Genomic DNA, 56,610 nt, shown 5'->3' on the forward strand with positions numbered 1-56,610 from the left:
GCGCATTCTACAGCAGCCTTTCAATCTGTCAAGCTTATTTTCGAAAATTTCTTTTCTACTCAACCGCTTGCCGCTTCCGATCTTTCAAACCCCTCGTCAGCGGGAGGCAAATTCTACAGCGTTCAAACCCGCTGTCAACACCTCTTTTCCGCTTCCGATCATTTCGACCGAAGCCACCAACAGGATCAAACCACCACCCCGCCAGCCCGGCGCATTCTACTCGAATCCGCCACCGATGCAACCCTCTTTATTTGCTCAACCCTTTGATTTACAAGAGGTTTTACTTGAGGACTGCGCCGGAAGTGGTGCGCATTATAGACAGCCCAAAACTCACGTCAACCGCTTTTTCGAAAGAGTTTCGGTTGACAGATTTGCCTACATCTATATGGAAGAGTGAGCTAGGCACTGCCAGCAGCCCTGGGAGCCGCTTCCACAACTATATGTGTCGTGAACAGAATAAAAGCTACCGGTACGCCTTCGGTTGGGATACTCTGCATGAGAGCCGTGGGCGAGACTGCACCATAGGCCTTAAATTTTTCTGGAGTTGCACAATGGCTAATCGCCAAACTGGTACCGTTAAGTGGTTCAACGATGAAAAAGGCTTCGGCTTCATCACCCCGACTGATGGCTCTGCCGATCTGTTCGTACACTTCAAAGCCATTCAGAGTGATGGATTCAAAAGCCTGAAAGAAGGCCAGCAGGTCTCCTTCGTTCCCGCTAAGGGCCAGAAAGGCATGCAAGCCGAAGAAGTGCGCGTAGACTAAGTCTGCAGCTCTACTGAAAAAAGCCCCGCTCGCGGGGCTTTTTTTATGCCTGAAGAAACGCATCCGGTTACCAGGAAAGCCCGTAGCCAGGCCCCTGCGGACGAACTCTCCATGTCGGGGGTAGTCAGCTCTAGGGTGACCAACCCGGGAGCAGATGATGGAAATCAGTTTGGAAGGCCAGGTCGCCCTGGTTACCGGAGCCAGCTCCGGAATCGGCAAAGCTGCCGCCAAAGCGCTGGCCGACGCCGGCGCTGCAGTCGTAGTCAACTACAACTCACATGCCGAACCCGCCCAGCAGCTGGTCGCGGAGATCCAGGCGGCAGGCGGCAGGGCGATAGCCGTGGAAGCCGATGTCTCCAACGAGTCGGACGTCGAGCAGATGTTCAGGCAGACCCTGAACGAGTTCGGCAGGCTGGACATCCTGGTGGCGAACTCCGGCATGCAGCGCGACGCCGCAATTCTGGACATGACGCTGGAGGACTGGAACGCCGTCATCCAGGTCAACCTCACCGGTCAGTTCCTCTGCTCCCGGGCGGCCATCCGCCAGTTCGTGGCGCAGGGCATCGATTCCTCCATATCCCGCGCGGCCGGCAAGATCATCCATATGAGCTCGGTACACGAGCGCATCCCATGGGCGGGACATGTCAACTACGCCGCGTCCAAAGGGGGGGTCGACCTGCTCATGCGAAGCCTTGCGCAGGAGGTCTCCCATCAGCGCATACGCATCAATAGCGTGGCGCCTGGCGCCATCAGCACAGCGATAAATGAAGAGGCTACCCAAGGCGATGCGGCGGACAAGCTTCTCGAGCTGATTCCCTACGGCCGAATCGGAGCCGTCGAGGACGTGGCCAACGCGATCGTCTGGCTAGCCTCCGACGCCTCCGACTACGTCGTCGGGGCCAGCCTGTTCATCGATGGAGGCATGAGCCTCTACCCGGAGTTTCGTGATAATGGATGAAGCCCTCATGCAACGCCCCATCGAAGCTCACGGCATCATTGGAGACATGCAGACCGCCGCGCTGATCGCCGACGATGGCTGTGTCGACTTCCTATGCTGGCCGAACTTCGACAGCCCCACCATCTTCGCCTCTCTGCTGGACAGTCCGAAGGCCGGCGCCTTCGAGATTGCTCCGGACATTCCCTCCCCGCGCCATCAGCAGATCTACCTGCCCGACAGCAACATTCTACAGACCCGCTGGCTAGGTGAAACGGCCATCGCCGAGGTGACCGACTTCATGCCCGTAGGCAACCATCAGGGGTCGCCGCGTCTGATCCGGCAGGTCAATGCGGTGCGCGGCGAGATCAGATTCACGATGCGTTGTGCCGTGCGACACGACTATGGGCGCGCCGACACCCGCGCGGAAGCGGACGGTGCAGACGTGTGCTTCCACGCCGAAGGACAACCGACGCTCCGCCTCGCCGCCACCTGCTCGCTGACGATCGAGGACGGCGCTGCGTTGGCCGAGTTCGTCCTCGCCGAAGGTGAGAGCGTCCAGTTGCTGCTGAGCGACGCCAGCGACCGTCGGATGAATGCTGACGACGCCCAGCACTGCCAACAGGAGACCCTTTCCTTCTGGCGCGACTGGGTTCACCGATCCAACTACCGCGGCCGTTGGCGCGAAGCCGTCGAGCGCTCTGCTCTCGCGCTCAAGCTGCTCACGTCGCGCAAACATGGCGCGATACTCGCCGCCGCCACCTTCGGGCTTCCTGAAGCGCCGGGCGGCTCGCGCAACTGGGATTACCGCTACACCTGGGTCCGCGACGCGTCCTTCACGGTGTACGCGTTCATGCGCCTGGGCTACGTGGACGAGGCCAACGACTTCATGCGCTGGGTCGGCAAACGCGTCAGCGAATGCAAGCGTGGCGAATTGCGCATCGTCTATCGGGCGGACGGGGAACGGGAACTCACCGAGGAATCCCTGCCCCACTTCGCCGGCCACGGCGGCGCCACTCCGGTTCTGATCGGCAACGATGCCTACGGTCAGGTTCAGTTGGATATCTATGGCGAACTTCTCGATGCCATTTACCTGGCCAACAAGTACGGCGAGGCCGTACCGCACGATGAGTGGCAGCACATCACTCGCCTCGTCGATCATGTCTGCGAACGCTGGCAACAGCCCGACGTGGGGATATGGGAGATGCGCGGCGAGGCGCAGCATTTCCTGCACTCCCGGGTGATGTGCTGGGTCGCGGTGGATCGCGCCATTCGACTTGCCAGCAAACGCTCGCTTCCCGCGCCGTTTCGCCAATGGGATGAAACCCGCCGGGCGATCCACGAAGACATCTGGAGCAATTTCTGGAACGAGGAACGCGGCCATTTCGTTCAGCGACTGGGCAGCACCGCGCTGGATGGCGCGATGCTGATGATGCCGCTGGTACGCTTCGTCAGCGCGACCGATCCCCGCTGGCTGGCAACGCTGGATGCCATCGGCGCATCGCTGGTCAGGGACGGGATGGTAAAGCGCTATCTGCCCAGCGAAACGCCCTCGGACACCCTCGAGGGCGAGGAAGGCGCGTTCGCCGCCTGCTCTTTCTGGTACGTCGAATGCCTGGCCCGCGCGGGCCGCGTGGCGGAGGCGCACCTGGAGTTCGAGAAGCTGCTGAGTTACGCCAATCAGTTGGGTCTCTACGCCGAAGAGTTCGACGGACGCGCCCACCATCTCGGCAACATGCCCCAGGCGCTGACCCATCTGGCTTTGATAAGCGCCGCGACCTTCCTCGATCGCAAGCTGGATAAACGCGCGACGCTCTGGCAGCCCTGATGGGAGAGGTCCGCCACTCCGGCGGACCTTCCATCGATCGCATTCCGTTTGCCGAATGCCGGCGCCACTGGTATCTGTACGGATAACCAGTGCCAATCGAATCCGCTCCCGTGCCCACCGCAGTCATTCCTTCCTCCCTGTCGCCCGACGATGAGCAACGCTACGTTGTAGCCGTGCGGGCGCTGTGCGAGTTCACCGCCAAATCCGGAGATCTCGACCTGCGCTTCACGCCCTCACCAACCGCGAGCGAAGGCATGGCGGGACATGTGGCAGTGGCGGCGAGACGCGGCGCGGGCTACCAGACCGAACTGACCTTGAACGGGGACTACCGCCACCTTCGGGTACGCGGTCGCGCCGACGGCTACGACCCACAGGCGAATCGTCTGGAGGAAGTGAAAACCTATCGCGGCGACCTGGCCCTGCAGCCGGCCAATCATCGCGCCCTGCACTGGGCGCAGCTGAAGGTCTACGGCTGGTTGTTGTGCCGGCAGCTGGACTTGCAGGAAATCGAACTGACCCTGGTGTACTTCGATATCGCCAGCCAGCGTGAGACCCTGATCGGCGAGCGGCACGCGGCGTCCGCACTGCGCGCGTTCTACGAATTGCAGTGCCAGCGCTTCATTGCCTGGGCGGAACAGGAGGTCGCGCATCGCAAACGGCGTGACCTGGCGCTCGGCGCGCTGCGCTTTCCCCACGAAGCCTTTCGACGCGGACAGCGCCCGCTGGCCGAAACCGTCTACAAAGCCGCCTGCACTGGCACCCACCTGCTCGCCCAAGCACCAACGGGCATCGGTAAAACCCTCGGCACGCTGTTTCCGCAGCTCAAGGCGATGCCTGGCCAGCGGCTGGACAAGGTGTTCTTCCTCGCGGCGAAGTCTCCTGGCCGTCAGTTGGCCTTGCACAGCCTGCAAACCCTGCGCGGCGAGACGCAGCATCCACCCCTGCGCGTGCTCGAACTGGTGGCCCGCGACAAAGCCTGCGAGCACCCGGACAAAGCCTGCAACGGTGCATCCTGCCCGCTCGCCCAGGGCTTCTACGATCGCCTGCCGGCAGCGCGCGAAGCGGCGTTGAACGTGGCCTGGCTGGACCAGCAGGCGCTGCGGTGCGTGGCACTGGAGCATCGCATCTGCCCCTATTACCTGAGCCAGGAACTGACGCGCTGGGTCGATCTGGTGATCGGCGATTACAACTACTACTTCGACCTTGGCGGCCTGCTGCACGGGCTGACCCAATCCAACGAATGGCGTATCGCCGTGCTGGTGGACGAAGCGCACAACCTGGTGGAGCGCGCTCGACAGATGTACAGCGCCGCGCTCGACCAGTCGCAGCTGGCCTCGATACGCCGCGAGGCACCCGCGCCCCTGAAGCGACCGCTGGACCGTGTCCATCGCCAATGGAACGCCCTGCATTCCGAGCAAATCGCGCCGTACCAGCGCCATGACGCGCTCCCAACGAAATTGCTGCAGGCCTTGCAGCAGGCAGGCTCGGCCCTGATGGACCATTTCAGCGAAGCCCCGTCGTCCATCGACCCGGCCCTGCAGGCCTTCTACTTCGACAGCTTGCAGTTCCTGCGCATCGCCGAGCTGTTCGGCGCCCATTCGTTGTTCGACGTGCACAAACGCGACATCGGCCGGGGCCGCAGCGCTTCGCTGCTGAACCTGCGCAACCTGGTACCGGCGCCCTTCCTGCAGCCGCGCTTCGAGGCCAGCCGCTCGACCGTCCTGTTCTCCGCGACACTCAGCCCGCAGCACTACTATCGAGAACTGCTGGGCTTGCCCGATACCTGCCGCTGGATCGATGTGGAGTCGCCGTTCGACCATCGGCAACTCCGGGTGACGGTGGTGGACGACCTGTCGACCCGCTATCAGCATCGACAGTCGTCCCTGCCCCCGATCGTCGAGCTGATCGGACAGCAGTTCGCCAACTGCGCAGGCAACTACCTGGCCTTCTTCAGCAGCTTCGATTACCTGCAGCAGGTGGCGCAGCTTTTGGCCGAGCGGTTTCCGCACATTCCGCAGTGGCAACAGTCGCGGCGCATGGACGAGCCCGCCCGCTCCGAGTTTCTCGCGCGCTTCACGCCGGACGGCCGCGGTATCGGCTTCGCCGTGCTCGGAGGCGCGTTCGGCGAGGGCATCGATCTGCCGGGCGAGCGCCTGATTGGCGCGTTCATCGCCACGCTCGGCCTGCCACAGCTGAACCCGGTCAACGAACAGATCAAGCTGCGTATGCAGCAGCTGTTCGGCGCCGGTTACGACTACACCTACCTCTACCCCGGCCTGCAGAAAGTGGTGCAGGCGGCGGGGCGGGTCATCCGCGGCCAGGATGATCGCGGGGTGGTGTATCTGATCGACGACCGCTTCGCCCAGCGCCAGGTACGCGCGTTGCTACCCGCCTGGTGGAGCGTCGCGTGCGCCTCGATCGCGGACTGTACCGCGACCGAGAATCGGCTCGACCCGGTGCCCGGCTAGCGGCAGTAACCCTCCTGGCCGCTGCGGACGATCAGGCAGTTGGACTTGTCGGCGAGCCACTTGAACCCAGTCTCCACGCCCTTTCCAGGCCGGATGGTCTGTTGCGCCCCATCACGGACGAAGCGGATCGTCTCGCCGTCGGCCTGCCCCGCGAACTCTGCCTGGCCGTCCAGATCGCTCTTGATGGTCAGTACGTAGTGCCCTTCCCCGCCCTCGGCATTCGCACGGATGTCGAGGAAGAGTCCCTCCGGGCCCAGCCAGCGGCCGATCCAGCTGTCGGTGGGTGGCACCTGCGTGGCCGGCACGACCGCCGCCCGCTCGGGCACCGCCGTACTGGTTGCGGGTGCGGTGTCGTCGTCGCAACCCGCCAGGGTAGCCAGCGTCATCATCGTGATGATCCGTTTCATGCCAGCCTCACTGCATGGGAAAGATGAACATGTCGAGCCCTCGATGCGCCTTGTCGTTCCCCAACCGGAGAACTTCCCGCATCGCGCTCCTTCTACCGATCAGGTGCGGATCGTCTCCACAGGTAGAAAGGAACCGTCATGTCCAACTTGAAAGTCGCCACGTTCAACATCAATGGCATCCGCTCGCGGCTGCCCATCCTGCTGGAATGGCTGGAGCGGGAAGCACCGGATATCGCCTGCCTGCAGGAGTTGAAAGCGCCGGACAAAGGCTTCCCCATCGATGACATAAGGGCCGCTGGCTATGGTGCGATCTGGCAGGGGCAGAGCTCATGGAACGGCGTGGCGATTCTCGCCAAGGGAATGGATCCGCTGGAAATCCGCCGTGGTCTGCCGGGAAACGAAAGCGACGGCCAGAGCCGCTATCTCGAGGCCGCGGCCCATGGGGTGATCGTCGCCAGCCTGTATCTGCCGAACGGAAACCCGCAGCCAGGCCCTAAATTCGACTACAAACTGGCCTGGTTCGAACACTTCATCGAACACGCCGCCGGCCTGCTGGAGAGCGATCACCCCGTCGTACTCGCGGGCGACTACAACGTCGTCCCCACTGACATGGACATCTACAACACGCGTTCCTGGCTGAACGACGCGCTCTTGCAGCCGGAAAGCCGCGCCTGCTACGAGCGCTTGCTGGAACAGGGATGGACCGACGCCCTGCGCACGCATTTTCCCGACGAGCGGATCTACACCTTCTGGGATTACTTCCGCCAGCACTGGCAAAAGAACTCGGGCCTGCGGATCGATCATTTGCTGCTCAGCCGCACGCTCTCACCCTGTTTGAGAGACGCTGGCGTGGACCGCTGGGTGAGGGATCTGCCCCATACCAGTGACCACGCACCGACGTGGATTTCGCTCGAGATGGCCTGAAAAAAGACGGCCAAAAGGGGCAGCTTGGGGACCGTAAAACAGCTACGTACTGACGTTCATTCGATAAAAAAGAGGATCGAGCGACGACTTTTTTCCAGCGAAAAACCCTTCTTTTTAAGCGGTTAAAAAGCCTGGAAGTAAGCGAAAAAAGCGCGAGCAGTGGCCACGGGCCATACCGATTGTCGACTGAGCAGAAAAAAACTCATAAATCAGCAACACAACCTGATTATTAAAAAAATCGAGATATAGAAGTGATCTTCGCCGATACCGCTTCGATTTAAGCGAAACGGCGAAGTCTTGAAATTCCCGAGATCTTGCTATTTCGAGAGAGGCAGAAAAAGTACGTGGAGCTATTCTGCGGCGAGACAGTCGAAGCGTTTGCAAGCACCCGCCCCACGGGCGCTTAAGCGGAACGACAGGCGGCCGAATCTTCTTCGAGCAAATGCTCAAATTTGATGATACTTTCGGGATGGCGGAACGCCACAGTCAGATAACCGACTACCTGGCACCAATACGCCAACCGAATGACACCGCCTGGCTGAGCAGGCTAAAAGTAAGCCAACTTAAGGATGACTGACATGAGCTTCGCTGACTCGATGATCGACCTCGACTCCATGAACTCCGACGGCGTCGAAATCAATAAAATTCGTATTCCGTTCTTTTCCAGAATCATCGCAAAAGTTGCCTCGCTCATGCCAGCCACGAAGTTGAGCAGCGGTCTTCGCCTTGAACTTCAAAGTCATAAGCAGCACCTCGGTCGCGGGATCTAGATCGGTCCGGGACGGTATGTATTTTTATAAACCATTTTTGAAAGGATATCCATCATGAGTTTCGCCGCCTCGATTTGCGATCTTGATACCATGAACTCGGCCGTTGCCAAAATCAACCATGTTCAGCTGACTTCCTTCAAAAAAATTCTTCGCAGCGTCGTCGCACTCGTATCGACCTCTACTTCGCGCGAAATAAACCAAACGCAAAAAATTGGCAAGCCCGACATCGGGCGTGAATCGAATCAGAGCAAGAACTCCTGATCAAGTTCCATAACCTCACAGAAAATCAAAGGACGAACGCCATGAGCTTTGCAGACTCGATGAATTCCCTGGACGCCATGAACGACGACGAAGTAGTGATCAATGAAATCCGCCTGCCGTCGGTCAAGAGCCTTGCCCTGAAAGTTATCTCGTTTTTCAAGCCGGGTAATACGGTCGACGCCTCGCGCGCCCATTACGTCCAACAACCGAACATCAGCCAGCACTCCTGACTTTTCTTTGAAACCAGCAAGGATGACCAACATGAGCTTTGCAGATTCGATGAACTCCCTGGACGCCATGAATAATGACGACGAAGTTGTAATCAACTTGATTCGACTGCCGTCCGTGAAAGTTCTTTTTGCCAGAATCGTTTCGCTCTTCAAACCGGAACAAACCGTCGACCTGCCTGCCAGCCAGCGTCAGCAACACGGCCTCCAGCAGCTCTAGATCAAGACCGAACTTGCCCTTAACCACGAAAAGGATGACCGCCATGAGCTTTGCAGATTCGATGAATTCGCTGGACGCCATGAACGACGACGACGTTGTGATCAACGAGATTCGCCTGCCATCGATCAAGGTTCTTCTTGCAAGGATGATTGCCTCCCTCAAACCGGCACCGCGACTCGTGGAGCCAGCCAGCCAGCACCTTGGCCACGTTCAGCAGTCCTGATCACCCTCGACAATCCCAACTACGGAAGGACGATAACCATGAGCTTTGCAGATTCGATGAACTCGCTGGACGCCATGAACGACGACGAAATCGTGATCAACGAGATTCGCCTGCCCTCGTTCAAAACCATCGTGCTCAAGTTCGTTTCGCTGTTCAAACCCGAGCGCAACCCGGTTCTCGGTAACGCAGCGGTCCAACAGCAGAACTTAGGCCAGCCGTTGTAATTTGGTAAATCACTCGATGGGCAACTGGGAGACACATCCATGAGCTTTGCCGACTCGATGCAATCGATGGACGAGATGAATGGCGATGACGTTCGGATCAACGAACTCACTCTACCGCTTGCAGGAAAGATCAGAGCAATGTTTACCGCACTATTGACCGGCCATAGCCAAGTTCGGGCACGCGTGAACGAAAACCATATTGCGACAAGGCCTACGCCACAGACCTGAGTTACATGCGAAAGTTGTATGCGAGCGAATAAACCATCCCGGAGCATGGGTTGAATTTATCGTTCATTGAAATTGACATCGGAAATCCAAGTGATTTTTGGAGTGGTCATCCGAGAGTTAAGCGACTACTGAGCATCGCCTTTGTGTCTTTGGAAAAGATATCGCGAAACTGGAAGCGTCCCCTGCTACGGACCCCGATTTCGTATTACATGCCCCTCGACCCGAGACTATTGATCGAGAGAACTTGCGTCACTCCACCAGGGTTCCCTCTTTGCAGTCATGGAACATTGGCCGAATAACAGCGTCCGCTCCGGATGTGGTTATTTATCCGCTTGGGCAGTTGGTAAAACACCCTCTGCGCATCTCGAATTCGACTCATGGAAACCTGGATATGCTTCCTGGGTTAACACTTCGCGCCTAATCTCTTGGGCCTGATCAGAACATCGACTCTGATTTCCAGAAAGCACTCGCCATCTAATTAGCCAGAATCGCGCACGGACATTATCGCCATGCGTTACCCCGCGACTTAAACGGTGGCGCTCGGTTTATATGAGTGTTTCAACCAGACGCTGCCTGGCGTCCGTGTACATCAAATACGAGCCAATAGAACGAATCCGCCATTCACCGATAGCGCTCATGGCGTGGCTAGCGGATTCCCGCGAGATGCTGGAGCGCGTGGAAGCAGCCGTTGGCCACTGCCACGGCTCCCGGCGTGATGTTGAGACTGCCCCTGCGTCGCAGCTAGCGCAGGTGGAGCGGGATGAAGAAACCGTAAGCAGCTGACGATCACAGCGGTAAGCCCGCGGCGAGACAGCACGCCAACGCACCGCAGAAGCGAATCGAGGCGATCCGCTCAGGGCAATTGGACGGAGGCAAGGCACCGGCAGGAGTGGTCCCTGCTCCCTCGTCGCAGGCAGCCGGCGGTCAATGCGCCTCGATGATGGCCAGCTCGAAAAGCGCTTCGAGTCCCTGCTGTTCCTCCAGACGCCAGATGCATTCGAGCAGCTTGTCGATCCGCTCCACGCCCAGGAGAGGACAGAGAAGCGTACGAAACTTGTTTTCGAAGTCTTCATCGTCCATAGGCGTAGCGAGCGAGCCCCGTGCGGCGTTGACCTGTTTGGTGAGGGTCTCACCCGAGATCAGCTCGATGGTCACCCGGTTGGGGATCTGCGCCGGAAACAGCGCGGTCAGCTCCTCGTTGGGGTACACGCTGATCTTGTCCATGAACGCCAGCACGCTGGGCTCGCCGAGCTTTTTCGGGGCGAAGGACGAAGCGGTTATCTGCCCGTCGAGCAAGGCCCTCGCCACGGCGTAGGGCAAGCTGTGGTCCGCCGTTTCACGGCTGGCGGGCCGCCATTTTTCCGGGTCCTTGCCGAGGATCCGGTAGCCCACTTCGGTGGTGTCGATGCGCACGGCGCGTATGACTCCGAGGTCACCGAGCTGGCTGCGCAGTTCCAGCGCCGCCCATACCGCGGTCTGCATTTCACCCTGCATCGGCAGCAGCTTGGTCAACGTACTGAGGATGCGGAAGTCGCCATTCTCGGCGTTGCCGAACTGCTGGACATCGAGCTGGAAGGCGCCGGTGATCTGCTTCATGAAGCCCATCTCGCCCTCGAAGATCGGCGATGGCCCGGTCACGCCGTGGCGCGCCAGCAGCGCGGAAAACACGCCGTTGCGGGCGGCATTGGCAGCTGAGCAACCTTTCCATGCCGACAGCTCGCCCGCGCGTACCTGGCGCAGGGCGATATGCCCGTTCACCGCGATGTTGATGGCGTGCGCCAGTTGCTCGTGGCTGAGTTTCATCAGCCGCCCGGCGGCCACCGTGGCTGAGACCAGCACGTAGTTCACGTGGTCCCAGCCGAGGCGATAGAGGTTGGCGGCGTCCTGCAGGCGGCATTGCACTTCATAGGCGAGCACGATGGCGACGATCAACTCCCGGCCCGAGGCGCCCTCGGCTTCGGCCACCGCCAGGCAGCTGGGAATGTTGTCGCTGGGATGGCCCAGTTCCTTGGCGATGTAGCCGTCATTGAAATCGTAATAGCGCACCATGGCGCCATTCACGAATGCGGCCATATCGACGCTGGTTTTCTGCGCCGTGCCGAGCACGCTCGACGAGTCGAGGGGCACGCTGCCGGCGAAGCGGCGCAAGTCGGCGACCACCGCTTCGTCGAAGCTGCCCAGCGCGCAACCAAGGCTGTCGACCATACGTTGTTTGGCCTTGTGCACCACGGCGGCGGGCAGGTCGTCGTAGCGAAGCGCCAAGGCGTAGTGGCTGAGTTGTTCTGCCAGGTTCATAGAAGGTTTCCAGAAAGAGAGGGACTGGCTTGCCAGCCCTGTTCAAGACATCACGCGCGCCGGCTGGCGAGCGCCTCGGTAAGAACGTTGGCCCACTGCGCGCCGTGCATGTCGCGGTCCTGTAGCGAGCCCTGCACCACCGGGCGCGGCAGGCTGATCTTGATCACGTTCAGCGCCTCCAGGCGGAACACCCTCACCTGCTGCGGGTCGCCGTGCAGCATCTCCGCCATCGCGGGCTCGGCCAGGCGCGGCTCCTGGCTCAGCTGGCGGAAAACCTCGGTATTCGCGCAGAAGATGTCGAAGGTGAGCCAGTAAGGCCCGGCGTTTTTCGAACGGATCTCGTAACCCTGGGAATGGCTCATGCTCAAGCTCCTGTAGTGGTGATGTCGAAACGGAACGGCGCCAACGGATCCTCGATCACCATCACGTGGTTGAGCATGAATTCGTAAGCGGGGCCGCGATCCATGGACGGGGGCGACAGCGGAAACGCGTGGGATGGCAGCTCCTTGTCGTCGGGCAGCGGGAAATGCAGCAGATACGGGTTGAGCAAGGCGATGATGTCCTGCGTCCGCGAGGCCTGCGGGGTGGTCACGATGGCCAGCACGCCGATCTCCACCGGCTGGCCGACCTGGCTCTCCAGATCGCCGAGCGCCGAATTCTTGCCGATGGCGCGAAACTGCAGGTCGTAATCCGCCGGGCCGATGTCGAGGTTCTTCTCGATGCGCTTGCGCATGACCTGGTCCAGCGACGCCAGCCACTCGTCGAAGCGGGCGATGTACTCCGGGCCACGCACCAGGCTCAGGAGTACCGATTGGTACCCCGCCACCGCGGCGCCTTCGAGCTTCACCGTGTAGTGCTCGCTGGTGGTCCACAGCGAACCTTCGACCCGTACCCTCTTCTCGTCGATCGCGTGGTAGCGCGCCGCCTCGACGTTCAACACGCCACCCGGCTCCACCAGCACGTTGGGGTTGCTGTTCTCGTAGAGCATGTGCGCCATGACTGAATGTGGCGTGGCTCGCGCCTGGTCGCCCACCGCGATCAGGGTGAATCCCCCGTCATCGATCTCGGCAATGACCATCGCCTCGGTTGGCGTGGTGGTGCACTGCGGCCCGCACTCCAAGGTCTTGCCGGCGTGCCAGGCGGGGCCCGCCGGTGCGCCACGCAGGATGGGGAAGCAGGCCAGCACCGCGGTGTCGGTGGCGCGCCCGGCGAGGACGATGTCGGCGCCCTGCTCGAGCGCATGGATGAAGGGCTCGACTCCCATTACCGCGACGATCCGCGAGCAGCGCTCGATGTGCGCCTGGTCGATCGGTCGTACCGGGTTCAACGGCAGTATCCGTCCGTCCGCCAGGGCCTGGGTCACGGTGGCGGTGTTCTGTTCGCTATAGATAGCGGCGATCTTCACGGTCTGCTGCAGCTCGGCCGCGATCTCCAGGCACAGACCGCGCACCAGGTCCACGCCGGCATCGGAACCACAGGTGCCACAGCTGCCGATGATCAGCGGCACGCCGAGTTCGGCGCGGGCACGCATGTAGGTTTGCAATTCGGCCTTGAGCACGATGGCCGAGCTCTTGCTCTTGCCGGTGCCCAGGTAATAGGGGCCGGAGTCGGTGGAGCCGGCGTCCATGGCGATCACGTCCGGCTTCTCCAGCAGCGCCTGCTGGAAGATGTCCTGGCGTAGCCCGGAGCCCATGCCCCCGGTCGGGGCGAGCACCTTGATGGATTTTTTCATGGTCGTTCCTCTGTCGAAGGGTGCCGCCTCGCCCGCGCTTGCAGGGCCGGCGAGGCTGGCTTTTTTGCGGCAAGCCGCTGCCTGTCCCCCGGCATTCGCCATGGGGCGCTGTGATTCGTGGAACGGGGGCGCTAGCTGATGGCGCCGGTCGCCAGGGCGGAAAGAATCAGTACCGCCGAACTGCCCAGCGCCCAGCCGAGGCAGTAGCGCTGCAGGTCACCGACCTCCCGTTGCAGCAGTCCGCTGAACAGGTAGGACGCCGCCAACAGTGGGCTCAAGGCGTGCACGGGCTGGCCCAGCACGGAGGCGCGGGCGATGTGCAGCGGGTCGACCCCGTATTGCGCACCGGCGCCACCGAGGATCGGCAGGATGCCGAAGAAGAAGGCGTCGTTGGACATGAAGAAGGTGAAGGGAATGCCCGCCAGCGCGGTGATCACGCTCATGTACGGTCCGGCTCCTTCGGGCAGCACGCCAAGGAACGCCTGGGACATGCCGTCGACCATTCCCGACCCGCTGAGGATGCCGGTGAAGGCCCCGGCGGCGAAGATCAGGGCGATCACGTTCAACACGCTCTCCGAATGGGCGGCGATGCGCTCCTTCTGGTCCTGCAGCCGTGGGTAGTTGATCACCAGCGCCAGCGCCAAGGCGACCATCATCAGCACCGGCAGCGGTCCGAGCCCCAGACCCATGGACGCCACCAGCCCGAGGGTCAATGTCAGGTTTATCCAGAACATCCGCGGGCGATGGCTGGGTTTCGGCTCGCGCACCAGGTGCGCACTGGCCACTCCGGTGCCCCCCGGCGTCCAGCCCAGACGCTTGCGCTCGCGCAGGCCCAGCCACCAGGCGGCGACGAAGGCATAGGCCAGACCGATCACGATGGTCGGCAGCAACCCGGTGAACACATCCATCGCATCCAGGTGCAGCGCGCTGGCGGCCCGGGCGGTGGGCCCACCCCAGGGCACCACGTTGATCACGGTGTTGGTCAGCAGCAGCATCACCGCCAGGATCAGCGGGTTCATGCCCATGCGCAGGTACACCGGCAGAAAGGCGCTGACCACTACCAACACTGTGGTGGAGCCATCGCCATCCAGGGAAATCAACGCCGACAGCGCGGCGGTTCCCAGTGTGATGCGCAACGGATCGTTACCCACCATGCGCATGATCCGCCTGATTGCCGGCTCGAACAGGCCGGCGTCGAACATCACCGCGAAGAACAGGATGGCGAACATCAACATCATTGCGGTGGGCGCCACCTTGACCATGCCGCCCATCACCATCTCGCCCAGCTGCGGGCCGAGGCCCAGTGCGAGCCCGAAAACCACCGGCACCAGGATCAGCGCAACGATTGCCGACAATCGTTTGCTGAGAATCAGCGCCATGAACACCAACACCATGCCGAAACCAACCCAAGCCATTTTCTTATCCTTGTTTTTATGAAAGCTGCTTGCTGATGCCGCCTGGAGCGAGGGACCCGCCCGAATGCGTCAATGGCGGGAAAAATAAACATGGATAGATTTTGTGTAAATCTGTATTTTTTTTGTCCACCAACGTTTCAAAATGCGCCGATATTCCCATTGATCCGCCAGCCACCGGGTTATCGGGTCAGCCAGCAAGCCACCTCAGATGCGAGGCTCCAATGCCCACCCAAGACGAGCTGTACCTGTCCGCCGAAGAAGCCGCCAGCCTGCTCGGCGTCAACCTGCCCACGCTTTATGCCTACGTCGGGCGCAAGAACATCCGCTCAATCAAGGTGGAGGGTTCGCGCAAGCGCCGCTATTGGGCAGCGGACATCCAGCGCCTGACCAAAGGTGTGAAGACGCCCGACGGCAGCACCGGCAAGCGCGTTGCCGGGGACTCCAGTTCGCTCACCCTGCTCACCGAGAACGGCCTCTACTACCGTGGACGGGACATCACCGAACTGGTGGAAACGGCGACCGTGGAAGAAGTGGCGGAGATGTTCTGGCAGGTTCCCGGCGCCTTCGGCAACACCCTCCCGCACATGCCGCCGGGCGTATTGCCGTTGCTCGAGCTGTACAGCCACACGACGGTGATCGAGAAAGCCATCGCGCTGTTCCCCCTGGTGGAGCGCGAGAATCCCAAGGCGTTCGATCTGTCCCCCGAAGGCTATGCACGGACCGGTGCCGACGTGGTGCGCTGGTTCGCCGCCCTGGTCGTCGGCACCGCCGCACCGGATACCCGGCCGCTGCACGAGTTCATCGCCGCTTCCCGCGGCGTGGACGCGAACTACGCCGACCTGATCCGACGCATGCTGATCCTTTGCATCGACCATGAACTGGACCACTCCACGTACAGCGTGCGCGCCGCCGCCAACACCGGCGTCACGCCCTACTACGCGGTGATCACCGGCCTGGCGGCGTCGCGCGGGCGACGCATGGCCTATGGCCGCAGCGAGGCGGTCGGCCGCCTGGTCGATGAAGTGTGCACGGCGAAGGATCCCTCCGACCCCATCCTTCAGCACTACAGCCAGGGCGGCGACATTCCGGGCTTCTGCGCCAACGTGCACCGCATCGCCGATCCACGCGCCATCAGCCTGAAAATAACGCTCGACGGCATGTTCGCCGACGACCCGGAATACCGTCGCCTGCTCAAGGCCATGAGCGTGGCCGAAGAACTGGTGCAACGCCCGGTGGAATTCATCCTGCTGGTCAGTTTCGTCGGCCGCAAATTCAACCTGGTCGGCCAGGAACTGGCGCTGGCGGCGGTCGCCCGGCTGATCGGCTGGATCGCTCACGCCAGCGAGCAGTACAACCAGCAGCCGATGGTTCGCCATCGCGCCCGCTACACCGGCGCCCTTCCCGGTTAAGCCGGCCCTCAGACACCGGCGGCAGCCCTTGCCGCCGCGCGCCCTTCCCCTCCCCGTCTCTTGCCCTAGATGCGCCACGCAAACGGATGCGATAGATGTACGAATTCCGTACAGATTTACATCCAATCCACGCGTGTATAGCGTATCCGAGAGCTCAATACATACACATGTACGGCGCCAGTACATGTTTAATTGACCCAAAGCCTAGGTTGCAGGGGATACAGCAATCGCTCACGCCCGCATCCAATAACAAGAAAAGGTGAACAGACGTGAAAGCAACCATCAAGCGGTCCGGCTTGCCGGGCGCCGCCGTCCTGGCAGTGGCAACCGCAGGCTACATGGCCGGCGCACAGGCGGTGAGTTTCAATCTTGGCGAGGTCGAGGGAAAGCTGGACTCCTCGCTGTCCATCGGGGCCAGTTGGGCGATGCGCTCGCCGGACCCGGACTTCATCGGCGTGGCCAACGGCGGCAAGGGCGAATCTCGCACCACCGACGACGGCCGGCTGAACTTCAAGAAGCACGACACCTTTTCCAAGATCTTCAAGGGCAGCCACGACCTGGAGCTGAAGTACGGCGACTCGGGTGTATTCGTGCGCGGCAAGTACTGGTACGACTTCGAACTGAAGGACGAACACCAGGATCTCTACGACATCCAGGACAAGGGCCGCAAGCGCGGCGCGCAGTCCTCCGGCATCGATCTTCTCGACGCGTTCTTCTATCACAACTACCAGATCGCCGATCTTCCCGGCTCGTTCCGCGTCGGCAAGCAGGTGGTCAGCTGGGGTGGCAGCACCTTCATCGGCGGCGGCATCAACGTGATCAACCCGCTGGACGCCAACGCCCTGCGCCGACCCGGCTCGGAGCTCAAGGAAGGCCTGCTGCCGGTGAACATGCTGTACCTGCAGCAGACGCTGAACGATGCGGTCAGCGTCGAGGCCTTCTACCAGTTGGAATGGGACCAGTCGGTGGCGGACAACTGCGGCACCTTCTTCGCCAGTTCCGACATCGCCGCGGACGGCTGCAACGACCGCTACGTGCTCAGCGGCTCCGACCAGGCACCAGGCGAGTCGGACAACTCCGGCCTCAATGGCAACACCCTCTACCTGCCGCGCGGCGGCGACCGCGATGCGCGCGACAGCGGCCAGTTCGGCGTGGCCCTGCGCTGGCTGCTGCCCGGGCTCAACGATACCGAAGTGAGCGCCTACTACCTGAACTACCACAGCCGCACACCGGTGGGCAGTTCCACCATGGTCACCGCCGACCCGTTCACCAGCCCCGCCTTCGGCGCGCCCACGGGCACCTACTTCCTCGAGTACCCGGAAGACATTCGCCTGTACGGCATGAGCTTCAACACCAACATCGGCAGTGCGTCGGTGGAAGGTGAACTGAGCTATCGCCCGAACATGCCGCTGGCTTTCGACGACCTGATCTACGCCACCCTGCGGCTGGACCCGGTGGTGCCCAGCGTGATTCCCAATTCGGGCATCCCGGGCGACACCATCCACGGCTACGTGCGCAAGCCGATGACCCAGGCACAGCTCAGCGTCGCCCAGACCTTCGACCAGATCCTCGGCGCCAGCCGTCTGACCCTGGTCGGCGAAGCCGGCTACAACCACCTCTCCGGCATCTCCGAGGGCAAGGCCGGCGCGCTGCGCCTCGGCCGCGCCAGCCCGTACGGCACCGGCGAGTACTACGGCAACAATGGCGAAGACCTGTGCCGCACGCTGCTCAGCGCGCGCCCCGAGTACTGCAACAGCAACGGCTACTTCACCCGCAACTCCTGGGGCTATCGGCTGCGCGGCAGCCTCGCCTACAACGGTGTGATCGGTGGCCTGGACCTGACGCCAAGCCTGGCCTTCTCCCACGATGTGGACGGCTACGGGCCGACCTTCAACGAGGGCAGCAAGGCCATCAGCATCGGCCTGAGCGCCAAGTACCTGAACAACTACGAAGCCAGCCTGAGTTACACCGACTACTTCGGCGGCGATTACAACACCCTCGTCGACAGAGACTTCCTGAGCGCCAGTTTCGGCGTCACGTTCTGAGGATTTCCCCATGCCCATAAAAACAACGATGTTCTATGCCGCACTGGCCAGCCTGCCGCTGCTGGCCGAACCCTGCTTCGCCGCGGTGGATGCCGCCAAGATCGCCGAACTGGGCCAGCGCCTGACGCCCGTGGGCGCCGAACAGGCCGGCAACGCCGCCGGCACCATCCCGGCCTGGACCGGTGGCCTGCCCAAGGACGCCGGCAAAGTGGTCGACGGCTTCCGCGAAGACCCCTTCGCCAAAGAGCAGCCGCTGTTCACCATCACCGCGAAGAACCTCGACCAGTACCGCGCCCAGCTCAGCCCCGGCCAGCAGGCGCTGTTCGCCCGCTACCCGGACACCTACAAGATGCCGGTGTACCCCAGCCATCGCAGCATCGCCTGGCCGCAGTCCACCTACGAGACGATCCGCAAGAATGCCGCCAGCACCCAGCTGGTGGCAGACGGCAACGGCCTGACCGACTACCGCAGCCCGCTGGCGTTCGCCATTCCGCAAAATGGCCTGGAGGTAGTCTGGAACCACATCACGCGTTACCGCGGCGGCAGCTTCGAGCGCGAAACCACCGCCCTCATGACCACCCCGAACGGCACCTATTCGTGGAAGACCGAGCGCGACCGCCTGGCCTACAGCGAACAGCTGCTGGACTACGATCCGTCGAAAGCGGGCAACGTCCTCTACTACTTCACCTCGGAAAACATCGCCCCCGCGCGCGACGTGGGCAGCGTGCTGCTGGTGCACGAAACCCTCGACCAGGTGAAGGAACCGCGCATGGCCTGGCAGTACAACGCCGGCCAGCGCCGTGTGCGCCGTGCGCCCCAGGTCGCCTACGACAGCCCCGGGCCGGGCAATCTGCGCACCACCGACCAGACCGACATGTTCAACGGTTCGCCCAATCGCTACGACTGGCAACTGGTCGGCAAGAAGGAGCTGTACATCCCCTACAACAGCTTCCGCCTCGCGGACCCGAACGTGCGCTACGACGACCTGGTCACCCCCGGCCACATCAACCAGGACAAGACCCGTTACGAGCTGCACCGCGTCTGGGAAGTCATCGCCACCCTGAAGCCAGGTCAGCGACACGTGTATTCCAAGCGCCACCTGTTCATCGACGAAGACAGCTGGACCATCGTCGAGGCCGACCACTACGACAACCGTGGCAACCTCTGGCGCGTATCGGAAAACCACGTGCTGCCGCTGTATGACGTGCAGACGCAGATCTCCGCCGGCGAACTGACCTACGACCTGCTATCCGGGCGCTACCTGGCCAACTACGTGTTCAACCAGACCAAGAACGCCTACCAGTTCGGCCTCAAGGCCAAGTCCTCGGACTTCACCCCGGCAGCGTTGCGCTCCATGGGCATTCGCTGACGCCTCGCGCGGGCTTCCGCTCCCCCGCTCCCCCGCGTCCCCGGCCGGCACCCTTCGCCGGCCTGGGACACGATCAAGGCGGGCGCCCGCTCAGCGCGGCAGTCGAGAGCGGCGAACCTTTCCGCGGAAGGTCCAGAATGAATAGGTGCTGTAGGCCAGCGTGAGCGGTACCAACAGCGCGAAGCCCAGCAGGACGAAGCCCTGGCTAACGGGCGAGCTCGCCATCTGCTGAAACCTCGAGTCCGGCTCGATCATCGCTTCGACGAACAGGGACGACCCCAGCAGGAAGCCGGATGTCACCCAGAGCAGCGTGACGAACAGCGGCGCCCAGTCCACCGTGCCGCGACGCAACCGAAAGAACAGCAGGCTGGCCGCAGCCGTCACCAGCAGGCACGCCCCGCCGAAAACGCACAGCCCCCGCATCGCCGGCCAGCGCGCCGGACCGTCCCCCTGCAGCATCCACCACAGCACGACAGCCGAAAGAAGGATGCCGCCCAGCGCCAACGGACGCGCCAGACGCCACCCCAGCGCCCGCGTCGCGCCCTCGGTTCGCCAGATCAGCCAGCCGCTTCCCAGCCACAGGTCGACGCACACCATCGCCAGGCCGCAGCACAGGGGAAAGGCCCCGAGCCAGCGCCATAACTCGTCGCCAGCGTGGATCGGCGACAACCCCTGGATCAGCGTTCCCAGGCAAACGCCCTGGCTCGCGGCCACCGCCAGAGAAGCGCCGCACAGCAGCCGGTCGGCGATACGCTGCCGCGGCGCGCTGAAGTGATCGCGGAACTCCAGGGCGAAACCGCGCAGTGCAAGGGCCAGCAACATGATGAAGAGCGGAGCGTAGAGCGCGCTTAGAAAGCCGGCATAGGCCTGGGGAAACATGGCGAGCAAAGCGCCCGCGCCGAGCACCAGCCAGGTTTCGTTGCCATCCCATAACGGCAGGATGCTGTAGGCCAGGGTCTGCCTGTCGCGCTCGTCGGCGGGACAGCAGATCAACATGCCGACCCCGAGGTCGGTACCATCCAGCAGGACATAACAGAGAAAGGCGAAGGCGATCGACGCGGCCGCCAGCAGGCTCATTGTTTGTGCCGCGAACATCAGCCCTGCCCTTCCAGATCCGCGGCCGAACGCCCCGGCATCCCGCCGCGGCCGGTACGCTCCGCGAGTTCGCTGGCAGGGCCCTGCTCACCGCATTCCGGCGCACGCCGTAGCGTGCGAAACAGGTAGAACATACCGATGCCGAACACACCGGCGTACACAAGCACGAGCGCCAGCGTGGACGCCGCGACCATTTCATAGGGCACCGGGGAGAGGCTGTCGGCCGTCCTCAGCAGCCCATACACGGTGTACGGCTGGCGGCCGCTTTCGGTCACCACCCAGCCGGCCAAGAGGGCGACGAAACCCGCGGGGGCGATGGCGACGCTGGCCCACTGTAGCCGTCGCGAGCGGTAGAGCCGACCGCGCCTACGCAGCAGCAGCCCGGCGATCCCGACCGCGATCATCAGCAGTCCCACGCCGACCATCAGGCGAAAAGCGAAGAACACCGTGGGCACGTGGGGAATCTCGCCGGCCGGGAATTCCGCCAGGCTTTTGATGGTGCCGTGCCAATCGTGCCGCAGGTACAGCGAGCCGAAGTGCGGAATCGCCAGCTGATAATGGTTGCTCCGGGTCTCGGGGTCCGGCAGGCCGAACAACACCAGCGGCTGCCCCTCGCCCGCTGCCGGACGCCGCCAGCTTCCCTCCATCGCCGCTACCTTCTGCGGCTGGTGGCGAAGCGTGTTCTGCCCATGCAGGTCGCCGGCGATCACCTGTAGCAATCCGCCCACCAGCAGCACCCACAACCCGCAGGAAAACATCAGCCGTGCGCTGGAGTTGTTCACGTCGCGCAGCAGGTGCCAGGCGCCAGCCGCGCCGACCATGCAGGCTGTGCCCAGGATCGTCGCCAGCAACATGTGGGCGAAGCGATACGGGAACGACGGGTTGAAGATGACCGCGAGCCAGTCGGTCGGGATGAAACGACCCTGTGGGTCGATGGTGAAACCGGCAGGCGTATGCATCCAGGAGTTCGCCGAGAGAATCCAGAAAGCGCTGAACAGCGAGCCGAGCGCGACCATGCAGGTGGCGAAGAAATGCAGGCGCGGGCCAACCTTTTTCGCGCCGAACAGCATGATTCCGAGAAAGCCGGCCTCCAGGAAGAACGCCGCGAGAACCTCGTAATACATCAGCGGGCCGATCACCGCGCCGGCGCGGGCGGCCAGGACGCTCCAGTTGCTGCCGAATTCGTATTCCAGCACCACGCCCGAGACGATTCCCACCGCGACGTTGAGCGCGTAGACCTTGAGCCAGTATTGATAGGTGATCCAGAAGCGTTGCTGCCGTTTCCAGAGCCATAGCGCTTCCATCAGGCAAAGGAAGAGCGCCAGGCCGATGGTGAAGCCCGCCAGTACGATGTGGAAGGAGACGCTAAAGGCGAACTGCAGTCGCGCCAGCTCCAGCGCGGTCCAGGTCATTCGATGAGCTCCGCAGGCCTGGCGGCCGATGTCGGCGCGCGGTTCTTCGGCTAGTCGTCGGAAGCAGCGCGTTGCCTGCTCCGCGCCATCGAGACGGCCAGATGCTGGCGCGCCTCGAGCACCACCTGGCTGATTCCTCGCATGTTCTCCAGCTTGCTCAGCGGGAGAAGCACGACGTAGGGCTCGATATCAGGCCCGTCGTGCACACGTACCTCGACCATGCGCCCCCTGACGACGAACTCCGCGGTGAGGGGTTGCAGCGCCTGGCGCAGCGTTTCGAGGGATTGTTCGGCAGCCGGTTTCATGGCGATCTTCTTATATGAGTGGAGCCTACCTCCATTAGGGCTTTTCCAAACCCGCTAGTTCACTGGATGATCCCCATCCAGCGCGCGGATCGATGCGCCCACTCAGCCTTTGCCGCTTGCGGGGTCGGCGCCGCGTGGATAGGTCCGTTCCTCTTCGATGACGCCATCCTGCCGGTGAATCTCACCGAAGCGGTTTTATCCGCCAGGAACTCACCGGCGAGCTTCACGATTTTCACCTTCATCGAAGCCGTCTTCGAGGCGCGCCGCACTCTCCTTGATCAGTTCCCAACGACCTCGGTCTTGTTGAAGTGATAGTTCTCCACGGTCGCACTCCCTCTACATTCCGTAGTCTTCGTCACCGCTGGGCGATAACGATCTGGCTGCTTTGCAATTCGAAAAAAAAAGGCCCCATCGACCTCTGCCGAAGGGGCCGGATCACGGCGTCACTCGGGCTTGATGGTTTTCCCTGAACCGAGGTCGGCGCCCGTCAGAGGGTCGGAGGCCGCATCGGACATCGTCCGCTGCGCCATCTGCAGGGCCACCTTCGCATCCGCAGCAGGCATGTCGACCACGGCATCGCCGTCGCCGCCGTCCACCGCCGGCTCAGGCGATTCCACGTATTCCCACTCATCGCCCATGTTCCACGGGCCACGGCGATCCGCCTCGCCTTGGGACATGTTGAAGTAGACGTCGGTAAACGGGGGCATCCCCGGAAGCCTGCCTTGCGGGAAGTTCGACTGGATCGAGTGCAGCGCTTTCTCGAACGATTTCTGGTGCGCCAGTTCGCGCGTCATCAGAAACATCAGCGCGTCCTTGATGCCGGGGTCGTCGGTCACATTGATCAGTCGCTGGTAGACGATCTTGGCCCGCGCGCTTCGGCGGCGATGTTGGAGCGCAGATCGGACGTGGGCTCGCCGATGGAGTCGATGTAGGCCGCGGTCCAGGGCACACCCGCGGAGTTGACCAGCGCCGGGCCGCCGCCGTAAAGCAGCGAGGTGATGTGTGAATCGTTGCCGCCGCCGGTCAGCGAGCAGTAGAGATCCGCTTCCTACTCCACGGCCTCTGCCAACTGGCCTTTGGCGCCTTTGTTCAACATGCCCACAATCGAACCAATGATTTCGAGATGGCTAAGCTCCTCGGTTGCGATATCCAGGAACAGGTCCTTACGCCCGGCATCGTCTTCGGCGAGCCCCTGAGTGAAATAACGCATTGCTGCCGACAACTCGCCCTGGGGACCGCCGAATTGCTCGAAGAGCAGCTTTGCCAACTCCGGATTAGGTGCGGCTACGCCCACGGTGTATTGCAGCCGTTTGTTGTGTACGAACATAGCTTTTCCTCACACGGTTATTTGCGCGGTCCTTCACGAGCACTCCTGAATTCCAGGCGGGCAGTACCCGCCTTAAGCGGAAGTGCGCGGTGGTACGAATGTTCATCGACACCGCTGAACGGTCACGAAAACACCAATACCGGCTTACGGCGCGGCGCATTCCCACACTTGGTCATTCCGGCGGAACATGCATGGAGGCGCGGGAGTCGGTAAGAGACCGGTGCCGCTTTCGCGCACGGCAACCAGCAATGGAGAACAACAAATGATCATGAAGAAGAGCGCGCTCGCAATTGCCTGCAGCACACTGCTTACCGTGATGAGCTTCCAGACTTTCGCCTCGAATGCCTCGGACTTCGTGGACGACGCGTCTGCTAAAGGCATCGCCGAAATCGAAGGCGGCAAGCTCGCCCTTGAAAAAGGGCAATCCGCCGACGTGAAGAAATTCGCCCAGCAGATGATCGACGATCACACCGCCGCCAACGCCAAGCTCAAGGCACTGGCCGCAGAGAAAAAGCTGGAAGTGGCCGACGATGCGGAACTGATGAGTAAGGCCAAGGAGCTGATCCTCAAGCTTCGCGACGGCGAGTCCTTCGACAAGGCATACGCCAACAACCAGGTCGTTGCCCACGAGCAGACCATCGAGCTGTTCCGCGAGCAGGCGGAAAAAGGTGAAGACGCCGTTCTGAAGGCGTTCGCCAAGACCACCCTGCCGAAGCTAGAGGGCCATCTGAAAATGGCGAAGGACCTCTCCGCGGCCCATGGTGGCGACGCGCACAAGGAATAACGTCGCGGAAGGCGGCGATGGAGCGGCCGTCCTGACGCAAAAGAAAGGGGCCGACGGCCCCTTTTTACTGCGCTAATCATCATGGGATTAGCCGAGCGGTATGGACGCGTAAAACACAGTGCCGGACTCGCGAGTGGACTGGACCTCGATGGTCCCGCCATGGGCAGTGACGATTTCGTTGGCGATGAACAGCCCCAGACCAAGTCCGCCCGACGCGACCTGCTGGCCGGAGGCGTATCTGGAGTAACGCCCCCGCGGTGAGAACAGGTGGGACATCGCGTCGGTTGGAATCGGCTCGCCATGGTTATGCACACTGAATCGGGCGTTACTGCCGGCACGTTCCAGGCTTACGGTGATTGCCTTCCGGGGATCGCCGTGCTGCACCGCATTCCCGATCAGCTTCGAAAAAACCTGCCCCATCCGTACAGGATCAAAATCACCCACCATCTCGCCCGCTGCGTGGTGGACGATCCGCGATTGCGGATAACGGGAGCGGAGCTCGGCCACCAGCGCCGCGTAGATGGCCTTGAGGTCGCCCGCCTCCCTCTGAATCGGGATACCGCCACCGAAGTTCACACGGGCAAGATCGAGCAGGCTTTCGACCATCTGATTGGCCCGCTCCACGCTTGAAATTATCTGATCCGTTATCTTCATCTCCCGATCGGTGGAGGTTCCCCTTCTCAACATCTGGGCGCCCAGCAGGGCGGCTCCCAAGGGTGTCCGAATGTCATGCCCCAACACGCCCAGCACCATCTTGCGGGTGACTTCGACGGATTGCTCATAGGCTGAAATCGACTCGATCAGCGCCTGATCTATGGCTTCGTTGAAGCGCACCATATCGCCGAGCTCGTGCGCCTCGCCGGCGTGCCCCTGGGCCAACCATAGACGCAGGACGCTGGACCTCAGCGCCCGGTACTCGGACACCATTTGTCCAGGCTGAATCCCGAGATATGGCGCATCACGGCATGGGTCTTGGAGAACGCATCCTGAGCCGTGGCGGGACCCAGGCCGCGCGACTTGTCCTGCTGCTGCCGGCTCGTCTGGGGCGATTGCATATCCAGAGCGACGGTGCGAAGGATCCCCTCAGCGTGGTCCCTCAACTCAACCTGCCCCAGCGGGGCCTGAGGAACGTCTACCGTCCGCGCGAAATCGACCCAAGCCTCTATGATCCTTTCCATATCTTTCAGAATGAAATCTGCAAGCCGCATAGTCGTCCTCATGACAGGTTGCCACCGCGAAGGATTGCGAGTTGAGCAGGTTGCCGAGCACACCCAAGACCATAATAGACAGCCTCCGGAGGGAGAAAGGTTTCCGGGCCGGCAACGGGGTTTAGCGAAAGGTCGATGGGCTGAAACTCGCGCTTCAGATCAGGCCGGTCCATGTCCGCGCCGATTGCAGGAGGCCGTTGTAGCGGTCTCTGCACCTAGCATCAGCGCTTCGCCCGGTGAAAAGCGTGGCGGTCAGGTAGGCGACTTCCCGCCGATCAATCTGGCCGCCATCCACCTAAAGCGGCTGGCCCCCTACATCGGCCACCTACCGCTCACCCACGTCGATGACGGGTTGCTCGCTCCATACATCAAGGACAAGGCGGAACATCGACCGGCAAGACGAATGAAGCCCGGTATAAACAAAGGACAGCGGACGTCGTCCCGAAGAAGTCACTTTCGACCTGTGCGCCCGAAAGTGTGTGACGGCATAAGTACCCTGGCTGGACACGGTACCGATGATCAGCAGGCTGGACGACATGTGTTCTAGGCGAACGCCCTAACCGCTTTCGAGGGAAAAGCGATCGCTGCTTTTCGAACTGCGCTCACCATCTGCGTCGGATGGCACCCTGCAAAGTCACCTGCCGCTCTCCAGACGGGAGGTAGTCCAGCCGAGATGGAAGTGCGACGAGTTGGAACGATCGACGCCACCAATAAGATATCGGCGACGGGCTCGCCAGGACAAACGAGGACGAGGACGACAGGATGAAAATTCCTGCAAAAGTCCCTGAAACAAAAAAGGCCAGCTCATCTCTGAGCTGGCCTAAATCGTGGAGTTATTTGGTCGGGACGGAGTGATTCGAACACTCGACCCCTTGCACCCCATGCGCTTTTTTGGTGGATTTCTGTAGATCACCACGGACTCTCATAGACTCACGAATCCTAGCAAATACGGGCCTTACAGGCTATTCTGTCGTCCCATAGCGTCCAATGCTGTCCACCACCAGCCAAGCGATTCGGTGGGGTAAAAGTGGGGTAAAATTCAAGACAACCGAATTAGGCAAGGGGTAGAAAGTGGCAAGGTTGACGGCGAAGCAGCTAGAGGCACTCACTTCAGCCGATGACGGCAGAATCCTTCGGGAGGACGGCGGGCTGGTTGCCAGGGTTCGCGCAGGCGTCCGTGGTGTAACAGTGCAGTTCCGCTACGAATTCAAACAAGACGGACTGAAACGCGATCAAAGCCTGGGCAGTTGGCCAAAGAAGTCTCTTGCTCAGATTCGTGCCGAACGTGATGAGGTTAGGGCGACGGCCGCAAAAGGAATCGATCCAACCGCTGCTCGCAAAGCTGCCAAGATCGAAGCTCAAGCGGCAGTCGCAGCGACCATCGCCGAAGCCGAACGCCAAGCGGCCGAAAACAAGACGGTGGCAGACCTCTTCGACGAATGGATTCGCGACGGCGTCTCCCGCCAGGATGGCAATGCCGAACTGATCCGCAGCTTCAAGAAAGATGTCCTACCGCTGATTGGCAAGAAACCACTGCGCAACCTGACTGAAAAGGATCTGCTCGCAGTGCTGCGCTCAATCAAAGCCCGTGGCCTAAACCGCACCGTCGTTATCCGCAACAACGACATTGGCCAGATGTTGCGCTGGGGTGAGAAACGCAAACCCTGGCGAGGCCTGATGACTGACGGCAATCCAGCCGACCTTATAGATGTTAGCAAGCTGCTCGATCACGATTATGAAGAACAACGGGACCGCCTTCTCTCCCCCGACGAGATTCGCGAGCTGCGTGACATCCTCGAACGCCTGGAGAGAGACTACGAAGAGCTTCCTGCTGGCCAGAAGTATTCAGGCATTCGCCCGGTCAATACGCGCGTCCAGTGCGCGCTGTGGATCTGCCTGAGCACACTCTGCCGAATCGGCGAGTTGCTTAAGGCCGAATGGCGCTTCGTGGATCTGGAGAAGGGGACTTGGTTCATCCCGGCCGAGGCCACCAAAGGCCATAAAGGCAAGCGCCAGGATCACCATGTGTTCCTGTCAGCGTTTTCCGTTGCGCAGTTTAAACGCCTTAAGAAAGAAACCGGCGATTCGCCGTTCTGCTTCCCCAGCAAGGATGGTCGAAGCAACGTTGATACCAAGACTGTCAGCAAGCTCATCGGAGACCGCCAGTGTCGATTCAAGAACCGCAGCAAGCCACTGGCCGGCCGGCATCATGACGACTCACTGGTACTGAGCAAGGGAACCAAGGGGGAATGGACCCCGCATGACCTGCGCCGAACAGGCGCGACGATGATGCAGGAGCTGGGTGTAACGCTGGAAATAATCGACCGCTGCCAGAACCATCTGCTGGGCGGCTCGAAGGTCCGTCGACATTACCTGCACCACGATTACGCCAAGGAAAAAACCGAAGCCTGGCGCTTGTTGGGCGAGAAGTTAGAGTCGATTCTTGCCGGGATCCCGGTAGCTGCTGTCAAGCCTCAGTAGCCAGCTTCTTTTTGATGGCGAAAGGCCAAGACATAGGCGGTGTCATCTGCACGCTCATAGCGGTACAACGCTACGTAACCTGAGTCTCCAAACTCGATGATGAGCTCACGCAGCTCCGGCAGATCTGGAAATGGACGCCCTACCTCCGGACTTTTCTCCAATCGAGCGAATTGGCGCTCGATTGCCTGTGCAGCACGGCGCGCGACCTGCGGATCTTTATCTGAGAGGAATCGCCGGCAACGCTCCAAGCCCTTCGCCGCGCCTTCAGTAACAATCAATCGTGGCACTTGGGAAGCTCTACCTCAGTATCTGTACCCCAGCTACCGAGCCAGGTCCGTGCTTCTTGGCTGGTCAAATGCCTTCCGGTTTCCTGATACGCCGCCCACGATGCGAGGGCTTCCTGCTTGAAGCTCTCACGGGCCTCCTCACGCTCGACGTACTGGGTGATCGCCTCGCGCATGATCCAGTGAGACGAGCGCTGGCGTTGGCTCGCCAACTGCTGAATGCGACCTTTTAGCTCGTCATCAATTTTGATTGAAGTGGCCATGGTTAGCCCTCTTTATCTAAAGGTATTACCTTTTAATAAGGTAGCAGCCGTCGTAAAAGCTGTCTATCCGTTGCTCACAAACAGATTACGATGATGGAGGTTCGACAAGGTTCACCATATTCAGCTTCTTGGTACGAGCTGTTGCATCACCCCACTTATACATACGCAGCATGCGTTCAAGACCGATCGGTGGCAGACCGCGGCCCCTTACCCTTGGGGTAAAAAGGTCCAGCACGGCGGCCAACGCAGCCCAGGGCGTGACGGCATCGATCTCGGCGAGGAAGCGGTCACGGCGGGTCAGCTTCTTCTTGGCGGCGTACTCGAGGTCGTAAAAGCTCGATTGCATGGCGGCGGCTCGTTGGGCAGGCATGCGATTATCGCAAGCGGAGCGCGGTCACGGAACGGCCGGGGCTGCGCGAATAAATCAGAGTTTCCCTATAGGCAGGTTCACTTTTCACTTATGACCTTTCCAGCGATGTAGTCCGCACATATGGTCTGGCAAGATCAATAGGATGCACGGCGACAGCAGGGTGTGGGAGTTGGTGTGTTTGGCGACTGCCAATCTACCCACTTCCCTGCCTGTCAACTTACTCTTCCCCCAGAGTCCGCGAAGAACCTTATTTTTTGCCCCGATGAAGGACGTCGGCTATCAGCCAATGCCTGAAGTACCAGCTATCTGAGCTCCGAATCTTAAATTCAGAGTTCGATTGCAAAACAGCGCCTGTGTCCCAATCAGAGCCCCATCGATTGAACCATCTCACTTTCACTAACCCCCACGATGATGTCGGCTAAGACACCTTGACTAAGCGCAGGCACAGAAGTCCCTGCTTGATACCTAGTCAGATCGATCGAAGACAATAGGAGGTATAAATATTCTGACGATAAGGTTCCGTTTGGAGTTAGGCCGAGGCAATTGTTATCAATTGCCGTTGGCTTGACTAGCAAGCGCCGTTTATTGGTCGCAATAGCGACAGAAGATGTCGCGGCATTGAGTGTCTATGACTTCTCGGACTCAGAAGTCTCTTTCTGTTGAGCCTGCAAGAGTTCACAGGCCTGAAGATTCAGAGCAACGAATTCGTTCCACGTAAATTGCCTGGTATAGCGAAGTGCATACTGCCTATCTACCCGGCAAATGTCCGGACGTTGAGCGTAAATGCTGCAGCCTTTGTTTGCTGAGTCGTAGTGACGGCAGGTGCCGTCACCACGATCAAGAAATTGGGTTTCTTGAGCCAGGTGAACGTGCTGACAACACAGACCACATTGGGTACAGGGAAAGCTCTTAGGGCATGTCATGAGCGTTCTACAGCCGTGAAAAGAGGAAGGCTCGCCAGGGCCTTCTTTCACTTTTATGGAGTATCCAAGGAGTTTTTTTGGCCGCTTGAGACTAAAGAAATATCTCGCACTCGCTTCTCAGTAGAGAGAACCAGATTGCCATCTTGATCAAGAATAGCTGTATCTATCATGGCTTTAATCAGCTGCGCGTATTTAACTGAACGAAAAACAATTTGTTTGCTTTCCATGGAGAAATCTTGGAAATTTTCTCCGTGCTCTTCAATTGTGATTCGCATGTCGCGTGTAGCAAAGCGCAAATGCGAGGTGATCTCGGAGAGAGTTTTATTGGCAAGCAATGTAACCTGCTCAATAGCCTGAAGCTTACCTGCCATCAGCTCAGCCTGATCACTAATAGTTTTAGCTTGCTCCAGATTACTACGCGCATTATTTAGAGCCGCTTCCCCCTTATTCCCCACGATGTGCCCGAAGATAGCCAAAGCGGGGCCAGCGACGATCCCGCCGAGAACCATCATGCCGCCGGCCATACCGTAGCCACCGGTTGCAAGGGAGCCCCCGCCTAGCCAGGCCAGCGTGGCATTGGTAGCTGCAACTCCTCCGAGCGAAGAAATAGCTGTGCCTGTACTGGCAGTGGCAAGCAGCATGGTTCCATTGTAAGCGCCGAAGGCTAGTGCTGCCCCACTACCCATACCTGCTCCCAGGCCAAGCCCTGCATCCTTGAGTGCTTGATAGTCTTGGCGCAAACCAGTCAGGGCTGTAGTCGAGAAATCGCCGGCATTTAGTTTTTCCAGTTCGGGTGTCTGGATGAGTTCCACATTTTTCAGGCGACCAAAGATGGTGAGAAAGTCCGCTACGACTCCGTTAAAGACGCGTAGCTTGCGCTGTCCGTAGTTTTCCAGAGCTTCATTGGTATTCTTACGGCAACTGTCAACCTTCTGGTTGGCAGCATTAACCATGGCGCTGGCGTCATTGTTAAGGCTCTTGGCATTGCTGTGGTCGATCGCGCCGCTTACACCTTTGGCTGCACCGTAGAGGCCAGCTGCTGCGGCGGCCGCGCCGATGATGAGAGGAATGGGCATGGATTTCTCCTTTTACTCTAGGACGAGGGCTATGATTTTGCTGACTTCGCTGTTCAGGGCTTCGGCACGATCTAGTAGGTCTTCGAAGATGAAGTCTGCAATTTGATAGTGGTGTTGAAATGCCTTGAGCAACTCGCGCTCGATAGACGAGATGGACCCGTCACGCAGCGCAACCAAAATCATCTCGAACAGCATGATTTTTGGGGGTTCTGGTCGTGTCGCCGATTGACCTTCCAGAAGTTGGGCCAATACGGTTTGTGCGGCGGCAACGCGAGTTTCCGGTAGTTCCATCTTGTGGATCGGAAACTTCTTGAGTTCTTCTATCAGATCTGTCTCGACGCTCGATCTCCCTGTTAGGGCTCCCACTGCCATACTCTGGGCAAGAAGCGCTCCGACAGATGATGAAAGGCTTGAGCCAAAGATGCTCGACTCCCTGCGTACGGACTGGCCGGCAGAGCGCTCTAGGTCTGCAATCAATTCGCTCTCCTGTTCATCTGCCTGAATAGAGAGATTGCTCAGGTCGGTGTCTGACGTCAGCTCGTCGTACTTCTTTCCATCCCAGAGTATCGGGTTGTCGGAAAGTGCCAGCAGTTGGATCAAATCGAGCAGAAGCTTCTTTTCAGGTTCCGGCAGCATCTTGATGAGCATGAGGTAGGTTCTCGCTTTCTCGTTACAGGATCAGTGGCTGGTCGGAGTTCATGAAGTCCTCAAACTCCGACATAGATTGGAATTGCAGCTGTTTCCCCAGCAGCGTGGCGTACTCATTGATGGCAGCTGCCAGGCCGTCAACGTTGCTGGTGCTGTTCGATACGATGTCGAACAGGCGTTGGGTTTCCTGGCGCAATTGGGGGATTTCGTGGCGGGTAAAGGTGTCCAGGGCCGCCTGCTCATCGGCAATGCGGTCGCGGGCCGCGGACTCAATGGCCCTGACGCGCTCCAGCTGCTGGCGCGAAAGCTCCACGCCACGCGCCGCGTCCAGCGCGCTCTGATAGAAGAATGAGGAAAGGGCGTAGCCGATCAATCCACCCACGGCGGCGCCGACGAATGGTACGGGAATGGCGAGTTGCCCCAGTGCGGCCATCATGCTGCCGGAGAGCATGCCTGCGCCTTTTTCCCCTACTTCGCTCAGCAGTTGCGCTTCACTGATTTCGCCAGTGACGTAGCGTTTGACGGAGCTGCCCAGCGACAGGCAGATAGTGACGGCCAGCGCTGGGGCATTGGTGCCAGACAGGGTGCGCAGGGTTTGGTTGCTCGATTGTTGCATGCCACCTTTGAGCGCGGAGCCTGCGAAAGCGGTGGTGTATCCAAGTGCGCCGGCTTTAGCTGTATCGAGGGCCACATCCTGGGCAGCTTCACCCAACTGTTTTTTGTCTTGAGCAACATTGAACGCGTTGGTCAACAACGAAATTACGCCACCGATGACAGCGCCGTACTTCGCTCCCTCAATACCTGCCCGGTGGCTGGTGCGAGCGATATCTTTCATCGTCTCGCGCAGCGGCTTTTCTGCGTAGTCGATGGCCTGCTCGGTCGTAATCCCAAGGTCAACGATGTCTTCTTCAGCAAGCTGGTCGAACCTGTCGGCGCGCTCGCGGAATTTTTCGGCGAGCTCCGGTTTTCCTTTCTGCTCAGCCTGTAGTGCGTGTTTTCTTAAGTTTTCCGCACGATTGCGGCAGTAGGTCTTGGCGTCTTCGACCTGTTCGCTGGGCAGTTCCAGCTTCTTACCGAAATATTTACTGTACTTGTGATCTTCATGGCTCACCTGGTTGGCAACTCTGTTTCCGCTGGCTTCCAACTTTGTCTGGGCTTCGTAAATGATCTTGCCGTTTTCATCCACGCGGACGCGATCCACCGCTTCGCGGTACTTTGAGTCGGTCTCAATACCGTAATGCTTCAAGTCATCGCTGCGAATCGTGCGCTCAGGCGATTTGCTGATGATCGCCTCAGCGTTGTCACGACTGGTGCTCGCCACTTCGCCCGCCCAACCCGCCCGCTGTTTGACGCCCGTATTTTCCTGGTTGATGCCTTTCAAGCCCTTGCTCAGCACTTTCCCGGCTTCATTGTCGACTCCGGTATAGGCTTTGACGTACTCGGCACTGGCACTGCCATAGCGGCTTACGGTTTCACTCGTGGAAAGTGCAGTTGCTGTGTTGCTTATATCCCGCTTGATTTCGTATCTGCTGTCGTCTTGCGCGCTGTCGCTTGAGGAGGGTGTAAGAGTGTTGCGGGACTTCATAGAGCCTCCTTGCAGGTTTCTCTATCGGTAATGGTGGCCTGCATATACAGCCTGCCCATTTTGGTCAGTTTTTCTTTGATTGCGTCTACCCACCGTTTGGGCTCATGCACGTGAATGCTCTCACCCAGCCCGAACAGCCACCAAAGCGTTTCTTGGTTTTCCGGTACCAAGGCGCGCAGGCGTTTCCAATCGCTGCCCCCCAGAGCCTCCAAACTCTGCTGCGTGCTCAGAGGGGTTTCCCCGAGCAGCCAGGCAATCTGCGGAGAGACGTCGGCAATCAGCTCCACCTGTTTGATAGGGGCTGCGCTGTTGAGATCGTTTCGAATGTAGTGGTCAATCTCGAAGTCGACGCGAGATCGGGCCGGAATATCTAGGCGCTCAGCCTGCTGGATTCGATGCAGTGCAAACTGGCGCAGGTCGTCATAGCCTTCGACACTACCAATCAGGTAGCTGATGGAGTGGCGTGAAACTAAGCCTGCGGGGTGGATTAGCAGTTTCTTCAACTCGGCTTTGCTGCGGCTCAAATAGCTGATCTGCAGCTTACGCTCTACCAGGGCGGTAGAGGTCTGGTTCCAGACATGTGTGTCGATCTTTGCGGATTGTAGTGACTTGCCATTGGGGATCGCCCGAACCTTGCGTGCCCAGTGCGCCAGACCGTTATTTTCCAGATTATCGAGATAATCGCGCGCCATACGAAACTGTGGTCCAAGCTGATCCAGCACGCTCTGAGGGAGCAGGGACTGGAGGTGGCTTTCCGCGAGGTACAGCGCCAGTGCAGTGGGGGTATCCATGGCCGACAGATCAATGGGCGCTTTGTCCGATAGGCTCCAGCGAAATGACGGGGAGCTTTCGTCGCGCAGCAGGGCAAACGGAATGGAAAGCCGATCAAGGTCGCGCTGGACAGTGCGCAGGCTTACCGAGAAACCATCATCCTTGAGCTTCTCCAGCAGGGTTGTGGTCGCAATGCGGCCTGGCTCTCGGGGAATCAGGCGTAATAGGGCAATGAGCCTGAGGAGCGTGTCCTTCGCTTCGGACATAGCTACTTCCTTGTCATACTGAAATAGAGTTACTTTTTTTGGCGCCACTTATATGGCGAACCTACACAGTTTAATATCAATTTGCCATACCGCGATAGGTATTAGCTGTGCCCAAGCGAGCGGCACTAGCCACGAGAGTCTCCAGACGGGTGGCCTGGCGCATAAAGAGCTCGGGGGAGCGACACCTGGGGCAATGATCGAAGCTCTCTTGCTGTGAACTTTTCGCGTCGCTGATTACCGAAGTCTGGTGCCAATCACAGCGGTGGCAACAATGAGTCAGGGCCTTACGCATGTGTCGCGCCTCCTTCTGTCATTCGGATGGAGGAGACATTACCAAGCCGTGACGTCAAATCCTGTCGCTGGCAGCTAACCGATGTCCAAACTGGCCCGCCTCGATTCATGTCATGCACTCGGGTTCTCTTGGAGATTTGCAGCCTCCCCCAGATCACCCAGATGTTTCTCACTCGGACTGGGGCTTTCTGCCCGACTATATCTCCTTTGTTCCAGGGTTGATGGCTACACTCTGTCGAAAAATGAATACACGACGGATCTGTTTCCCCCTGAGCGCCCCCCCGTGAAATCCGAACAGCTGATGAGTACTCTGGATGGAATCAACATCGTTGGGGTCGAGGGACACTGCAGCCTGGACGCATTGCTAAACCAGCAGAGTGGATCATGCGAAGAGAACTGCTATCACCCGCCTGCAACACTCGGTGTCTGAGCTATTGGCCGCAAGGCCAACTAGATCGATAGAGGTACTCTTCCAGCGTTAACGCTATTGGATTCAAAAATATTTCAGACCTGTATTACCCACAGGAAGACGAGCACGAAAGGCTCGTTTCTACCTCTGGGTATCCTCTTTTGAACAGGAGTCTGAATGATGAGTATTTGCTGTCCTTCCTGCGGTTCTCTTCGAGTTGTAGCGCGCAATCATGGTCGGAAAGTCGGGGGCGCTATTGGTGCTGTTGGCGGCACGGCGAGCGGAGCAGCAGGCGCTATGGCTGGCGCAAAAAGCGGCGCGCTTATAGGTGCTTTCGCTGGCCCCGTGGGTATTACGCTGGGTAGCCTGGCTGGCGCGATTCTGGGCGGCCTGGCAGGTGGAACTGCCGGGGGGCTGGCCGGCGCTAAGATGGGTGAAGAGTTTGACTCTCACGTACTCGACAACTATGAGTGCCATCACTGCGGCACTGCCTTTACACAAAATGAGCGTTGAATTCATCGCGCCGATAAACGAAACGTTATTACGTATACATACGTAGAAGGAGTATTGTAATGGCTCATCTCGTCGAAACCATGGCTTACGCTGGCGCTACCCCGTGGCACGGTCTGGGCAACAACCTGCCGCAGAAACAGCCCATCGAAGTCTGGCAACGCGAAGCCGGCATGGACTGGCAGATCCTGGAAAGCCCTGTGCACTTCAAATCGGACGCCATTGGCCACCTGGGCGCGATCCATTCGTTCCCGGAACAGAAAGTGCTCTATCGTTCGGACACCAAGGCACCGCTGTCAGTGGTCTCGCAGCGTTATCACACCGTCCAGCCTCGTGAGGTGCTGGAGTTCTACCGCGATCTGACCGAGGTCTCCGGCTACGAGCTGGAAACCGCTGGCGTGCTCAAGGGCGGGCGCAAGTTCTGGGCGCTGGCACGCACCGGCCAGGGCGCTGCACTCAAGGGTAACGACCAGGTGAATGGCTACCTACTGTTGGCCACTTCCTGCGACGGTACTCTGGCCACCACGGCAACGCCCACCACCATTCGCGTGGTCTGCAACAACACCCTCACCATCGCCCTGGACGGCACCAGCCGTGCGATCAAGGTGCCGCACAGCACCCGCTTCGATGGTGAGCTGGTGAAGAATCAGCTCGGCATAGCCGTCTCGCAATGGGACGACTTCATGTACCGCATGCGCCACCTGGCTGAACGCAAGGTGCAGTGGCATGAGGCACTGGGCTTCTTTATGAACGTGATGTGTGAGACCAGCCCGACCGGTCCGCTTCCTGAACAGCTGCCGAACGAGCGCGCTCTGCGCAAAGTTCAGGAGCTGTACGAAGGCCGTGGCCGAGGCAGTCAGCTCGACTCGGCACGCGGCACCGCCTGGGGTCTGCTCAATGCCGTGACTGAGTACGTCGATCACGAGCGCCGGGCACGCAGCACGGAATACCGTCTCGACTCTGCCTGGTTCGGCCAGGGCGCCCAGATAAAGCAACGCGCCTTGGACGCAGCGTTGCAGCTCGCTGCTTAAGCTGATGCGGCATAAACACAACCCCTGATCGCCACAAGGGTGATCAGGGGTTGTTCAGCTCATCTGCGTTAAATGATCGCCCTTACTCAGGCGTTCACCCAATCCTCGACGCGCAAACCTGGAACTCGCTCAAACTCACGAAGATTATTCGTGACCAGAATCAGTCCCTGGGCACGTGCGTGTCCTGCAATCATCTGATCATACGGGCCAATAGGCTTGCCGATACGAGCCAGCTCAGCTCGCAATTGCCCGGAATGAGCCGCTGCCTGAGCGTCGTAAGGCAGTACTTCCAGGCGCGCAGCGAAACCTTCAACGTCCGCCAGATTACGCTCGGGATTAGCGGACTTCTCGGCGCCGTAAATAAGCTCCATCAGGGTGACAGTGCTGATGCTCAGCTGGCCTGAATGGCGCTTGAAGGCTTCCCGCACCTGCTCAGGGCGATTCTTGATCGTGAAAATGCAGATGTTGGTATCAAGCATGTACTTCAGCATCAGAACGCATCCCGCTCTTGATCTGCAGGTTGCTCGCGATCCGCCATGTAGTCAGCGGTCACACCTTCGCCATCGAACCAGACGTCCCAGGCCTCGCCTGCCGGCGTGATGATTCGGGCTCGACCAACTACCACTACATCCACCCGCTTCACATCCTCAGGCAGCGCAACCGCCTTGGGCAAACGCACCGCCTGACTGCGGTTGCTCTGAAAAACTGCACCTTGTTCCATGGAAACCTCCTGGGGATATGCCTTGCGTATAGCCCATTGTGCCAATCAAGCGGGATATGTCAACGGCATATCCCCAACTAGCCATCCACCTACCACCATAACCGCCCGGTCAGCCTTGTGCTGGCTGGGCGTTTTTATGCCTGCAGGAGAAACATGATGAAAGCCACTTCATTGAACCGCAGCCCCAGCAAACCCCGCCCAGCCCTACGCCTGATCAGCACCAAGGAATTGCCCCGTGAGGACTGGCTGCAGATCCGCAAGCAAGGCATCGGCAGCTCGGATGCCGGCGCAGCCGTCGGCCTCAATCCGTATAAATCGCAGCTGGAGTTGTGGATGGAAAAAACCGGCCGCGACACCACATTGCCCAAGGCCGACCCGCACGATGAGGAAAGCCCGATGTACTGGGGCAACGTGCTGGAGCCCATCGTGGCCTGGCATTACAGCAAGCGCACGAAGAACAAGGTACGGCGCATCAACGCCGTACTGCAGCATCCGGATCCGGAGCTGCCCTGGATGCTGGCCAACATCGACCGCGAGGTGATCGGGGCCGATGGCGTGCAAATCCTCGAATGCAAGACCGCCGGCATAAACGGCGCACGCCTCTGGAAAGAGGGCGTACCCGAGTATGTGCAACTGCAGGTGATGCACCAGCTCGCCGTCACCGGCAAGCAGGCGGCGGATGTGGCGGTACTGCTGGGTGGTCAGACGCTGGAGATCCACCGCATCGAGCGGGATGAGCAGATGATCGCTCGCCTGATCGAGCTGGAGCGCCAGTTCTGGCACTACGTGGAGACTGATACGCCGCCACCGGCTGATGGCACCGCTTCGGCAGAGTCAGCACTGCGCTGCCTCTACCCGGAGGACAACGGCCAAGTCGTCGACTTCACCCAGCATGCCGGGCTCAGCGCGGCTTACGTCGAGCTGAGGGCTGTTCGTCAGTCGATTGCCGACAAGGAAAAACGCGAGGCTGAGCTAAAGCAGATGCTGCAGCAGGCCATGGGCGATGCCAGCAGAGCGGAGTTTTCCAGCGGCCATGTCAGCTGGCGCAAAGCCAAGGACAGCATCGGCCTCGATGTCGCTCAACTGCTCAAGGACAAGCCCTACCTGCAGGCCAAATACCCACTGCTGAAACCGGGTGCACGGCGCTTCCTGGTCGGCTGAAACCAACCTCATTCATCCCTTCCCTCCCCTTGGCCAGTCCATGCAGTTCCCACTGCGTGGCTGGCCTTTTTTCATTTCCAGGAGAATTACCATGCTCAAAGGTCTGGCTATCACTCCACCGGTACTCGGGCGGATTTCCATCGGTAAGGTCATCGAGAAGAACGGCAAACGGCTGCCGGAGAAGGATGACCAATTCACCATCACATCCCAGGTGCAGGGTAAGGACGGCTGGCTGCTGCACCCGCTCAATGACGAGCTACGTCAGGGCAAGGACGACAAGCTGCGCAGCATTCCGGTACGCCTGCTGTTCAACGAACCGGAGCTGAATTTCCGAGCAGACTACACGCTGTTCGACCGACAATCCGGACGCCCCGTCTGCGTCGGCAATGGCGAGACCTGCAAGCGGGTCACTCAGGACGGTATGCAGTCGTTGCCCTGCCCTTCGCCGGATGCCTGTCCGCTGGCCAGAGGCGGTGCCTGCAAGCCCTACGGCCGACTGAACGTGGTCATTGGCGATGAGGATCCGCTGGGCAGCTTCGTGTTCCGCACCACCGGCTTCAACAGCATCCGCACCCTCGCCGCGCGCCTGCATTACTTCCAGGCCATCTCGGGCAACCGCCTGGCCTGCCTGCCACTGGAACTACGTCTGCGTGGCAAGTCGACACGCCAGAGTCATGGCACGCCGATCTTCTACGCCGACCTGACGGTACGCGGTGGCATGGAAATGGCCGAAGCATTGGTGACAGCCAATGAACTCGATTCACGACGTCAGGCTGCAGGCTTCAATCAGGCCGCTTTGGATGAGGCGGCACGACGCGGCTTCGGCAACGGTGCGTTCGAGGACAGCGAGGAGGATGTCGGCGCCATCGTCGATGAGTTCTACCCCGAGGGTGAAGCAACTGCTGTACCAACAATGTCTCAACTCAACCCCACCAAACCCAGCCTGGCTGAAAAGCTCGATGCACAGGCTGCACGTCAAACCCCACCCACTGACCAAAACCAAGGAGGCCGCCATGCGCCTGCACAAGCTGAAAGCCAGTGACACGACCGGCACCTACTTGGTCGATTCGCCGGTGACGGAAAACGACATCCTACTGATGGCCAGGCAACTGGCCAATCTGCGCCTGCGCAAAGGACGAGCCCTGACATCGCCGAAGGAGGTATTCAGTCACCTGCAGGCGCTGCTGGCTGATTATGAGCACGAGGTGTTCGCACTGCTCATGCTCGACAGCCGGCACCGAGTGATCGCATTTGAGGAAGTGTTTCGCGGCACGCTGGATAGCGCCAGCGTCTACCCACGGGAGGTCGTGAAGCTCGCCCTGGAGCACAACGCCGCTGCCCTGATCCTGGTGCACAACCACCCTTCGGGAGACCCTGAGCCCAGCATGGCGGATCGCAATCTCACCACAAAACTGCAGGACGCGCTGAATCTGGTCGGAGTTAGAACGCTCGATCACGTTGTGGTGGGGAACGAAGGCTGCGTGTCACTGGCAGAACTGGGCTACCTGTAAGGAGGTTCCAATGAAACTGCTGTTACGGACTGTTGCCTCGGTATTTATGTTTGCCGGGATCCTGGCAGGCTGCCTGGCGCTATTGCTGCTGGTGATTCTGATGGTGCGTTTTCCGCCATTGCTGATCGCTGTGCTTGTCGCTTGCTGGCTTCTCAGTCGACTACAGAAGTCATCTCAAAAGGTCCTAGAATAAGAAGCTTAACCAGGACGGGTAGCCACGGCTAACCGTCCGCAATCATCCGGCCAACTTTCTTTTTTTGGATTGAACTGCAACCGTAGCTCATAGACCACACCTACAAGTCATCCAGATTGACTGGGAGGGCTGTCTCACTTGAACGAGACTTAGGGAGACACTGCATAAATAGCCAGCCGCCCCCACCCTTGGCACACTGAGCCCCCTCAACCAGCCCCCTCCATGAGCTTTGTTACGCGCGTGCAGAAGACCTTCTCCGAACTCGAATACACCGGCAAGAAAAAGCAGACTCGCCGAGATCGCTTCCTGGCTGACCTTGAACAGCTGGTGCCCTGGGCACAAGTGGAGGCGCAAGTGGCGCCGTTCTATAGCGACACCACAGGCAAGCGTGGACGCCCTGCGATTGGGTTGTCGCGCATGCTGCGCATGTATGTCGTGCAGCAGTGTTTCGGTCTCTCCGATGAAGGTACCGAAGATGCCGTCTACGACAGCCAGGCCATTCGTGGTTTCATCGGCATCGACCTGGGCCGTGAGTCGGCACCGGATGCCACTACCTTGTTGCGATTTCGCCGCTTGCTGGAAACCCATCAGCTAACGCGGGTGCTGTTTGAAACGATTAACCAGCATCTGGCCAGCCGGGGTCTGCTGCTCAAGGAAGGCACTATCGTCGACGCTACCCTGATCGCCGCGCCGCCCTCGGTCAAGAACCGAGAAGGTAAGCGTGATCCTGAGATGCATCAGGCCAAGAAAGGCAATCAATGGCACTTCGGGATGAAGGCCCACGTTGGTGTCGACGCCACATCGGGACTCGTGCACAGCGTGGTAGGGACTGCCGCCAACGTGGCGGATGTCACCCAGGTCGATCAGTTGCTGCACGGCGCCGAAACCTATGTTTCGGGTGACGCTGGATACACTGGTGCGGCCAAGCGACCGGAGCATGCTGAACGGGACGTTGTCTGGTCGATTGCAGCACGGCCAAGCAGTTACAAACATCACGGCAAAGACAGCGTGCTGTACCGAGTCAAGCGCAAAGTCGAATACGCCAAGGCGCAGCTGCGTGCCAAGGTCGAGCATCCCTTCCAGGTGATCAAGGTGCGCTTCAATCATCGTAAGGTTCGCTACCGTGGACTGGAAAAGAATACGGCGCAGTTGTTCAGTCTGTTTGGGTTGGCCAATCTGGTACTGGCCAAGCGGTATTTGCAACGGACGGCGGGATAAGTCCGTCCGAAAGGCGGGGCTGGCCCGCTAATCAGCAAAATCAGGGTAGAAATCGGCCCAAGAAACGCAGAATAAGGCCGGTAGGTTGAAAAAACCGGGTTGAAAAAGGGGGACGGTGAGAATTGGCTAATTGTTCAGCGTCTCCTTAGCAATTTCGATCAGCTCAAGGTCTTCTGAAATCATTTTATTCACCGGTTGCTGAGAAATTCCCCGCCGTAAAAACACACTCTCCTGCTCCAATGCCAAGCCCATTCCTTGCAGAGCATCACACAGCTCGGCCAACTCGCTGGGCATGCCCAACGATCGAAGTCGACTTACCGCATCCTGATAGTTCGCTAAGTTGTCCTGCCAAATCCGTTGATTGCCATACAGCCTCAACCGCTCCTGCCAATCCGGCATTAACCAGAGTTTGCACGTGTCCCCAATGAGCTCATAGAGTCGAGCGAAGTTCTGAAGCCCAATACCGTCGTAATCGGGGAAAAGGATTACCTGTGAAGCCCGCGGTCTCTCGGCCAACCAGTACAGCAGCAGGCCGCTCAGCTGTCCGGAGTAGTAGCACAAGGTGCCGCTCGCATCGGCGGGCAGCCAGCTGATATCGTCGAACAGGGCTTGGTTCTCGATCAGCCACAAGGGCGCAGCCGTGTGCCAATCATCGCCGCTCTGCACAGCCAAAGCGGCAGCCCCGCAGGTCTGCGTCAGCTGCGATACATCGAGTAGTTGGCCCTTGCCATCACGCCAGTACTGCCCGTCGTTTACGGCTTTAAGCAGCAGGTACTGTACCGAGTGCCGCGCACTACCACTTTTACTGTCACGGTTCCGCGACATGTTGAGGGCGCGCTGCGGGATCACACTGGCCGCATTTTCCGTGTGTCCCGGCCTTAGCTGAGCAAGGTGGGCCTGAACCTGTTCTAGGGCGGCAATCTGATACAGACTGCCGCGACCACTAACTGACAACCGCACCGCCAGGGTTCTCCGAGCGAACTCCTCCAGCGCTCCGCGCTGGGCAGCTGTCAGTTGGCTGGCAGCCAGCCTACCGCCAGCAACAAGCAGCTTTTCCAGTGCATCGGCCAGTGAACGGCTCACGCACCAGCTCCCGCCACGCGCGGCTCCAACTCCTGCCAATTCTTGCGGCTGACGTGATTGTGTCCGCCGTGGCGAGTGATTGGTACGCAGTAACGAACGGTTGCCAGTGGCGCGGGAGAGGCGAAGATAAGCGCAAAACCGAACTCAGCAGCTGTGTCGATCAAGCTCGTCTGGTTTGGCCCATCAAGCGCCAGCGCCTCATCCAAGTAGCAGGCAGCCCGAACCGAATAGCGCTTGTCCTGCATCTGGTGCAGTAGCGCCAGCCCCGTTACCAACTTTGCCATCAGCACCGTGCCGTTGGAGGCAGCGCCATCAATATCAGCAAAGGCCTCAGGTTTCTGGCCCTCTTTGCCGACGATGAAGCTCAGACGAAACAGATGCTCAACAGCCAGACCGCCTCGGGCATCACCCTCTCGGATTAGCAGGGCCTTTGCCCGTGTGAGACTCTCATCATCGAGCACACTTCCGTGGTCGAACAGCTCAAAGCTCTGGCCAGAATCCACCTGCTCCGCTGTGCTGATGAGCGCCTCGATCGCCCAGACCAGCTCCTGCTCGTCTTCAGGCTCGATCTTGAATACCGACAGGTCAGACAACCGACGCCGGCCGATCAGCTGGTTGAATTGGCGCATCTTGGCCTTGAAATCGTTCAGGCTGCCTCGCAATTGCCGCAGGCACGCCGTGACGTTGACCACCGCTGTGCGCGCCTTACGCTCGATGGCCTCGAACTCTTGGGGCAGATGCCGGCCAAACTCGATCATCAGGCGGATCTCTTCGTCAGGATCGTCGGCCGTCTGGAACTTGGTCAAACCATCCGCATGCAGCTCGGCGAGCAACCCACGTACATCAGTTTCAAGGCTCAGCAGCCGGCGGCAGTCCTGCTGATACTCTCGCAGGTGCTCGGCCAACTGCTCAATAGCCAGCTCTGCAGCCCCAACCCACGTGTGATGCGGCAGATCAGCCAGATAGCTGAAGATAGGGTCACCATCACTGCGCCGATCGCGGCCAGTACAGATCTCCCCGTGCTGGCCGTCGAGTTCATCCTGCTGCTTACGTATGCCATCCAGCTGTTCTCGAAGACGCTGCACCTCGGCATGGACTCCTCTCAGCTTGGCCTCCAAATCAGCCAAGACGCTCCGGCAGTCCAACAGAGATCGCTCGCGCTCAGCTCCGCGCTCGCGCAAGCTGGCGAGCTCGTCAAAGGCTTCCAGCTCGCGCAGGGCCTGCTGGTAGTCATGCTCTCGTTCAAGCTTGAGTGCCTCAGCGGCCCGAATTTGCTCCGCAGCCTGTAGCTGCTCATCGACCTGAGCCAGCTGGCGCTGAAGGTCAGACAACTCCTGATCAATCTCTTCAGCGCTGCGCTGACGGTGCTGGTCGGGCAGGTCAGCCAACTGCAGATCCAGTCCCGGCAGTTCAAGGCGGCCAGCCTGGCTGAGCCATTTCTCAAGGCTTTGATGCAGTTGCTCGCCGTTGAGACGGAAGCCGCTCTCCGGCAGCGTCATAACCTCCCGTGCGAACAGCCGGTTCAGGGCAGCCAGCTGCTCCGCGTTCAACTCCCGCTGCAGATGCTGATAGAGGTTGCCCGTCAGGCTTGCTCTTTCGCGACTGAGCCGCTGCACGTCCTGCGTAACCCTGTTGCGATCGCGAACAATCTCATTGGGGCTTCGACCCTGTACTCCGGCAACGAGCGCAACCTGGGCCTCGTAGACTGCACGCGCATGCTCGATGCTACGCTCCAGCGTCTCGCGTCGGTCGATCAGCGCGAACCGGCGCTCCAGTTCAGCCTGCCGCTCATCCTCGCGCTTCAGCGCAGCCTCAGTCTGCAGGCTGCGCTCACGGGCAGCAGACCACTCTACCCGGTCATGTTGCAGCTGCTCTTCGGCTTGCTCGATGCCGGCGCGGGTCTGTTGCAGGTCAGCTGAGCGAGACTGGTAATAGCTCTGCCAGTCCTGCAGCGCCTGATCGATCAGCGGACGGAGGTGAAACAACTTGCCGCGCAACTGCAAGCGCTCCTCATACAGCGTTTCGAGGCGGCCGATCCGTTCCAGCTGCTTTTGGGCAGCTTGGTACTGCTCTCGGTCGGCATTTACATCGGCGAAAGCTTTGTCCCACTCCTGCTTGAAGTCGATGCCCGCGTCCGAAAGATCTCGGTGAAAGATCTGCAACAGGTAGTCCTTCACCTCCTTGGATTGCAGCTTGTCCAAGCGCAGAGTTCGGGTGAGCACCCGCTGGAATACTTCAGCGTGGCGGGCCTGTTCCAGGCGGAAAATTGTGAAGTCACCGTTTTCTCCCCGCCCCCGCCGACTGTTGCCATACACCATGCTGGTGAACTCGCTACCGCTATAGCGTTGGGCGAGCAAGCCGCGAGTGGCTAAATGACTCAGCAGCTGCGGTTGTGCCACCAGACAGCCGTCATCGCGCCGGTAATCGTCGAGGTTCAGTTGGCCACGGTAAGCGAAGTACTCGTAGTCGTTGCTGACACCCTTGCCAACACATCCAAGCACCACACTGCCTGAATCGGGCAGCAGAACCTCCAGTAGGATGTAGGCGCTGTTGTTGGGGAAATAGAAGCGCCGACTGCGCTCTACATCGTGTGGACCAAAGTCCATACGACGCCGGTCGATGATCAGCAGGAACTGTAGGGCATTGATCAGACTGGTCTTGCCGGTATTGTTCGGAGCCACCAGCGATACAGACGCATCCAAAGGTAACTCTGCGCGCTCGTAGCCTGCACTGTTAAGCAGCACCAGCCGTTGAAATCCATAATCCATCATGCTGGCTCATCCTCTTCACTGGTCTCGATGGCCTCGGTCACATCAACACCTTCTTCAAGCTCGTCGTTCTGCTCCCCGGCCAGCTTCACAAAATGGTCCAGATACCTCCAGACGGCAGGTAGTAGCCGCCAACCTCCGGCAGCTGACTCAGCAAAACCATACGCGCACGCACGATCGAGCAGTCCTACGAGCGACTCTTCCTCTAGCCCCTCTGCCAAAAGCAAGTCGTGGCCACGCTCCAGCAACTTTGCCAGCACAGCGCGATCAATGATCCAGTCACCGAATCGGTGCAGGTGCATCCCCTCGTCGGCCTTCAACTCGAACAGCAGCATGAACAACAGAGCCAGCTGGCGTGTGGTGCGGCTGACGTTGCTGCTCGCATTGTCGAAGTGGAACCAGGCAAACCCGCGCCTATCCACGTGCAGTGTGAAGCCAAGACGCCCGAAAAGCGCCTGGTACTGCTCCTGCTCTTTCTCGAGCTCAGCCCACAGAACGGGCTCTGCAATATGATTCAGGTGCTTGCCCGCATTGAACAAATCAAACAGCGGGCCAAGGCTCGGCAAACGGCCCAGATGAAGTGTGGCTGCTTGATTCATCGTGCGGGTATTCCATGAGGGTAGTGAGTGACGCGCAGCCGATTAAGGTCAGTACTGAGCTTCTGGTCGTCCTGCTGAAACTCCCACTCCAGCTCCCTAACAAGCTCGTGGTAAAGGCGCAGGACAGTGGCATCATCCAGGTAGGCGTAGTTCGTCCGTATCCAGTCAAGCAGGCTAGGCACAGGGCCACTGGCAGCCAGGCGCTCGCGCAGCTCGACACCATCGACGAACTGCAGCTCTGTTGCTGACTCAGCTGGAGCTTCATCGGGGAAGGCCTGACTCACAGGCTCATATGCCAGGGCCTCAGCCATGATGGTGAGCACCTCATCGCCAACCGTTACCCGCCGGGGACGCTCTGCGCGCCAGACAGGGAAGTCAGGTTGGCGGAATGTCCGCGACAAGCCTCGCTTTCGCACCTGTCCGAGTAGTTGGCTGACGGCAGCAGACAGGCTGTTATGCCGCCTGAGCTCTTCACGCAATGGTAAAAGCGTATCGCTGCACTGCTTCAGCACCTCCCGGCCAAGCCGACGAAGCTCTTTGACCTGAAAGCCGGCCTGACGTACCAGCATACGCAAGGTGTAAAGCGCCCCCTGAACAGCGAGCTTCTCCTGGCAGTAGTCAATCTGCCGTTCTGCATCCTCCAGCAATCGGTAAAAGCTGCCCGACGGGCCGCTGTCCATCATTTCCGCCATCGGCTCGATGTAATCATCATAGGCCTGCAGCACTTGACGGTAACGGCGCTCGGCCGGCACATGCGCCTCAGTGCTCTTGGCTTTCTCGGCGATTTCGAGAATGGCGTGGCGATCCTGATCCAGCTGCTGGGCTATCTGGCGGAACAACTCAATAAGCTGTACGGCGCACTGGCGCAGCAGATCCAGGTCATTACCCTCGATTGCCTCATTCAGGCGCTCTGTAGCATCACGAATTCCTTGCACTCGGGCCTGGAGCACTGCAGATAGCCCAAGCTCATGCTCCCTGTTCAGACCACGGACGAATTCAAGCACCAAGGGATTGAGCTGCAGCAGCTCATCCCTGGGGAGCACGCGAAGAATTTCGGTGTTGATCAGCGCTCGCAGAACATTCTCACGGGCGTCTCGCGGCATGCCTGGATCAACCTTACTGATCAGCGCCAGCACTTGCTCTGATTCAAATGCTGGAATCTCTCGAGTGCGCTGTACCAGCCACTCGACCACCGGCCAGTGGCTATAAAGGGCGAATACCAGAGAGCGTGGATTAGCCATGTGCTTAGCTATTCCACAATCGCCTTCAACAACGCATCCCGTGCATCCTGATAAAACTGGATATCGATCTTGGTCGCCATGTCGTCTGACAGGTCATACAGCTGACGCCTCGCCGTAACAGGCATGAGCAGTGCGCTCGCGCCCTTCTCAACCGCAAGCTCAGCGATATTTACTGCGTTGCTGATGGGCTCAATAGAGCCGCCCAAATTGATCTCGCCGACAACGATCAGTCCGCCTTTAACTGATTTTTTCAGCAGGCTGCTGCACATGGCGATCAATGCTGCCATGCCCAGCTTGGAACCTCGTTTTGCGGCATCAAATGCCCGCAGCTGGATGGAGAACTCATGGGAGCGCGGATCACGATCACCTATAAGTTGCACAGCGCGTGAATACAGGTTCTGCTCGGCATAGCGCACTGACTCCTTAAACGCAGCCGGTGCGGGATTGTTGAGAATCTTCACCCCGGAGCCTGGTCCACCGTTAACTTCGATACGGTACAGACCAGCATTGTCATCAATGTCAGCGCCGCCTTCACTGATAGCCCAGATCTGGCCTGGCTCCAGCGGATCGTCACCAATCTCGTTGTCAGCTCTGAGTTCGGGCGTGGCAACAAACTTCTCGACGCCATCGTCACCGATGAAGTAGCTGAAATGGGTGTTACGGAACTCGGCAGCCCCTACCCGCTTCTGCTGCTCTTTTACGCGGCGGCGCACTTCAAGGCCCAAACGGGTTGCCCACTCCAGATCCTCGTCGGAGACGGGCATATCCTGGTTGGGGTACATCAGTTTGAGCAGACCAGAAACCGTTTTGTTAACGGCATTCGTATCACGGCCGCTAAGGGCACCGCCCAGGTGAACGCGGTTTTGCATCGCTGACACGCGGCTCTCGAATCTAAGTCGGCTCATGCATTCCGAGAAGAAGTCACTAACCAAACCAAAGTGGTCCGTGGTCAGATCCTTGTTCATCTTCGGTACATCCCAGCCCGGGAGGTAACAGTGGATGCGATCCATCCAGGCTGTGTCGTCACGCATCTCAGCTGGCAGCGGGCCAAAGAGGTGGCCAACTCGTTGCTGGTGCTCGACATCCACATCGAAGTTGCCGACAAACACCATGGAACCATCAGCACGGATGCTTTCCTTGCCACGGCTGAACTCACCGGACTCCATGTAGCCCTTCATAATGTTGATCCCTTCCTTGGTATCGAAGGAGATCCCGCTAACCTCGTCAAAACAGACCACATCGTACTGGCAGACCAGACCGCGCTGCCCGCTGGCGTTGTTGACGAACATCTTGGCAATGGTCGCCTTGCCGCCCGAAATCAGGTGCGCATAAGGCGATACCTGCTGGAACAGGTGACTCTTACCAGTACCACGCGGCCCCAGCTCGACCATGTTGTAGTTGCGCTCCACGAAGGGCACCATCCGAAGCAGGATGGCATCCTTGGCACGCTGGGTCAGTGCATTGGATTCCAGGCCAATGGATCGCACCAGAAAGTCGCGCCACTCCGCGCTACTGAAGTTACTGCGGGCCTCCGCCAGAATATCCAGAACATTGCGCTTGGACATCTGGATCGGCCGCAGCTCTGAGATGCCAAAGGCGTTGCCCTTCTCCTCGGCAATCACACTGTCGTATTCCAGGGTGACCTCGGCATAAAAGCCACCGGTCAACAGCCGCTCGTTGTCATCAACAATCTTGTCGGGGATGCGCACCCGATTCAGATTCAGGCTAGGCAGGCTGGCCAGGTAACCACCCTCTTTTTCCACGAACCGCACGCTGACAATATCGATCAGCTTGGCCGAGCCATCCTTGTAGGCCCGAGCTTTGAATAGCTCCTCCTCGCCGGCGCGCACAGTGCGAGAGGCCAGCTGGCGCTGCACAATCTCAAGCCCCTCTTCGATCTCTTGAGGGTCGGTCGAGGCGCAATAGCGGCCCAGCATAAATTCGACCACATAGGTCGGTACCGGAAACTGGCGGGCAAAGGTTCGCACCAGATCCTTTCGGACCAGGTAACCCTCAAAGGCTGTTGCGGCCTTGTGGTCCAGCGTATCCATTTCCACTTATTCGTCTCCTACCAGTGTCGGCTTCTTCGTCAGCACGTTACCTTGATCATCCAGCAGCACCAGAACCGCTGAGCTGCCCTCAAACTGGTCATCTACTAACAAGCTGCATTTGCCCTCTTTGAGCGGCTTGCGCTTGGTTATTTCAGAGTCCGGATCAGCTGGGTGAGTCCTCAGCACTGCCAATACGCCCTCAGCCGTGGTTTCAGCCTGAATCTTGCAGGTGAGGCCCAACCAACGAATATCTGACAGCGCCGCGGTCACCGCAGATACGGCCGTGACTGCCTTGGTATTGCGAATCTGAATCACCGGCGTCATGCACTCCTGCAAGCTCAGGCCACCGTGGTCATAGTTTTGACCGGCCTTGAAGCTGCAGACGCCAGGCGCCATGGCGATGCTGACTGCACTATTCCAATACCAGCCCACTTGCTGATAGCCCGAGTCCACAGAATCCTTGATCACCGCACAACGACCCCAGCGCGTTTCGGTCAGGTGCTTGGGTAAGTCGACTTTCGACATCGGCCTTGGCGTCAGTATCCAACCGTGGTCAGTCACAATTCGAATCTTGCGCCAACCCGCAGCAATCAGTTCCTCGGCACGCTCGACGACCTCGTCGAGTAAGGTATCGATGCGTGCTGCGAGCTTCAGGCCCTTAACATGGCCTTCCTTATCAATGTCACCACTTTGCAGCCAGGCATTCGAAGCCGGATCACCCGACTCCCCCTCTTCCAGATACTGCCAGCCTTTCTCTTCGAGGAACTTGCGCAGGTAGTAGGAAGAAAAATCCTTGTCGTCATCTGCAAGGCTCGGCTCAAAGTCCCGGTCCGTTACCCGGCCGGTCAGGCGATCATGCACAGGGGTTACCGCTGCTTTGGCCGTTGCCGTCACTGAGGGCAATGCTGCCCAGTTCGAGTCCAGCTGAATTTCGCCCAGACCTTGCAGCTTGGCAGTTAAGCGTTGCGCCGTATCAAAGCGCAGGCCATCAACAAAAAATACTGCCTCACCTGCCACGGCATACTCCGCCGTGGCCTCGTTCACCTGATCAATGCCTGGGTAGCCCTTGCTACGCACAAGGCTCTGGAAGTTGCGCGTAACGCCGTCCAACCAGGGGGTGTAGATCAAATCCAGAAGACTTTGCACCAATACCTGTTGGCCAGATGAAAGCGGATAGGCCAATGCGCGAAGAGCATGATCATCTGCACGCCAATAGCAGTCGCGATACTGGCTCGCCATTTCCTCAGGATCAGTACCAGAAAACGTGTTGGAGGTGGCTTTAGCGATCTCGGCCAAATGCGCCAACACCCCTGCCAGAGGAGCCATAGCCAGGGCATGCCATACCCAGTTACGGCGCTCCGCATGATGGCTCTCAAGCTGAACGATGCTCAGACGCGCTTTCGCCGGATCAAGCTGCAACAGTCCGTTTAGATCACGTTCAAGCTGCTGCTCTTCAATGGCGTTGATCGAAGGGTAACTGGCACCGTTGGCCGCCAAATCTGCCTGCACCTTCAATAGCAGCTGCGGCAATTGAGGGTAATGCGTGCATGACTCCAAAAAGCGTTGCCAAACACCCTCCCAGACACCCTGACGCTGGCATAGCAGCTCAGCTGCCGTAAGTTCGCCATCCAGCTCTGGATTGAAGTGGTACTCGGTTTCGCATATACCGACCAAGGCTTGCCATCGGGAAGACTCCCAGCGTTCACGACAGGCCTGGCTGTCGTTCATCCAGCTGAGCAGGTCACGCACAGGGTCGCTGCTGACCAGCTTGTTAAAGTCCGCCGCTTCCAGACGTCGATTGCTCAAGTCATCGCGTTCGCTTTCGAGAATCTCAGGCAATACACGCAACATGACCTGCTGGGTTTTCTCATCCTTGGCCACATCAAGCCCGGCACCGCCGTTACTGGAGACCAGGAAGGCATTCACCGTCCAGTCACGCCCCGCATTGCTATAGATCCACCAACAGCCCCGGTACTGCAATTCAGCCAGCGGCTTGAGCGAATCAGGGCAGGCAGCAATGGCGCGTAAATCACGCCTTTCAAAGCCTGGTAGATAGACAATAGGCGTCCGGCCAGCTGGCAACCCAACATCAGGCAAGACGCCCTCGACCACACATTTAATCCAGATTGCCGGACCCGTTTTGCGTTCAGGTGCATAGTTGCCCAGCACGATCAGTTCCGGCAGAGCAGCCTGCAACATGGGTAATGCCGACTCCCACTGACGCAACTTGTCAGTCCAGAGAATGACATTGGGCGCGGCTTGCACGTTTGAGTTGTAAGCGGCACTGGCGCGGACTTCATCGGCCAGCAAATCAATCAGTTTCATGGCGCATCCAGGTCTTCATTCGGTTCGTGGTCATTGCGGCTCAGTCTTTCGGCGGCAATTCCAGCGGATACTTCGCCATCACCTCTGCCACCAACTGATCCGTGCGTGCCTTGAGCTTATCCACGGTCCAGCTGGTCTCATTGGCCAACGCCTGGTTCAAGTGCAGGCCATTGTTGTAGCCCACCTTGCGCCCTTGGCTATCCAGCCGGCTTTGTTTTTCGGCAAAACTCTTGTTACCCAGAGCGCTGTTGTAGCCAGAAATGGTTAGGTTCCCCAGGCAGTGGGCGTAGGTTTGGCGCTGTTGTTCCGCTAGCGCAGCGTCGCCGTTGGCGATCATCTGTACCCAGGTATCGGGGATGTTTTCACCCTGCGGGAAAATGTGCTCGATCGTCCAAACATACTGCTTGCCTTTCAAGGCCCAGAGATCAACCCGGGTCTCAAGGGTCATACGACTTTCTTCAAGAGCGCAAAGCACAAAGCGGCAAACGGCCTTGTTGTCTTCATAGACAGGTCCCTTAAGGCTCTTCTCAAACTGCTCGTCACTGGCGCTTTCGCCTGTCAGGCGTTGCTGGATATGGCTGACCACTGCCTGGCCTTTTAACGCCAGCACTGTCTCGGCCACATCCATAAAAATCCGCGTCAGGTCTCGGGTAGGCGGCAGGTCGGTGGTGTTGCGCCGCACAAAGAAGGCGATGAGGAAATGCACCACCTGCTCCAGGTGCTCCTGCTCAAGCTCCAGGGTGTCCTTACGCTCAAACAGCACCATCAACAACAGATAGGCTGCGGCCCCTTGGATACGATCCAGCGACAACAGCAGACCGGATAGCTTTGGCTGCTCAGGTACGGCGCGGTAACCCACGATCTGAGCGTAATGGGCAGAGAGCCGGATCATTGCCTGCAGGAAGCTCTCAGCATCATGGGCGATCAGCTTCTCGTACACCTGCATCAGGTTGGACTTGGTCGCCACCGGCACCGAGACGATGTCCTTCAAATCAGGCTTGAAGGCGTTGTAGTACTGACGGAAGAATCGCTCCTGCACCGCATAGTCATCACCCAGGGCATCGATGACTTTCTTCCAGCGGTTGTAGTGCTTGTCGATGCTGCCCGAGTCCTTCGCTTCAAGCACAGCCAGTAGCTTGTTCTTGATCAGATCAATAGCCGTCAACGGCACGCCACGATTGTTCAGCGATTCAAACAGGGTGTAGGCATCCGAATGACCGGCCACCTCGATCTTGACCAGGGTGGCGGTGTTCACTTTGTCCAGCAGAGCTTGCAAGCCCGCGACTGGCTCACTGAGCTCTTGCAGATACTGCTCAATACGCCACAGAAAGTGCCGGTAGGCTTTCAGCACACGGCGGTTACCTGCGTGCTGCACCTGCTCCACATCGTCCAAAATCCCGGCTTTGCCGAGCACCGCGAAGTAATCCTGCTGATTGTTGTTCTGCACCTGGGGGATCAATCGTGGCTGGTCTGACTTTCTCTTCAGCACCAGCTTGTGCTTGAGGTTATACAGCTCAATCTGCTGCTCCATGCCCAGGTTGGGCAGCACCCTGAAGCTTTGGTAGATCGCAGCTAGCAACAGCGACAAAGTAGTCATGCGTTGCTGACCATCCACCAGCTCCAGGCTTTGTACTGACAAAGCGTCTTGTGACTGATTGATGCAAATGATCGAGCCAAGAAAGTAATTCGGCTCGTTCTCCAGCAAATCGTCGAACAGCGCATCCCACTGCGCCCGACTCCAGGTGTACTCACGTTGGTAGCGCGGGATGGCATAAACCACCCCACTCTCGATATCGAGCAGGGTGGAGACCGGGTAGTTGAAGACGGATTTGATCATCGCGCACTATTCACTTTTCGAAACTCCTTTTCAGCAGTCAACTAACCACCTCAACTGCACCACAGAACAAGCCACGGATAGTTGTCCAGAACGGAGCATAATGCCCCTCAGCGTCCTTAAGCAGATACCCTTCAACAAACCTACTCAGCTCTTCGTTACTCAGGTCTTCATCCAAAAATGGGGCAATTGCCGCAGAACGCAGACTGATGAGTTTGGGAATATCAAGCCCAAGATGTTGAATCGTTGCCAATGCAGCAGCGTCATCTGCGCTCGGGTGAATACGGCCATCAGCTGTGTATGAAAAACGCGCCTCACTGTCCGGTGACATAGGCGATACCAGCAAGTGAGAATCAAACCAGTCCCCTTTCAGATTACCGCAATGGCGCGGCACCCCCTTGTCCAGCCGGTTCTGGCAGGAGCAAAGCAGGTTTGCGTAATCAAGCGGATCTACGTCGGCCAGATGCTGCGGCTTGAAGTGCTCAATATGCGAGTCATCATCGCTAAGCTGGCGCTCGCAGTAGCAGCAGAGATAGCCCTGCTCTTGCATTAGCGAGGTCTTAACTGCTTGCTTTTCTGCCCCCCTAAGATCGTCATAGGTTGGTGTCCAGTTTGGATTCTCAAGCGCTTTCCAAGCGGAAAAAACGTCTGGTTCAAGCCTCTTTACAATGTGTTTCATTTGCCGATCAGCTCCATGCGCTTGATCAGCACAGACGCTTTGACCAAAGCTGGGTCAGCTCCAATTTTTTCATGCAGGGCCGCCAGCTCAGCCTTAGCTTTCTTAAGATCCCCCTGCTGGATAAGATCGTGCAGCTGTTGCAAGTCATGGTGAACAGCATCAGGCCTGGTGGTCTCAAGCCCCATAATGTCCTCAAGGATGCGATCTACACTTTTACCGTAGGACTCGGCGACAGCAACAACCTCCAAGGCACCACCTTCCATTTTCAATAGATGCAAGTGCTCCGGTTGAATATGAGTGATCACGTGCGGTGAATGGGTCGATACCAGAAACTGGCAATTCGGAAATACTTCACGCAAACGGGGAATTAGCATCCGCTGCCATTTGGGGTGAAGGTGCAGATCGATCTCATCGATCAGGATGACACCATCACCTTCTAGCGGGTTCTTACGCACCGGGTTAGCAATCGCCAGTCGACGCGCCAGGTCGCCAACCATCGCCATGAGACACTTTTCACCATCTGACAACTGGTTGACAGTCAAGCGTTGGCCTTGTTTTTCAACCTCCATGCGCAAGGGCTTACGCCTTACTGTGAGGTTACTGAAGTCCGGCATGAAGATCGACAACGCCCCTCGAACGGCCTCTAACTGGGGGTCCGGAAAGGCATATCCCTCAGGTTTGATCAGGTCATCCTGATAGCGGCGATTCTCATTTTCCAGATCCTCCCGCTCACGGAACCACTCAAAAAAAGTTCGAAAATTGGCTCCACTGGTCAATGCGCCATCGTAGGCATCTAGCAAGCTAAATTGGTGCTTGTTGCGAATCCGCAGAGGGATATCCAATACAGCTCGGTTGACTGGGTAATATGCCAGTACTGGGACATTTACCTCACCCAGACTGTCGGAAATCATAGTTTGGTAGTGTTTGGCGCGTTCTGTCGCACTAATCAAGATAGACATGTGGTCTTTACGACTGTAGCCGGAACGCGCTTTAGCTAGACTCCAGCTAAAATAGCTTTCATCATGGCAAACTATCTCGATAGTTGCTGCTGAACTTCCATTACGAATATCCGTCTCCCCAATAGGGCGGCCAGATGCCGAAGCCGAACGTATTCTGTTTACCAGCCAAGACAACATAATCGCCGCAGCATCGAGAATGCTAGATTTACCGGAGCCGTTCATCCCGACAAATACATTCAAGTGCTCGTCGAGGCTGACCGAAAGGCTCTCAGCACCCCTAAAGTTCAATAGCTTAAGTTCTGAAACGTGCATTTAGAGGCTCCAAGTCCATCCGGTCGTAACTACTTCGGACTTTATCATCTATTCCTCGCGGCACGCTTATCAGCCAAGCTCAGGTGATGGTCGTTGATGCGTGCGCCTTCACCTTCGCCGTATTGCAGGCCGAGGGTGTACCAGGGGGCGGATTCGACGTCTTTGCCGCGGTCTTTGGTCCATTTGATATTGGGCGCCCAGCGCAGGATGCCGGCGCCTTTTTTGCTGACATCACGGGCGTAAAGGAACGGGCGGATGTTCAGGCGCACGCCATCGTTGAGGTCGGGGGTCCAGCCGATAGGCTGTTCAGCCAAAGGCTTCCAGCGGACGAAGATGTCGTAGGGCTTTTCGCCTTCGAGGATGGCTTCCAGCTCTTTCTTCAAAGCTTCGGCGGCGGCGAGGCGTTCCTGGGCGCCGTCTTCGCCGTTGGCCAGGCCTGCTTGCTGGGTGCGAATCCAATCGCCTAGGTAGGTGTAGATCAGGCGCTCCAGGCCCGCTTTGTCGAGCTTGTGGTAGTTGACCAGGACGCTGAAGCCGTCCTTGAGGCCGTCCCAGATATGCCAAATAAAGGGCCGGTGTTGGAACAGCTTACAGTGCTGCTCGAAGAACTTGTCGCGCAGCCAGAGGCTAATGGACTTGCTGCCAACGGCATCGAGCAGGCGGTTTTTCAGTGGAGTGGTCCAGGCGTCGCCGTAAGCGGCTTGCAGCAGGGCTTCCAGGCGCTGGTCGGCGGCCTTTTCACCGCGCACCGGCGGCAGGCAGACAATGCCGTCGTCATCGACAAAATCGGCCAGTGCCTGGCAACGATTGACCCATTCGCGCTGTTCAGCAGCCAGTTCCATCTCCGGGTCCAGCTCTGCTGGCCAGCGGTAGCCGAGCAGGCGGGCGACGGCAACTTGCAGCACGCTATCATCGACACGCGGTTCGCCGTGGGCGGTCCATTTGCTGTCTTCGTTCCAGATCACCGAACCACAGGGGTGGCCGTGGAAGATCCATTGCGTGGGGTCGTTGGTGTAGGGCTGGGGAAGGCCGTGAGGGTATTGTTCTTCGGCGACTTTTGTCCAGCGTTCAAGATTAAATGGAACCTTGACCAGAGTCCCATTAGCCACAATTACGTTTTGATCGACCTCTCTGACACGATCATGAAACTCTGATGATGAGCAGAACGCATAT

General features: G+C 59.1%; 56 protein-coding genes and 3 pseudogenes (1 of these 59 only partly in view). 27 read left to right on the forward strand and 32 right to left on the reverse strand.

What is annotated here, in order from left to right:
* The 5 genes and pseudogenes from QMX85_RS08820 to QMX85_RS08840 form a co-directional block, all read left to right on the forward strand.
* Positions 1-397, forward strand: a pseudogene (locus tag QMX85_RS08820) (hypothetical protein); the annotation flags it as partial.
* Positions 398-551: 154 nt separating this feature from the next.
* Positions 552-764, forward strand: a complete 213-nt coding sequence (locus QMX85_RS08825) for a cold-shock protein (RefSeq protein WP_090231094.1) — start codon at positions 552-554, stop codon at positions 762-764.
* A gap of 157 nt (positions 765-921) precedes the next feature.
* Entirely contained in the window at positions 922-1,722 is an 801-nt protein-coding gene (locus QMX85_RS08830; protein ID WP_282339938.1) for a glucose 1-dehydrogenase, read from the forward strand.
* Positions 1,715-3,526 (forward strand): glycoside hydrolase family 15 protein, encoded by a 1,812-nt coding sequence (locus QMX85_RS08835; RefSeq protein WP_282339941.1) that lies wholly within the window; start codon positions 1,715-1,717, stop codon positions 3,524-3,526. The genes QMX85_RS08830 and QMX85_RS08835 overlap by 8 nt, the downstream gene beginning before the upstream one ends.
* Before the next feature lie 110 nt (positions 3,527-3,636).
* On the forward strand, positions 3,637-5,994 hold the full coding sequence (locus tag QMX85_RS08840) for an ATP-dependent DNA helicase (RefSeq protein WP_282339943.1): 2,358 nt from the start codon (positions 3,637-3,639) through the stop codon (positions 5,992-5,994).
* Here the strand turns inward: QMX85_RS08840 and QMX85_RS08845 are convergent.
* Positions 5,991-6,401, reverse strand: coding sequence for a hypothetical protein (locus tag QMX85_RS08845; RefSeq protein WP_282339945.1), 411 nt, complete (start codon positions 6,399-6,401; stop codon positions 5,991-5,993). The two genes, QMX85_RS08840 and QMX85_RS08845, sit on opposite strands and share 4 nt — an antisense overlap.
* A gap of 138 nt (positions 6,402-6,539) precedes the next feature.
* On the opposite strand from QMX85_RS08845, the gene QMX85_RS08850 reads away from it, so the two are divergent.
* The 8 genes from QMX85_RS08850 (at position 6,540) to QMX85_RS08885 (ending at position 9,478) form a co-directional block, all read left to right on the forward strand.
* A complete protein-coding gene (locus tag QMX85_RS08850) occupies positions 6,540-7,325 on the forward strand; it encodes an exodeoxyribonuclease III (RefSeq protein WP_282339947.1) in 786 nt (261 codons plus the stop codon).
* Between the two features lie 578 nt (positions 7,326-7,903).
* The gene (locus QMX85_RS08855; protein ID WP_090231099.1) at positions 7,904-8,095 is read left to right on the forward strand and encodes a hypothetical protein; all 192 of its coding nucleotides are present in this window, start codon (positions 7,904-7,906) and stop codon (positions 8,093-8,095) included.
* A 54-nt stretch (positions 8,096-8,149) separates the two neighbouring features.
* Positions 8,150-8,356, forward strand: coding sequence for a hypothetical protein (locus QMX85_RS08860; protein ID WP_273234401.1), 207 nt, complete (start codon positions 8,150-8,152; stop codon positions 8,354-8,356).
* A gap of 41 nt (positions 8,357-8,397) precedes the next feature.
* On the forward strand, positions 8,398-8,586 hold the full coding sequence (locus QMX85_RS08865; RefSeq protein WP_282339950.1) for a hypothetical protein: 189 nt from the start codon (positions 8,398-8,400) through the stop codon (positions 8,584-8,586).
* A gap of 31 nt (positions 8,587-8,617) precedes the next feature.
* Positions 8,618-8,803 carry a hypothetical protein gene (locus QMX85_RS08870; protein WP_282339952.1) on the forward strand — a complete coding sequence of 62 codons (186 nt, stop codon included), beginning with the start codon at positions 8,618-8,620 and terminating at the stop codon, positions 8,801-8,803.
* Positions 8,804-8,846: 43 nt separating this feature from the next.
* Positions 8,847-9,026: a hypothetical protein gene (locus QMX85_RS08875; RefSeq protein ID WP_139210745.1), complete on the forward strand. Its 180-nt coding sequence runs from the start codon at positions 8,847-8,849 to the stop codon at positions 9,024-9,026.
* Between the two features lie 38 nt (positions 9,027-9,064).
* Entirely contained in the window at positions 9,065-9,250 is a 186-nt protein-coding gene (locus tag QMX85_RS08880; RefSeq protein ID WP_282339956.1) for a hypothetical protein, read from the forward strand.
* A gap of 39 nt (positions 9,251-9,289) precedes the next feature.
* On the forward strand, positions 9,290-9,478 hold the full coding sequence (locus QMX85_RS08885; protein WP_282339958.1) for a hypothetical protein: 189 nt from the start codon (positions 9,290-9,292) through the stop codon (positions 9,476-9,478).
* Between the two features lie 924 nt (positions 9,479-10,402).
* Here QMX85_RS08885 and QMX85_RS08890 read toward each other — a convergent pair.
* The 4 genes from QMX85_RS08890 to QMX85_RS08905 form a co-directional block, all read right to left on the reverse strand.
* Positions 10,403-11,773, reverse strand: a complete 1,371-nt coding sequence (locus QMX85_RS08890) for an MmgE/PrpD family protein (RefSeq protein WP_282339960.1) — start codon at positions 11,771-11,773, stop codon at positions 10,403-10,405.
* A 50-nt stretch (positions 11,774-11,823) separates the two neighbouring features.
* Positions 11,824-12,135: a DUF4387 family protein gene (locus QMX85_RS08895; protein WP_273234391.1), complete on the reverse strand. Its 312-nt coding sequence runs from the start codon at positions 12,133-12,135 to the stop codon at positions 11,824-11,826.
* A 2-nt stretch (positions 12,136-12,137) separates the two neighbouring features.
* Positions 12,138-13,505, reverse strand: coding sequence for an acyclic terpene utilization AtuA family protein (locus QMX85_RS08900; protein ID WP_282339963.1), 1,368 nt, complete (start codon positions 13,503-13,505; stop codon positions 12,138-12,140).
* Between the two features lie 131 nt (positions 13,506-13,636).
* The gene (locus QMX85_RS08905; RefSeq protein WP_282339966.1) at positions 13,637-14,920 is read right to left on the reverse strand and encodes a citrate:proton symporter; all 1,284 of its coding nucleotides are present in this window, start codon (positions 14,918-14,920) and stop codon (positions 13,637-13,639) included.
* A 221-nt stretch (positions 14,921-15,141) separates the two neighbouring features.
* Here QMX85_RS08905 and QMX85_RS08910 point away from each other — a divergent pair, with 221 nt between their 5' ends.
* From QMX85_RS08910 to QMX85_RS08920, 3 genes are all read left to right on the forward strand, one after another.
* Positions 15,142-16,329, forward strand: a complete 1,188-nt coding sequence (locus QMX85_RS08910) for a citrate synthase (RefSeq protein WP_282339967.1) — start codon at positions 15,142-15,144, stop codon at positions 16,327-16,329.
* A 269-nt stretch (positions 16,330-16,598) separates the two neighbouring features.
* Entirely contained in the window at positions 16,599-18,374 is a 1,776-nt protein-coding gene (locus tag QMX85_RS08915) for a DUF1302 domain-containing protein (protein ID WP_348775228.1), read from the forward strand.
* A 10-nt stretch (positions 18,375-18,384) separates the two neighbouring features.
* Positions 18,385-19,743, forward strand: coding sequence for a DUF1329 domain-containing protein (locus QMX85_RS08920; protein WP_282339969.1), 1,359 nt, complete (start codon positions 18,385-18,387; stop codon positions 19,741-19,743).
* 90 nt (positions 19,744-19,833) lie between these two features.
* Here QMX85_RS08920 and QMX85_RS08925 read toward each other — a convergent pair whose 3' ends face one another.
* From QMX85_RS08925 to QMX85_RS08935, 3 genes are read right to left on the reverse strand one after another with little or no spacing between them, the layout of a single operon-like run.
* Complete coding sequence (locus QMX85_RS08925) at positions 19,834-20,838, reverse strand: cytochrome d ubiquinol oxidase subunit II (RefSeq protein ID WP_282339971.1); 1,005 nt, start codon at positions 20,836-20,838, stop codon at positions 19,834-19,836.
* Positions 20,838-22,250 (reverse strand): cytochrome ubiquinol oxidase subunit I, encoded by a 1,413-nt coding sequence (locus QMX85_RS08930; RefSeq protein ID WP_282339972.1) that lies wholly within the window; start codon positions 22,248-22,250, stop codon positions 20,838-20,840. The genes QMX85_RS08925 and QMX85_RS08930 overlap by 1 nt, the downstream gene beginning before the upstream one ends.
* 50 nt (positions 22,251-22,300) lie before the next feature.
* The gene (locus tag QMX85_RS08935; protein ID WP_282339973.1) at positions 22,301-22,555 is read right to left on the reverse strand and encodes a hypothetical protein; all 255 of its coding nucleotides are present in this window, start codon (positions 22,553-22,555) and stop codon (positions 22,301-22,303) included.
* Between the two features lie 66 nt (positions 22,556-22,621).
* On the opposite strand from QMX85_RS08935, the gene QMX85_RS08940 reads away from it, so the two are divergent.
* Positions 22,622-22,867: a hypothetical protein gene (locus QMX85_RS08940; protein WP_282339975.1), complete on the forward strand. Its 246-nt coding sequence runs from the start codon at positions 22,622-22,624 to the stop codon at positions 22,865-22,867.
* 131 nt (positions 22,868-22,998) lie between these two features.
* Here the strand turns inward: QMX85_RS08940 and QMX85_RS08945 are convergent.
* Positions 22,999-23,882: pseudogene (locus tag QMX85_RS08945) on the reverse strand (manganese catalase family protein).
* 316 nt (positions 23,883-24,198) lie between these two features.
* Between QMX85_RS08945 and QMX85_RS08950 the strand changes: the two are divergent.
* A complete protein-coding gene (locus tag QMX85_RS08950) occupies positions 24,199-24,666 on the forward strand; it encodes a DUF4142 domain-containing protein (RefSeq protein ID WP_282340043.1) in 468 nt (155 codons plus the stop codon).
* 87 nt (positions 24,667-24,753) lie between these two features.
* Here QMX85_RS08950 and QMX85_RS08955 read toward each other — a convergent pair whose 3' ends face one another.
* Both QMX85_RS08955 and QMX85_RS23485 read right to left on the reverse strand, forming a co-directional pair.
* Positions 24,754-25,503 carry a HAMP domain-containing sensor histidine kinase gene (locus QMX85_RS08955; protein ID WP_348775229.1) on the reverse strand — a complete coding sequence of 250 codons (750 nt, stop codon included), beginning with the start codon at positions 25,501-25,503 and terminating at the stop codon, positions 24,754-24,756.
* Between the two features lie 65 nt (positions 25,504-25,568).
* Entirely contained in the window at positions 25,569-25,874 is a 306-nt protein-coding gene (locus QMX85_RS23485) for a hypothetical protein (protein WP_348775230.1), read from the reverse strand.
* Positions 25,875-26,945: 1,071 nt separating this feature from the next.
* On the opposite strand from QMX85_RS23485, the gene QMX85_RS08960 reads away from it, so the two are divergent.
* Positions 26,946-28,355: a site-specific integrase gene (locus QMX85_RS08960; RefSeq protein ID WP_023127700.1), complete on the forward strand. Its 1,410-nt coding sequence runs from the start codon at positions 26,946-26,948 to the stop codon at positions 28,353-28,355.
* On the opposite strand, the gene QMX85_RS08965 is transcribed toward QMX85_RS08960, so the two are convergent.
* The 9 genes and pseudogenes from QMX85_RS08965 to QMX85_RS09005 form a co-directional block, all read right to left on the reverse strand.
* Positions 28,349-28,642, reverse strand: a complete 294-nt coding sequence (locus QMX85_RS08965) for a type II toxin-antitoxin system RelE/ParE family toxin (RefSeq protein ID WP_078463403.1) — start codon at positions 28,640-28,642, stop codon at positions 28,349-28,351. The two genes, QMX85_RS08960 and QMX85_RS08965, sit on opposite strands and share 7 nt — an antisense overlap.
* A complete protein-coding gene (locus QMX85_RS08970; protein ID WP_023127699.1) occupies positions 28,630-28,902 on the reverse strand; it encodes a CopG family ribbon-helix-helix protein in 273 nt (90 codons plus the stop codon). Before QMX85_RS08970 ends, QMX85_RS08965 begins: the two co-directional genes overlap by 13 nt.
* A gap of 85 nt (positions 28,903-28,987) precedes the next feature.
* Positions 28,988-29,248: a hypothetical protein gene (locus QMX85_RS08975; protein WP_023127698.1), complete on the reverse strand. Its 261-nt coding sequence runs from the start codon at positions 29,246-29,248 to the stop codon at positions 28,988-28,990.
* 650 nt (positions 29,249-29,898) lie between these two features.
* On the reverse strand, positions 29,899-30,195 hold the full coding sequence (locus tag QMX85_RS08980; protein ID WP_078463402.1) for a YkgJ family cysteine cluster protein: 297 nt from the start codon (positions 30,193-30,195) through the stop codon (positions 29,899-29,901).
* Between the two features lie 53 nt (positions 30,196-30,248).
* A complete protein-coding gene (locus QMX85_RS08985; protein ID WP_059319059.1) occupies positions 30,249-31,271 on the reverse strand; it encodes a hypothetical protein in 1,023 nt (340 codons plus the stop codon).
* Positions 31,272-31,283: 12 nt separating this feature from the next.
* A complete protein-coding gene (locus tag QMX85_RS08990) occupies positions 31,284-31,919 on the reverse strand; it encodes a hypothetical protein (RefSeq protein WP_059319058.1) in 636 nt (211 codons plus the stop codon).
* Positions 31,920-31,941: 22 nt separating this feature from the next.
* Positions 31,942-33,504, reverse strand: a complete 1,563-nt coding sequence (locus tag QMX85_RS08995; RefSeq protein WP_059319057.1) for a hypothetical protein — start codon at positions 33,502-33,504, stop codon at positions 31,942-31,944.
* The gene (locus tag QMX85_RS09000) at positions 33,501-34,541 is read right to left on the reverse strand and encodes a WYL domain-containing protein (protein WP_282339985.1); all 1,041 of its coding nucleotides are present in this window, start codon (positions 34,539-34,541) and stop codon (positions 33,501-33,503) included. Before QMX85_RS09000 ends, QMX85_RS08995 begins: the two co-directional genes overlap by 4 nt.
* 410 nt (positions 34,542-34,951) lie before the next feature.
* Positions 34,952-35,080 (reverse strand): annotated as a pseudogene (locus QMX85_RS09005) (integrase); the annotation flags it as partial.
* 112 nt (positions 35,081-35,192) lie between these two features.
* Between QMX85_RS09005 and QMX85_RS09010 the strand changes: the two are divergent.
* The 3 genes from QMX85_RS09010 (at position 35,193) to QMX85_RS09020 (ending at position 36,782) form a co-directional block, all read left to right on the forward strand.
* Positions 35,193-35,294: a hypothetical protein gene (locus tag QMX85_RS09010; protein ID WP_236080466.1), complete on the forward strand. Its 102-nt coding sequence runs from the start codon at positions 35,193-35,195 to the stop codon at positions 35,292-35,294.
* Between the two features lie 127 nt (positions 35,295-35,421).
* Positions 35,422-35,754, forward strand: coding sequence for a hypothetical protein (locus QMX85_RS09015; RefSeq protein WP_036992178.1), 333 nt, complete (start codon positions 35,422-35,424; stop codon positions 35,752-35,754).
* A 59-nt stretch (positions 35,755-35,813) separates the two neighbouring features.
* Positions 35,814-36,782 (forward strand): DUF932 domain-containing protein, encoded by a 969-nt coding sequence (locus QMX85_RS09020; RefSeq protein ID WP_059319056.1) that lies wholly within the window; start codon positions 35,814-35,816, stop codon positions 36,780-36,782.
* 86 nt (positions 36,783-36,868) lie between these two features.
* Here QMX85_RS09020 and vapC read toward each other — a convergent pair whose 3' ends face one another.
* On the reverse strand, positions 36,869-37,273 hold the full coding sequence (gene vapC / locus QMX85_RS09025; protein ID WP_009408500.1) for a tRNA(fMet)-specific endonuclease VapC: 405 nt from the start codon (positions 37,271-37,273) through the stop codon (positions 36,869-36,871).
* Entirely contained in the window at positions 37,273-37,503 is a 231-nt protein-coding gene (locus QMX85_RS09030; protein WP_003285520.1) for an AbrB/MazE/SpoVT family DNA-binding domain-containing protein, read from the reverse strand. Before QMX85_RS09030 ends, vapC begins: the two co-directional genes overlap by 1 nt.
* Before the next feature lie 156 nt (positions 37,504-37,659).
* Here QMX85_RS09030 and QMX85_RS09035 point away from each other — a divergent pair, with 156 nt between their 5' ends.
* The 5 genes from QMX85_RS09035 (at position 37,660) to QMX85_RS09055 (ending at position 41,586) form a co-directional block, all read left to right on the forward strand.
* Positions 37,660-38,664: a lambda-exonuclease family protein gene (locus QMX85_RS09035; RefSeq protein WP_059319055.1), complete on the forward strand. Its 1,005-nt coding sequence runs from the start codon at positions 37,660-37,662 to the stop codon at positions 38,662-38,664.
* 91 nt (positions 38,665-38,755) lie between these two features.
* Entirely contained in the window at positions 38,756-39,706 is a 951-nt protein-coding gene (locus QMX85_RS09040) for a hypothetical protein (protein WP_059319054.1), read from the forward strand.
* On the forward strand, positions 39,678-40,175 hold the full coding sequence (gene radC / locus QMX85_RS09045; RefSeq protein WP_059319053.1) for a DNA repair protein RadC: 498 nt from the start codon (positions 39,678-39,680) through the stop codon (positions 40,173-40,175). Before QMX85_RS09040 ends, radC begins: the two co-directional genes overlap by 29 nt.
* 10 nt (positions 40,176-40,185) lie before the next feature.
* Positions 40,186-40,368 carry a hypothetical protein gene (locus QMX85_RS09050; protein ID WP_059319052.1) on the forward strand — a complete coding sequence of 61 codons (183 nt, stop codon included), beginning with the start codon at positions 40,186-40,188 and terminating at the stop codon, positions 40,366-40,368.
* 222 nt (positions 40,369-40,590) lie between these two features.
* Positions 40,591-41,586 (forward strand): IS5-like element ISPsp6 family transposase, encoded by a 996-nt coding sequence (locus QMX85_RS09055; RefSeq protein ID WP_003282265.1) that lies wholly within the window; start codon positions 40,591-40,593, stop codon positions 41,584-41,586.
* A 126-nt stretch (positions 41,587-41,712) separates the two neighbouring features.
* Here QMX85_RS09055 and QMX85_RS09060 read toward each other — a convergent pair whose 3' ends face one another.
* The 10 genes in view from QMX85_RS09060 to QMX85_RS09105 are tightly spaced (at most 44 nt apart) and all read right to left on the reverse strand, a layout consistent with a single transcriptional unit that may run on beyond the window.
* Positions 41,713-42,669 (reverse strand): hypothetical protein, encoded by a 957-nt coding sequence (locus tag QMX85_RS09060; RefSeq protein ID WP_282340003.1) that lies wholly within the window; start codon positions 42,667-42,669, stop codon positions 41,713-41,715.
* Entirely contained in the window at positions 42,666-45,440 is a 2,775-nt protein-coding gene (locus QMX85_RS09065; protein WP_282340004.1) for a hypothetical protein, read from the reverse strand. Before QMX85_RS09065 ends, QMX85_RS09060 begins: the two co-directional genes overlap by 4 nt.
* A complete protein-coding gene (locus QMX85_RS09070; RefSeq protein ID WP_282340006.1) occupies positions 45,437-46,036 on the reverse strand; it encodes a hypothetical protein in 600 nt (199 codons plus the stop codon). The genes QMX85_RS09065 and QMX85_RS09070 overlap by 4 nt, the downstream gene beginning before the upstream one ends.
* Positions 46,033-47,277 carry a hypothetical protein gene (locus QMX85_RS09075; protein ID WP_282340008.1) on the reverse strand — a complete coding sequence of 415 codons (1,245 nt, stop codon included), beginning with the start codon at positions 47,275-47,277 and terminating at the stop codon, positions 46,033-46,035. The genes QMX85_RS09070 and QMX85_RS09075 overlap by 4 nt, the downstream gene beginning before the upstream one ends.
* An 8-nt stretch (positions 47,278-47,285) precedes the next feature.
* Complete coding sequence (gene brxL, locus QMX85_RS09080; RefSeq protein WP_282340010.1) at positions 47,286-49,328, reverse strand: protease Lon-related BREX system protein BrxL; 2,043 nt, start codon at positions 49,326-49,328, stop codon at positions 47,286-47,288.
* A 6-nt stretch (positions 49,329-49,334) separates the two neighbouring features.
* Entirely contained in the window at positions 49,335-51,653 is a 2,319-nt protein-coding gene (gene pglZ / locus QMX85_RS09085) for a BREX-1 system phosphatase PglZ type B (protein ID WP_282340012.1), read from the reverse strand.
* Between the two features lie 40 nt (positions 51,654-51,693).
* The gene (locus QMX85_RS09090) at positions 51,694-53,490 is read right to left on the reverse strand and encodes a DUF262 domain-containing protein (protein WP_282340013.1); all 1,797 of its coding nucleotides are present in this window, start codon (positions 53,488-53,490) and stop codon (positions 51,694-51,696) included.
* A 37-nt stretch (positions 53,491-53,527) separates the two neighbouring features.
* The gene (locus QMX85_RS09095) at positions 53,528-54,166 is read right to left on the reverse strand and encodes a retron system putative HNH endonuclease (RefSeq protein ID WP_282340014.1); all 639 of its coding nucleotides are present in this window, start codon (positions 54,164-54,166) and stop codon (positions 53,528-53,530) included.
* Positions 54,163-55,437, reverse strand: a complete 1,275-nt coding sequence (locus QMX85_RS09100) for an AAA family ATPase (RefSeq protein WP_282340015.1) — start codon at positions 55,435-55,437, stop codon at positions 54,163-54,165. The genes QMX85_RS09095 and QMX85_RS09100 overlap by 4 nt, the downstream gene beginning before the upstream one ends.
* A 44-nt stretch (positions 55,438-55,481) precedes the next feature.
* Positions 55,482-56,610 carry the 3' portion of an N-6 DNA methylase gene (locus QMX85_RS09105; protein ID WP_282340017.1) on the reverse strand. The gene runs 2,414 nt beyond the window's last position, so 1,129 of the gene's 3,543 nt are visible here — the last part of the coding sequence; its start codon lies beyond the right edge, outside the window; the stop codon is at positions 55,482-55,484.

Origin of the sequence: Pseudomonas sp. PS02288 (genome assembly GCF_029959715.1) — a bacterium.
GTDB lineage: Bacteria > Pseudomonadota > Gammaproteobacteria > Pseudomonadales > Pseudomonadaceae > Pseudomonas_O > Pseudomonas_O kuykendallii.

Coding starts and splice junctions, on each gene's coding strand:
- QMX85_RS08825 (WP_090231094.1), top strand. CDS start 552: ATGGCTAATCGCCAAACTGGTACCGTTAAGTGGTTCAACGATGAAAAA.
- QMX85_RS08830 (WP_282339938.1), top strand. CDS start 922: ATGGAAATCAGTTTGGAAGGCCAGGTCGCCCTGGTTACCGGAGCCAGC.
- QMX85_RS08835 (WP_282339941.1), top strand. CDS start 1,715: ATGGATGAAGCCCTCATGCAACGCCCCATCGAAGCTCACGGCATCATT.
- QMX85_RS08845 (WP_282339945.1), bottom strand. CDS start 6,401: ATGAAACGGATCATCACGATGATGACGCTGGCTACCCTGGCGGGTTGC.
- QMX85_RS08850 (WP_282339947.1), top strand. CDS start 6,540: ATGTCCAACTTGAAAGTCGCCACGTTCAACATCAATGGCATCCGCTCG.
- QMX85_RS08855 (WP_090231099.1), top strand. CDS start 7,904: ATGAGCTTCGCTGACTCGATGATCGACCTCGACTCCATGAACTCCGAC.
- QMX85_RS08860 (WP_273234401.1), top strand. CDS start 8,150: ATGAGTTTCGCCGCCTCGATTTGCGATCTTGATACCATGAACTCGGCC.
- QMX85_RS08865 (WP_282339950.1), top strand. CDS start 8,398: ATGAGCTTTGCAGACTCGATGAATTCCCTGGACGCCATGAACGACGAC.
- QMX85_RS08870 (WP_282339952.1), top strand. CDS start 8,618: ATGAGCTTTGCAGATTCGATGAACTCCCTGGACGCCATGAATAATGAC.
- QMX85_RS08875 (WP_139210745.1), top strand. CDS start 8,847: ATGAGCTTTGCAGATTCGATGAATTCGCTGGACGCCATGAACGACGAC.
- QMX85_RS08880 (WP_282339956.1), top strand. CDS start 9,065: ATGAGCTTTGCAGATTCGATGAACTCGCTGGACGCCATGAACGACGAC.
- QMX85_RS08885 (WP_282339958.1), top strand. CDS start 9,290: ATGAGCTTTGCCGACTCGATGCAATCGATGGACGAGATGAATGGCGAT.
- QMX85_RS08890 (WP_282339960.1), bottom strand. CDS start 11,773: ATGAACCTGGCAGAACAACTCAGCCACTACGCCTTGGCGCTTCGCTAC.
- QMX85_RS08895 (WP_273234391.1), bottom strand. CDS start 12,135: ATGAGCCATTCCCAGGGTTACGAGATCCGTTCGAAAAACGCCGGGCCT.
- QMX85_RS08900 (WP_282339963.1), bottom strand. CDS start 13,505: ATGAAAAAATCCATCAAGGTGCTCGCCCCGACCGGGGGCATGGGCTCC.
- QMX85_RS08905 (WP_282339966.1), bottom strand. CDS start 14,920: ATGGCTTGGGTTGGTTTCGGCATGGTGTTGGTGTTCATGGCGCTGATT.
- QMX85_RS08910 (WP_282339967.1), top strand. CDS start 15,142: ATGCCCACCCAAGACGAGCTGTACCTGTCCGCCGAAGAAGCCGCCAGC.
- QMX85_RS08920 (WP_282339969.1), top strand. CDS start 18,385: ATGCCCATAAAAACAACGATGTTCTATGCCGCACTGGCCAGCCTGCCG.
- QMX85_RS08925 (WP_282339971.1), bottom strand. CDS start 20,838: ATGTTCGCGGCACAAACAATGAGCCTGCTGGCGGCCGCGTCGATCGCC.
- QMX85_RS08930 (WP_282339972.1), bottom strand. CDS start 22,250: ATGACCTGGACCGCGCTGGAGCTGGCGCGACTGCAGTTCGCCTTTAGC.
- QMX85_RS08935 (WP_282339973.1), bottom strand. CDS start 22,555: ATGAAACCGGCTGCCGAACAATCCCTCGAAACGCTGCGCCAGGCGCTG.
- QMX85_RS08940 (WP_282339975.1), top strand. CDS start 22,622: ATGATCCCCATCCAGCGCGCGGATCGATGCGCCCACTCAGCCTTTGCC.
- QMX85_RS08950 (WP_282340043.1), top strand. CDS start 24,199: ATGAGCTTCCAGACTTTCGCCTCGAATGCCTCGGACTTCGTGGACGAC.
- QMX85_RS08955 (WP_348775229.1), bottom strand. CDS start 25,503: ATGGTGCGCTTCAACGAAGCCATAGATCAGGCGCTGATCGAGTCGATT.
- QMX85_RS23485 (WP_348775230.1), bottom strand. CDS start 25,874: ATGCGGCTTGCAGATTTCATTCTGAAAGATATGGAAAGGATCATAGAG.
- QMX85_RS08970 (WP_023127699.1), bottom strand. CDS start 28,902: ATGGCCACTTCAATCAAAATTGATGACGAGCTAAAAGGTCGCATTCAG.
- QMX85_RS08975 (WP_023127698.1), bottom strand. CDS start 29,248: ATGCAATCGAGCTTTTACGACCTCGAGTACGCCGCCAAGAAGAAGCTG.
- QMX85_RS08980 (WP_078463402.1), bottom strand. CDS start 30,195: ATGACATGCCCTAAGAGCTTTCCCTGTACCCAATGTGGTCTGTGTTGT.
- QMX85_RS08985 (WP_059319059.1), bottom strand. CDS start 31,271: ATGCCCATTCCTCTCATCATCGGCGCGGCCGCCGCAGCAGCTGGCCTC.
- QMX85_RS08990 (WP_059319058.1), bottom strand. CDS start 31,919: ATGCTCATCAAGATGCTGCCGGAACCTGAAAAGAAGCTTCTGCTCGAT.
- QMX85_RS08995 (WP_059319057.1), bottom strand. CDS start 33,504: ATGAAGTCCCGCAACACTCTTACACCCTCCTCAAGCGACAGCGCGCAA.
- QMX85_RS09000 (WP_282339985.1), bottom strand. CDS start 34,541: ATGTCCGAAGCGAAGGACACGCTCCTCAGGCTCATTGCCCTATTACGC.
- QMX85_RS09015 (WP_036992178.1), top strand. CDS start 35,422: ATGAGTATTTGCTGTCCTTCCTGCGGTTCTCTTCGAGTTGTAGCGCGC.
- QMX85_RS09020 (WP_059319056.1), top strand. CDS start 35,814: ATGGCTCATCTCGTCGAAACCATGGCTTACGCTGGCGCTACCCCGTGG.
- vapC (WP_009408500.1), bottom strand. CDS start 37,273: ATGCTGAAGTACATGCTTGATACCAACATCTGCATTTTCACGATCAAG.
- QMX85_RS09030 (WP_003285520.1), bottom strand. CDS start 37,503: ATGGAACAAGGTGCAGTTTTTCAGAGCAACCGCAGTCAGGCGGTGCGT.
- QMX85_RS09035 (WP_059319055.1), top strand. CDS start 37,660: ATGAAAGCCACTTCATTGAACCGCAGCCCCAGCAAACCCCGCCCAGCC.
- QMX85_RS09040 (WP_059319054.1), top strand. CDS start 38,756: ATGCTCAAAGGTCTGGCTATCACTCCACCGGTACTCGGGCGGATTTCC.
- radC (WP_059319053.1), top strand. CDS start 39,678: ATGCGCCTGCACAAGCTGAAAGCCAGTGACACGACCGGCACCTACTTG.
- QMX85_RS09050 (WP_059319052.1), top strand. CDS start 40,186: ATGAAACTGCTGTTACGGACTGTTGCCTCGGTATTTATGTTTGCCGGG.
- QMX85_RS09055 (WP_003282265.1), top strand. CDS start 40,591: ATGAGCTTTGTTACGCGCGTGCAGAAGACCTTCTCCGAACTCGAATAC.
- QMX85_RS09065 (WP_282340004.1), bottom strand. CDS start 45,440: ATGATGGATTATGGATTTCAACGGCTGGTGCTGCTTAACAGTGCAGGC.
- QMX85_RS09070 (WP_282340006.1), bottom strand. CDS start 46,036: ATGAATCAAGCAGCCACACTTCATCTGGGCCGTTTGCCGAGCCTTGGC.
- QMX85_RS09075 (WP_282340008.1), bottom strand. CDS start 47,277: ATGGCTAATCCACGCTCTCTGGTATTCGCCCTTTATAGCCACTGGCCG.
- brxL (WP_282340010.1), bottom strand. CDS start 49,328: ATGGATACGCTGGACCACAAGGCCGCAACAGCCTTTGAGGGTTACCTG.
- pglZ (WP_282340012.1), bottom strand. CDS start 51,653: ATGAAACTGATTGATTTGCTGGCCGATGAAGTCCGCGCCAGTGCCGCT.
- QMX85_RS09090 (WP_282340013.1), bottom strand. CDS start 53,490: ATGATCAAATCCGTCTTCAACTACCCGGTCTCCACCCTGCTCGATATC.
- QMX85_RS09095 (WP_282340014.1), bottom strand. CDS start 54,166: ATGAAACACATTGTAAAGAGGCTTGAACCAGACGTTTTTTCCGCTTGG.
- QMX85_RS09100 (WP_282340015.1), bottom strand. CDS start 55,437: ATGCACGTTTCAGAACTTAAGCTATTGAACTTTAGGGGTGCTGAGAGC.